Genomic DNA, 46,652 nt, shown 5'->3' on the forward strand with positions numbered 1-46,652 from the left:
TATTATGTTAAATACAATCAATGCAGTGCATTCTATTTAGTGGTTGCTCCCCTATAGCTTGTTTCTTGTGCTCCGTCAGGTTTGATAAAGATGTTGCTGCTATTGTCTTCAGGGAGGATTCCTAAATGATAAAAACGAGCACGGTCATGACCGCACTCGTTTTATATTTGAATGGTTGAATTTTATTCTCCGTAATAACTCTTACGGTATAGATTTTTCACATCTTCAACGGTTGGTTTGCCTGGATTGGTCAGTGTGCATGGATCACCGTAGGCTCGTTCGCTCATCCTTTCCAGTACACGAATGAATTTCTCTTCGCTGAAATCGACCTCATCGCAATCTTTAAAACAGGATGGAATATTTAGAGCTTTGTTCAGCTCTCTGACTGTTTGTGCCAGATTGTCAATGCCGAGAATGCTTTCTGCCAACTGATATTTGGTGGTGTACTGTCTGTTGAAATCAATGATATATGGCAGCAGAATGGCGTTTGACAGACCATGTGTCACGCCAAACTCACCACCAATTTTGTGAGCGAGTGAATGAACCAATCCTAATGAAGCATTAGTGAATGCCATGCCGGCAAGCGCTGATGCATTATGCATATTATAACGGGCTTCTTTGTTGTCAGGTTCTTTGTATGCCGTTTCAATATTATCGATAACTAGTTTGATTGCTTCAATCGAGTACGGATCTGTAAATGATGTCGCAGCAATTGAAACAAGCGCCTCTGCTGCATGGGTCAAGACATCCATCCCAGTATTGGCCGTAATATGCGCTGGCATTGTTTCTGGTAGTTTGGGATCAAGAATCGCAATATCCGGCACCATGTCAGCAGCCACAATGGGATACTTGATATGGTTCTCAGTATCAGTGATAACAGAAAATGCTGTAATTTCAGATGCGGTGCCACTGGTTGATGGAATCGCAATAAATTTCGCTTTTTGGCGTAGTGCCGGCATGGAGCCGACTTCAATGATATCTTCAAATTTTAAGTGAGGATGTTCATAGAAACACCACATGACTTTGGCTGCATCAAGGGCCGAACCGCCTCCGATTGCCACGATCCAGTCAGGTTCAAAATTAATCATTGCTTCAGCACCGCGCCATACTGTTTTGACAGACGGATTCGGTTCAACACCATCAATAATAATGCTACGAATACCAGCTTGTGATAAATAATCTTGGCATTGCTCCAAAAAGCCAAATTTTTTCATTGAGCTTCCGCCAGTCACAATTGCAGCTTTTTGACCTTTTAACGTTGCCAGTTCAGCCAGCGCCCCTTCTCCATAGATAATGTCTCTGGGTACAGAAAATCTCATTACGCTCATACTTACTCCTATAGTTTGCATATAAAAATGTGATTAGACATACAATATGCTTACAAGCGCACTGAAACACTGATTTGAATCATTAATCGCGAATAAATTCTATGGATATGAAATAGCTAGATATTTTTTGTTGCAGAAGGATAAAAAAAGCCCCATTGTGACATTGTCACCTGGAGCCTTTTTATTGAACTTATCTGTTAACCACCGGCAAGTTTAACGGTATGGCCTTTTTTTTCCAGAAAGGTTTTAATTTTCTCGCGGTCATCACCTTGGATCTCAACATGGCCGTCTTTCACTGCACCACCACAGCCACAGTGTTTCTTGAGGGCTGCTGCCAAAAGTTTCAATGCCGGATCATCAAGGTCAAGGCCTGTAATGATACAGACCCCCTTTCCTTTTCGTCCCTTGGTTTGTCTCTGGATTCTCACAATACCATCGCCTTTTGGTCGCTCAGGTTGTGATTCTTCAGGTTTAATTCGTCCAACTTCTGTGGAATATACCAATGTCATATTTAATTACTTCTTTGCTGCTGCCGCTGCTTTCGCCTGACGGAGTTCTAAAATTGTTTTTTCAATGTGTTTTTCAATTGCGAGCTTAGATCCTTTAAGCAATCTTCCGTTGAATATACAATACCAATCATTCGGCTCACCAGTATCATTTTTCAGAGTAAAGCCAGCAAATTGTTCTTGTGTCGCTGTTGGATGCTCCCTCTTAACCTCTATATTTGAAAATTCTTTGGGATCAATAATCGAAGCAGTATCACACCACCAATCAATACTCTTCTGTACCGCTGCTTTATTACCGGAAAGAATATGATTCTTGATTTTTACTTGCCAGACATCACTGGATTGACCGGCAGATTTGAGGGTAAATCCTCGGTATGTTGCAACAGCCATATGTCTACTCAGTCCTTTTATGTATTTTCATTTAATATTAATTGTAATCGACACATGATCAAGTATATTTAGGGCTATTAATCTAGTTATAGTGCATTAGAATGTTAAAAAAACCAATATTAATCACAAAAAAGACAATAATCGAAGATTATACAAGGCAACTTTGTGCTTTTATTCATAAAGAACAACTCAATGAACTGACACAATATCAGTATTCAAACAGTTCCTTACTTGCTATGACGAAAGACTGGAATTTGTTTGTAGAATTTTGTCAGAATCAGCATGTTGTTCCTTATCCGGCATCTCCGGATATGATTCGTCTTTTTCTCGAAAAGGAATCACGAGTCAGGAAGTTTTCAACATTACGTCGTTACACCGTCACCATGACAGTGTTGCATAAATTGCTGGGATATCCGGATCCAATTGCAAATCATCAAGTTCGTATACTCCTGATGTCTTTAAGAACAGAGAAAAAAGGCGATAATAGTCAAGCGGATGCGTTAGGCAGAGAACATATTGAACAACTCGATACACGACTCTCTACCTCGCAAGATGCTAAAGACATTCGAGATCTCGCGATCTATCATCTGATGTTTGAGTGCATTTTGAAACGAGCGGAGCTCAGAGAACTCCGTGTTGAACAACTCATCTTTCACTCAGAATCCGAGGTACGGGTTGAACTCAGAGGTAATGGCTATCAACTTTCTCCACTGGCTTCGGAAGCGATTCATCGGTGGTATCAGCTGATTGATATCCAATCTTCACCTTATGTCTTCCGTTCGATCGACCGTCACCAAAATATCGGGATTGAAAAACTGAATGACTCATCAATTTATCGAATTTTAAGAGGTGCCGGAGAGCTGCTTGGGATTACCCATCTTAAATTTTCAGGTCAGTCGACCCGCATCGGTGCCACACAAGAGCTCTATCAACAAGGGATGAAAATCAAAGAGATTCAGTCTTTCGGCCGCTGGCAAAGCCCGGTAATGCCTTCTCAGTATGTTGGAAAGCATCGTCAGGCTGAAATTGAAATTCAACAATTTAAATCGTTTAAGCCTTGGAAGTCGTGATTTTTTCCAATGAACATTCAATACAATCCGTTAAAAAATCAGCCATGGTATGGCCATTGTTTTCTAACATTTTCGGAAACATTGAAATTGGCGTCATTCCCGGGAATGTATTCACTTCATTCAAATAGACTTCTCCGTCAGGAGTCAGGAAAAAATCAATGCGGGCAAGGTGTCTGAGTTTCATATGACGAAATACTTTTTCGCTGTATTCACGAATTGAGGTGAGCTGTTCGACAGTAAGACCTTCGGCCTCAACTTTGGTATGAGAGTGACTGGTATTACTATATTTCTCTTCATAGGTATAAAATGCATCCGCTGGTGCAATCACTTCACCCGGGGCTGAAATATAAAGTTCTCCGTCAACTTCATAAGCCGCAACTTCTAACTCTCGCGGTTTCACCGCTTTTTCAACGAGAACCTGTTCAGAAAACTGAAATGCCGAAGTGATCGACTGACGCAATTGTGACAAGTCAGTGACCTTGTAACATCCAACGGAAGAACCTTGTCGGGCCGCTTTCACAAATAAAGCTCCCCAACGATGAAATGCTTCTTCACACTGTGCAATCGCCTGATCCGTGAACTCAGACAAAAATAAATAAGGGGTATTCGGAACGCCTAGCGCATCATACCAAAGCTTGGATGTAATCTTGTTAAAGCTATTTGAACTCGCCTCCGGACCACATCCCAGATATGGGATTGCAGCTAATTCAAGCATCGACTGAATATCACCGGTTTCTCCGGGATAACCATGGATGCATGGCACCACAAAATCAATTTTCTGACAACTGACATCGGTATTCAGCGTTGCCGTATTGGTATCCAAATATGCCAGATGACCGTCTTCGGTAAACCATCCGTCACATTTCATTTCAATACGTTCAACGTGAAAGTGAGGATTGATTTGAAGCTGTCCCTGAACATAATTAGCAGAAACCAATGACACCTCATGTTCAGATGAACCACCACCACAAAGCAATAATATATTGATACGGTCCATTATTTTTCCACACTTCCTTTCTGTTTTAACCACCCATATCATAGATAATTCCAGATAAAGTTGTAGTCTTAATTTTTCTCTAAGCTGCTAACCGTTCACTATCTACACAAAAAAGGGCCCGAGGCCCTTTTTTACTTAATTCAGCTTGTTTAAAGTCGGATATTCAGAGTTTTTAATTGCGTCAATGCTTTTCACAAAAGGTTTGAGTTGACGAAACTCGGCCGGCAGCATCTGAATTGCCTGACGAGCTTTAGCACGCGTTGCAAAATCACCGTATAAGACGGTATACCACTTCGTCCCATTCACGACTTTGTAGTTTTCCCAGATAGGCTGTCCATCTTTAGGGAGCTTGCTAGAAAATCGATCCACTTTGCTTTGACTACCAACCGCAACGACCTGAATGGTGTAACCAAAACGTGGATTCATTGCCACCTGTTTTGCCGTTGGCGGCGTAATCGTCACAGCGGTCTGACTCGGTTGAGACATTTTTTGTGATGTGGCCGGTTGCTCTGTCGTCCGAACCACATTCATCTCTGTCACACCTTCAGCGGTTGTTCCCTGCTGAGAAACCACCGGCTGCTGAATTTTGGCCGTGGGATATTCTTCCTGGTAGCTTTCAGTTGTCACGTCCGTTACATAAGTACCAGAAGAGCATGCCGCCAACAGTAACGTGGACAAACCGAGAATGACTTTTTTTTCCATAGTTTTCGTGCCTTTCATAAAGAGTGTATCAATCATGCCCATAGCCGAGTCTAGAATCAAGTTTAGGTAATAAATTCAAATGAATAACATGTGATATAAAACACAAAGTATTAAACAATTTTAAGCGAATATCCAAGTTTTGCTTTCCATATCCCTGCTTTCATCAATCCAATTGTATAATCAGACGGATATCCTTGCTGATGTGAGAAATAAAAATGAACAACCTGTCTCATTTTTTAAAGCCCAGATCGGTTGCCGTCATTGGTGCCTCCAATCGGCCACTACGCGCAGGTCATGTGGTGATGAAGAACCTGCTCAGTGGTAACTTTGATGGTACGGTCATGCCGGTCACCCCTCGTTATACCTCTGTGTGTGGCGTGCTGGCTTACAAAACAATCGACTCACTGCCTATCATACCGGATATCGCAGTTTTATGTACGCACGCTTCAAGAAATATTTCGCTTTTCCACCAGCTTGCCGAGAAAAAAGTTGCTTACGTGGTGGTCCTATCTTCGGATATGTATACCAATGATCCAGAAGATCATCAGATTCAACAACAGTGTCACGCTATCGCAAAAGCGGCGAACATGCGTATTGTTGGTCCAAATAGCTTGGGGATCATTCTTCCTTGGATATCATTTAATGCCTCTTTTTCCCCGGTGCCCGCCTTAAAAGGGAATATTGCCTTTATTTCTCAGTCGGCAGCAGTATGTACAACCATTCTGGACTGGGCCAATGAAAAACAGATTGGCTTTTCTGCCTTTATTTCTCTGGGCAACGCATCAGATATCGATTTCAATGATCTGCTCGATCATCTCAGTACCGATCGTCACACCGATGCCATTTTGCTCTATATCGATACAATTCGGAATGCCAGACGGTTTATCTCTGCGGCCCGGGCAGCCTCACGGAACCGAAGAATTCTGGTCTTAAAAGGCGGAAGAACGCTGGAAGGAAGGAAGGCGGCCAAAGCACATACCGGTGGTATCGATACCCTCGATATTATTTATGATTCTGCCATTCGTCGCAGCGGTATGTTGCGTGTTCATAACACACATGAACTGTTTGCCGCAGTGGAAACCTTAACCCACCCACTCCCACTCCGTGGTGAAAGGCTGGCAATTATCACCAACGGCGGCGGTCCGGCGATTATGGCCATTGATACTTTACTCGAACGTGGTGGCAAGTTAGCGCGACTGAATGATGACATCATGCACAAACTCGATCAAAGCCTGCCGCCAAGCTGGTCACACGCCAACCCCATCGATCTTGTGGGGGATGCAGGGCATCAACGCTATGTGTCCGCGCTCAATGCCGTGTTAGATTCAGATGTTGCCGATGCCATTTTAGTGATGCATTGTCCTTCAGCCGTTGCTGAATCAGAACAAACGGCTCAGGCAGTGATTGATGCCTTAAATCAACATCCACGTAGCCGCCAGTTTAACATTTTGACCAACTGGTCGGGTGAACTCACCGCCAAAGCAGCCCGGCAACGCTTCTATCAGGCCGGAATTCCCACTTACCGAACCCCGGAAAGCGCAGTGATTGCATTTATGCACATGGTGGAATATAAGCGTAATCAAAAGCAATTGATGGAAACACCAACTACAGCAGATTTTCTTCCACCGGAAAAAATTCACAAAGCTCAACAGTGGATTGAGGAACATCTTCATCTTGCAAACCAGCAAGCCATATTACTCGATACCCATCAAATCGGTGACTTGCTGACCTGTTTTGAGTTTGATGTGTTACCCACTTGGATGGCCCAAGATAGTAGTGAAGCCGTCCATATTGCCGAAACTATCGGCTATCCGGTGGCGGTCAAATTACGCTCCCCGGATATCGCTCATAAATCTGATGTACAAGGCGTCATGCTCAATCTCAGAAATCGTCATGAAGTCGAAAGTGCCTCACAGGCGATCCTTGATCGTGTGAGTCTCTCTTATCCGGCAGCGTTAATTCATGGTTTAGTCGTTCAAGCGATGGCGAAACTCGCCGGCGGTGAAGAACTGCGGATTAAAGTCAAGCATGATGACACCTTCGGCCCGGTGATTCTGCTGGGCCAAGGCGGATCCGAATGGCAAGAAGCAACCGATGCTGAAGCCGCCCTGCCCCCGTTGAACATGACGTTGGCGAGAGATTTAATTGTCCAAGCGATCAAAAACAATAAAATCCGTCTGCAAAAACTGCCTGTCCCCATTGATATTGCCGGGCTTTCTCAGTTTCTAGTGAGGCTTTCACAATTAATAGAAGCGTGTCCTGAAGTGCATGAATTAGATATTCATCCCCTGCTGGTCAATGGCCATCAATTTACGATTCTGGATGCCGATTTACATCTCAAACCTTATCACGGTGATGCACAACAGCGATTAGCCATCCGTCCCTATCCGTCGGAGTTGGAACAACAGGTGGTCATGAAGAATCAAGAATCGATTTTAATTCGTCCCATTTTGCCGGAAGATGAACCCGACCACGCGGACTTTATCAGTAAAGTCTCCAAAGAGGATTTGTATAAACGCTTTTTTACGGAAGTCGGTGAATTTAATCATGAAGCATTAGCGAACATGACTCAGATCGATTATGACCGGGAAATGGCTTTTGTTGCGGTTCGTTCGTCCCCTCGGCACGAGATTATCGGCGTTTCCCGTGCGTTAATCACACCGGACAACAGTAATGCAGAATTTGCCATTTTAATCCGCTCCGACTTAAAAGGTCTGGGATTAGGACGAATTCTGATGAGGAAGATTATCGACTATTGTACCAACAAGGGAACACAACAAATATCAGGCATCACGATGCCAAGTAACCAAGGTATGTTATCACTGGCTCAGAAGCTCGGATTTCAGGTAGAAGTACATTTCGAAGATGGGACAGCCGACATGCAACTGCTGTTATCCCAAAAAGCCTGAATGATAACCATCAAACGAAAACAGAGTCGCGGATCACAGCGACTCTGCTTCTTTTGTGCTCTCTATGTCACATGACGAATTCAGTTGAGTAAATTCCAATGCTTTTTCAAATACTGAATACACCAAGATTTGGCTTCACCCATTTTATTGCGACGCCAAGCCAGCACTAACTCAGCATTTTTCTTTTCCGTACCATGGATCATTTGCAGTTTACCCGCATCAATCAGAGGTTGCGCTACCTGTTGTGGTAGTGTCCCAATCCCAAGTCCGGATATCAGCGCCTGACATTTAGCCGCAAAATTTGTCACGGTCAGTCGCGGCTGTTTTTGCAGAATATTCACGCTGAGTGGCGGTTGCTCTCTCGCAGTGTCGGCAATCGCAACAATCCGATACTTCTGTCGCGCACTTTCATCAAAAGCCCCACTACGTTTATGAACATAATGTCCGGTCGCGGCAACCCACACCATAGACATCGCTCCCAAGGATTCAACTTTGACATCGTGAGGCATCGTTTCAAGACGGGGACAAATCAAAAGATCAGCGCGATCCGTTGCCAGCGACTCCCAACATCCCGCCAAAATTTCCTCCTGAAGCCGGACTCTGGTTTTACTCACATTTCCGAGCGCTTCCACCAATGGAAAGAAATTATCCACCGGAATGATCCCATCATAAGCCAGCGTCACGTCCAGTTCCCAGCCGTTTGCCAGAACAGTCGCATCATTAACCAGTTTGTCGGTCTCAGAGAGAATACGTCTCCCATGATCCAGGAGTAACCGTCCGGCATCCGTAAAACTGGCCTTATGACCGGAGCGGTCAAAAATGATGATATCGAGATCCTGCTCCAGTTTTTGAATCTGATAACTCAGGGAACTTGGTGCGCGATTCATCTCATGTGCAGCCGCAGCAAAACTGCCACGTCGTTCAATTGCATCAAGAATGTAAAGCGCTTCTAATGTAATAGGGCTATGCAAAATCAGTATCCTTAAGCTATTTTCTTAAACACCGTATTCGTTAAACATCATGAACCGAGACTCAGGTTCAGCGAATGATACCGCCACTCAAGTCGCATACAAAAAACAAGCGCTATGAATGGCAACATATCACTGACTGCATATCATTTCTGCATTGATTCACCAAGCAACGGTAAAAACTTATCCCAAAAATGCAGGATGACTCTCAATTCAGTTCCGGCTTGACCCAGACCCGACAAAAGTCAAACCATCCCAACGCATTACATTTAGCATTTTGCAACGCGCCACACTGATCGTGACTGACACCAAGCCAACTGTGAAATAGTGGCACAATTTGATGTTTTTCTATCAACGATTTCCCGATTTCTCTTGCAGGAAACGGCTGATCGGGTTCGGTCCGCCAGTGATCAATCAACTGCTGCCAATCGGCAAAATCATCTGGCTGACTTGTTTCACTGACATCGGAGTAATCCAAAAGCCACCCAGCCAATGCATCATCGCGATGGTTCGATATGCCCATTGCTTTTATCCAGATATCAATCCCTTGTGTCACATCTACTGCATGCTCGTACGTGAACAGTTCAACCTGAATGCCATCTTGTGTTAATAAAGTCTGAATCACGTCAACCAAGTGTGGAAACATCGGATGCTTCGCATGATAAGCAATCCGAACCGGACGCGTTATCGCTGGGATAATCACTTGGCGGGCAGGACGATGGTGATACCATCCCGGTTTCAAGCCGTGGGCCGGTAACATTCCCCATGCCACAACCGTTTCTTCCGGAAAGAGACTGAATAGATTCAGTGCGCTCAACTTACTACTCAGATATTCAGCCCATTCATGATCACAGGCAAGCCCGTCTCTACGGTTCAATTGTAGGTAAATACATCCCGGATCCAAATCAACATCTTCCCGGGATGCTCCGCGTCTCACTTTAAGAGGGGTATTCAAAGTTGGGAAAACCAAAGAAGAGTCCGCCTCATCAATGACACAGACTTCAATCTGATCTAACAGCGGACGATAGCCAAAATAGCTATCAAATGCTTGCAGAATCAGCCGCTTGTCATCATTGGTCACAACTTTGAATGGTCCGGTGCCAACCGGCATGACATCAAATTCATGCTCTTGCTGAACACCGGGACTCACAATTCTTGCGCACGTTTCAGCCAGTAAAACCGGCAGATGCAAATCAGGTTTATTCAGATGAATATCAATCACCCAATCTCCGGGCGATGAGACATCCTCAATATGATGGAACAATCTGAAATGCTGTAGTTCACGAAGGCTGTCAACCACCAATTCCGATGTCAGCAATTGACCATTGTGGAACCGGACACCGGGACGTAAATAAAATCGCCAATGCTTAGCGGACAGACTCTGCCAGCTATGCGCCAAATCGGGCTGAAGCGTTTCATTCTCATCTAAGGTTGTGAGACCACTAAAAACTTGCCGGGCAATATGTTGTTCGGAGCGCCGCATCGGTTTACGAGGATTCAGCATCGATAACGGACGATAGTATGGCAGCCGAACGACCTGACGTCCCTGCTGATGCTGCACGCCAAGATAACTTTGGATGACTTGGGTGAGCTTATCGGCATTTTGGTCCAGAACGGAGAACGCCTGCCCGAACTTTCCTTCTTCAAGGTATCGTCTGGCCAGATTCTCACTCACGTCACTCCGGCTGCGTTTAAAAATCAGGTGTGATAATTTGCCCCGGCCGGCAGCAGGATGCCATTCGATCCAGCCCTCCTCTTCCATCTTATTCAAGACAATACGAGCATTACGGCGCGTACAAAACAGAATCTCCGTCAAATCTTCCAGACGGACTTCCGTGTTTTGACCTTCAAAATGTTCGAATAAGGTTTCAAACTGGACACGTAACCTTGGACTACTCATAAAGATAAAGGGGGAAATTGATGAAATTGTTCATGGCTCTATAATTTCCCATTTTCCCCTTTTCTGCAAACTTAGTTCGCATATTATTGTTATTTTTTCTTTTTGACGGCAATGGTAAGACGACTGGTACACACTAATCGATCTCGCTCATCATGAATATTGATCTGCCATACTTGCGTCGATACACCAAGATGCATTGGCTGAGCAACCCCCGTGACCGTTCCGCTTCTGACCGCTCGGATATGATTGGCATTAATATCCAACCCGACACAATAAGCATCTTCATCAACACAGCAGTTCGCAGCAACGGAGCCTAATGTTTCCGCCAACACAACCGAAGCGCCGCCATGCAACATCCCCAATGGCTGATGGGTGAAATGACAAACCGGCATCGTTGCCGACATCGTTGAATCGGTCACTTCCGTATAGACAATATTCAGGTGTTCCATCATGGTGTTCACTGAAGTTTGATTCAATAAATCAATATCAATCGGTCTTTTCCAGATACGCATAATCTACCTTTAACAAATCGAATAGGGCTGAGTGAGCCGAAGTACTCCGTTCAGAAAATATCATGACAAGCATAGCCGACGCCAGCAAACTATATTCATATGTATGAGCCTTGGTATCTGGTTGTATGCGACTTATCTTATGGAGTCATTGTTGCTGAAACGTCGTCTTGGTGGATAAAAAACTTTAAATTGTTGCCATGACGTGGATAATACGCCCTTATTCTTTTTACAGGAGTCCAGTCATATGGCAACAGAATCAGCGCTGCTTGAACGTTGTGAATCAAAATGTGAACTTTGTTCATCTACCACTCAGCTTCAACCATTTGTGGTTGCACCTCATACACAAATTACAGTCGATCATGCAGTGATGCTCTGTGAAACCTGTAAGAGTCAAATTGAGAATCCGGAAACGGCCGATTCGAATCACTGGCGTTGTCTGAACGACAGTATGTGGAATCAAACACCAGCGGTTCAAGTCGTGGCGTGGCGTCAACTGAAGCGTTTATCAGAATCTGAAGCTTGGGCACATGATCTGCTGGATATGATGTATCTGGAAGAAGAAGTTGCCAACTGGGCAATGATCGGTATGGATGATGACGCCGAGAAGCCCCGCGACGTGAACGGTGTTGAACTGAAAAAAGGTGACGACGTCACAATTATTAAAGACTTACCGATTAAAGGCTCTTCTCAAGTGATTAAGCAAGGTACGGTTGTTCGTGGCATCAGCCTGAGCGACGACCCTAAGCTGGTTTCAGGCAAAGCAAACGGTCAATCGATGTATATTATTGCTGAATATACCCGTAAAAAATAATCACCAACTGATTGAATCAAAAAGCCCCGGGATCAGAGACTGACCCGGGGCTTTCTTTATACTCATGTTTATGGTTTCAAATTCAATTTAATAATCACGCGTCGGTCTGATTTTTTATCCCGTCCATCTTGTTGAGATAACTCACCCCGAATCACCAGTTTATCACTCAGCCACTGCCCGTATGGCTGTAACATCTCACTCTCAAACAACACATTAGACACCGCTAACGCTCTTTTCACCGAGAGATCATAGTTATACTTATAAGCATCCAGATCATCTTTTGATCCCTTCCATTCCTGACTGGATAATCCAATTACTTCCAGAGACTTAATCTGTTCCGGATACTGTGAAAGCACATCAAATAATGGATTCAGCGTTGACGTAATCGCGGTTTCAAACCGGGGTGAAACCGCATACTCTCCGACTTTAAAATAGCCATACGAACCAAAGTTCAGCACCATATGATGATAATCAAAGGAAACCTTATTTTGTTGAAACGCATCTGAGCTATTCGCTTGAATGGCTGCAATCAGACTATTCAAGTCATGATTCAAATGGGATTTCTCTGTATAAAATGCATCTGACGGTAATACAAAGTTGATCGACACACGTTTATCCGCCAGTCTCAGCAGACTTCTGTTCCCTGCCCCGGTAAAAATGACATCAACATTATCGATTTTACTGAAATTATCATCAACACTGGTCACTTGATAGTCACTCAGATCATTTTTATTGATGATATTATTCACGACCGGAACATACTGATTCTCGATATAAAGTGACACATGACTGTCCCTGACACCGATATTCTCCATCGCGGTATATAAAGTATGTTTGAATAATCCGGGCACGACCATGAAAGGTGTCAATAAAATAAATAACGTCACCAGACTATTAAAAATATTCTTCTCTTTATGATTGAGATACATCTTACAGGCGATGCCACAATACAATAGTGGTGTAAACATCAACAGGGTTGAAAACCAGTCTGAATCTCTGACAGTCGCATACTGACAAATTATATAAATCAGTGGAATCAACCAAACCAATCCCAAGAAAGAGATCGAACCGATATGATGGTCTTTAATAAAGTTTTTGAGCATCCCGCCAAACACCATGCCACGCAGATGTTTCTCTTTCTTGGTCATCGATAATGTTTTAAAAATAAACGACGGTAACCGAAACAGAAAAATCAACGCATTGACCAATGACAAAGACGAGATCGAAAACAAAAAGATAAATAATGTGGCTAAGAATCCGAACGAGAGAAACACGAAGCCAATGAATGCCCCATCGCCTAATGTGAGGCCTTGAGGATAGAACCCAATCATTGAGCAATATATCAGTATTACTACTGCACCGAGAAAAAAACCAACCTTAGAAATAATCGAGATAGATTCACTTATTTTTTGTGTAGTCATTATGATTATATACCTAGCAAAGATATGAAAAACAACGAACCGATCTTAAAGCGATCACTTATTTAGGCAAGCAGAATTGATGCGATATTGACTATTTCTGGATTTTTTTTGCAGATATTTTGCAGAATACTAATCAAAATGAGAGGCCGATTCCAATTTTGAAAAAGGTAATTTTAACGTCACTGAAAGTTGGACAGAACAATAGCCGTGATTAATCCGTAGAACGAAACCATATTAAAAGCAGCTATTCTTCAATTTCAATAGCTGCCCGATACAATTTATCCATTTGAATGACCATCTGATTTAAACAGCCGCATAGGGTAGAAAATAAACCAGTAACGACCAGATACTCACCCAACTGACAACCACCAGCGCATCAAACCAATCTTTATGCCGCATATTCCCTCCTCACCGATGAGGTTATTTCAACATCATCATACAAGCAAAGACAATGCCATCATGGTAATGATTCATGTATTGGGTGAAAGCTAACTGATAAATTGTGCTTCGACAGACGCTTCAAGCCATTCAGGTTTATCTTCGAACATCTCGATCAGAGCATCGGCCATTGAGACATTCGAAACAATACCGGGCCGAACCATGCCAAGAATTGCTTCATAACCTTCTTTTCCTTTCATCGTATAGGCAGACGATGTTCCGCAATAAACCTTTGAATCATCAACAGATATCCAGTGGCCGTTTTGATAAATCTGCAATCTTTGAATCCGTTCTTCTGGCGGCATGTCGGCCTGATATTGAAAATCCAGTCCATAACAATAGGGATAACTTCCCGTGCCGGTACTGTCAGGCCGATGACCCAATGCATTGTCAATTGCGCCAGCCAGTAAATGTCTGAGCGTCGCACCGGTGACGTAATACACACCGATAGGAATGGCAAATGGCAATAATTGACCGGCAATATCGGCAACCGTCAACACCCCACTCGACAGAGAACACCGCACGCCCCCGGCATTATGCACAGCAAACTGAACCGGATGTTCACGCTTTCGCATCGCATAATAAAATGACCGGGCTACCAACGGTGCGATTTCACTGCCGCCATTTTCTCCGGGGATCCGAGTATGAAATAAAGGTTGTGTCAGGTGAATTACCGCTTTGGTTTGCTGTTGCCGCACCACCGGTAAGTAATTTTGGTTCAATATATCCTGAATATGGGGATCTTTGCGGCAAACGTAAACCAGCGGATGTTGTTCCAGATAATCGCAGGCATGTTGGTGTCGCCAGTCACTGCCCGGAGACTGTCTGGCCGCATCAACAAACAGACGCCGGCCAATTAACAGTTCATTTTTGCCCTGAAAACGTACCACCTTGCCTGCCGCATCGAAGTCAATATCACAGTGCCCCAGCGCCAGCGCGTGGCATCCGGCCTGCACAATATGGGTGTCTCCTACCTTGATCCCGTACGGATCGGCAGCCTCCAGTCCAATATCCGAAAAGTCACCTTGTAAAACATGGCTATGTCCGCCAATAATCAAACTGATGCCACTCACCGCCCCGGCAAGCTGTTTGTCTATGTCATACCCGAGGTGGCTGAGTAAAATAATTTTATTGATGCCACTATTCTGAATCGCATTGATGGTCCGGCGCGCAACATCCAGTGCCGCCACAAACGGCGTATCCGCATCTGGATTGGAGATATCATCCATCCTATCCAGCGATAGCCCAAAGATAGCCACAGCATCTTGTTCATATTCACGAACCAGCCATTGAGCCGTTTGTTGCCGGACATCATAGCGGTAAACATTAGTTTGTTCAGACAACCGATATGGTTTGTCCTGCCGCTCCTGACTCAGATCCCAGTTGCCCGCTAAAAGTGGGAAATTAATATTGCGCACAAACCGAGCAACAGGTTCATTGCCCAGATCCAGCTCATGATTTCCCAACACCATCGCGTCAACCCCTAGCGCATTGAGCAAAGTGGCATTCGCCTCTCCTTTAAATAAGGAGAAATATAGTGTGCCCTGAAAACAGTCTCCGCCATGCAGTAATAAAAAAGGGCGGTCACGATTTTGGGCTTCATCTTTCAACTGATTGACGCGAGTCGCAATTCGGGCGAATCCCCCCGCACTGACATACGGTGAAATCTCATCCTGATGCACGGTCATTTCAAGCTGCAATGATGAGGGCTCAAAGTATGAGTGAGTGTCGTTCAAGTGTGCAATTGTGATGGACAGTGGTTGGTGATGGTACTGCATGGACTCAAGCATTTTTTTCATATCATGGATGGAAAAGCATGACAGATTCATCCCCATTTGTGAAATAGAGTTCAAACTTTTTTAGTTTCTCAGACAACCAACCCCGCTGATATTCATCATCTGTGATGTAAGTAACTCGTATTTCTGGCTTTTTATATTATTCTTACAACAAGTGCTATCTCTTTGGGAAGATGCCTATGCATTTAGAGCGAGTCGAAATATCCGGCTTCCGAGGAATCCGTCGTTTATCGCTTAGTTTAGAAGCGCTCACCACTTTAATCGGAGAAAACACTTGGGGAAAGTCTTCACTGCTCGACGCACTCAGTATTGCCCTGCCACCTGACGGTAGTCTGTATCACTTTTCGCTTCAGGATTTTCATGTTAACTACGCAGTGTCTCAACCACAGACCCAGCACCTGCAAATCGTGCTCTGCTTTGTCACCACTGAGAAAAATGAGCCGAAATCCGGCCGATATCGTAAACTTAAGCCGGTCTGGCAACCTGCGCCCCGGGGACTCAGTCGGATCATTTACCGGCTCAGTGGAACCAGAGAACATGACCGCATCACGACCATCCATCACTTTCTTGATCAGGACGGCGAGCCGCTCAAACTACACCATTCAGAAAAGCTCGCCCAAGAGTTAAGTAGCCTTCATCCCGTCCTCCGACTCAGGGATTCGCGACACTTCGAAGACTCAACCAACGGCAACAATCACAGTAAGAATGCCAGAATAGAGAAAAGAATCGACAACACCTGTCGCCGTTTGCTGGCTACGCCCGGACATGTCAACAAAGGGGAAATCAAAAGCAGCCTCAACGCGATGAATTCACTGGTTGAGCACTATTTTTCATTCAAAAGCCGGAGTAAAAAGAAACCGATGTTTGAGAGAACCAGTCTGGTTTATGCCTCTCCCGCGTCAGAAAAAACCTTCATTCAATATATTGAAGAAACCAAAAACCGTCAGAGTCGTCTGCTGTTGATGCGCTTACTGAATGCATATCTACAAGCCAAAGGTCCGACCGATCTCCGCCGATGTGCGAGGCCGATACTCATTATTGAAGATCCGGAAGGCCGATTACACCCGACTCATTTGGCACGAGCCTGGACGATTTTACAATTACTGCCGATGCAAAAAATTCTCACCACCAACAGTGGTGAATTGCTTGCGGCCGTGCCACTCTATTCCATCAGGCGACTGGTCAGAATGACAGACCGAACCAAGGCGATGTCTGTCCCGGAAAAAATATTATCTCAGGACGACTTACGTCGTATCGGCTTCCATATTCGTTTCCATCGTTCCAGTGCGTTATTCGCCCGCTGCTGGTTATTGGTCGAGGGAGAGACTGAAGTCTGGCTGTTTAGTGAACTGGCTCGCCAGTGTGGTTATGATTTGATGGCTGAAGGGATACAGATCATCGAATTTGCGCAATCCGGACTCAAATCATTAATTAAAGTCGCCAAAGCATTCGGGATCGACTGGCATGTGGTCACTGACGGAGATTCAGCGGGTAAAAAATATGCGGCAACAGTTCACTCACAACTGGGACATGATCAGATATTACACCGTCTGACCGAACTCCCGGACCGCGATATTGAACACTTCTTATATAATCATGGCTTCGAATTTTTCTTTAAAGATATGCTTAGAATCCCCCACGACCATCCGATTCCCGCCAAAAAAGTGGTCACTCGGGTACTCAAGAAATATGCAAAACCTGATTTAGCACTCGCGATCGTCTCTTATTGTGAACAACGCGGTGTGGTATGTATTCCATCTGAGCTCAGAAAAACGCTGAAACGTATTGTCACCATGGCAAACGGCAATACCTAAATCATAGCACTGGCCAAGGCAAAGCCACTATAACAGCAGAGACCGGCCTTCAACCATGTGCAGGCCAGTTGTCCTGATACAGTCGATCAATGGATGTTCACCGACATCGGCACGCCAGATAAAAGACAAACTCCGATCCATCTTTAATGCCGGGACATTCAAAGCGACTAACTGATTAGTTTCGATTAACGGTTTCACTTCAAGATACGGCAAACAAGTCAAATAATCTGAATGCGCCGTCAGGCTGCAAAGCAGCGGTACAAAATCGTACTCACGCCAGACATCCAACTGAGGAACATAAGGGTGAATGGCACTTTCAAACACCATCCGGGTCCCCGAACCGGGTTCTCGCAACACCCAGCGCGCTTGCGCCAGTTGCTCGAAACTGACCGTGGGTAAGCTGGCATACGGGTGATCAGGGGCGGCAACAATCGTCAGTTGATCACTACACCAGATTTCCTGACCTAAACGATGGTCATCACAACGGCCTTCGATAATGCCTAAATCACTGCGGTAATTCAGAACATCTTCAATGACATTATGTGAGCTTTTGACACTCACTTTGATCCGGACATCGGGATAACTATGATCCAACAGACTGATTAATTCCGGAAGCAAATGCTCAGCCGGTGTCTGACTGGCACACAGTGTCAGATCACCGCTGATACCCTGCAAATCAAAAAAACCGGTCTCGATCTGCCGGGCATCTTGCAGCAAGCGTCTTGCCCGTGGTCGAAGCCACTCTCCCCAATGAGTCAGTCGCATCTGTTTACCCAACCGCTCGAACAATGTGCGTCCCAGAATTTTTTCCAGTTGCGACAAAGACATGCTGGTTGCAGATTGTGTCAGTGACAAATAATCCGCAGCCTGACTAACACTGCCATATTCAGCAATCGCATCAAAGACAGCGATCTGTTTTAATGTATATCTCACCGATTTACCTATCGTTATTGGCATCCACTCCAACTTTATTTTACGGGGCTTCCGGCAACTATCAATCAAATTGATAGTTATATTCAGAATTACCGATTTACCGTATGGTGTAAAATTAGGTACTCTACGCGCAGGAATGTGCTGTAGCACACAATTTAAACGCTATGAGTTATATCTGGAGAGCCCATATGGCGAAAAACACCGATTACTTAACGCCTGCTGAAATGATGGTTGAAGCAGAACATTACGCCAGTAGTAAAACCAAGAAATCAACAGGGACGATTTTAGGACTCGGGATAATGGCTGGCCTTTTTATCGGGCTTGCATTTGTATTTTATATTACAGTCACAACAGGCTCTGCAGACATTCCCTGGGGGTTGGCAAAACTGGCCGGGGGTATCGCTTTCAGTCTGGGTCTGATTCTGGTGGTGATTTGTGGCGGAGAGCTTTTTACCAGTTCCGTACTCACTATACTCGCCAGAGCAAATCGGCAAGTGAATACCACTCAGATGCTGACGTTCTGGGGCAAAGTCTACATTGGTAACTTTTTAGGAGCCATGTTGCTGTTAGTGTTAGTGATGGCTGCCGGTTTATATGGTAGCGCTCACGGACAATGGGGCCTCAATGCACTGAATATTGCGCAACACAAACTCCACCACACTTTTATTCAAGCATTTGCTCTCGGTATTTTATGTAACCTGCTGGTCTGTCTCGCAGTTTGGTTAACATTCAGTTCAAAAAATGCGGCGACTAAAGCAATGATGACAATTTTACCCGTTGCCCTGTTTGTTTCTTCTGGTTTTGAACACTGTGTGGCCAATATGTTTATGGTGCCATTAGGCATTGCGATTCAGACATTTGCACCGGATACTTTCTGGCATGCTATCGGTACAGATGCCAGTCAATATGCTGATCTGACGATTTCTCACTTTGTGTTTGCCAATCTGATCCCTGTGACTCTTGGCAACATTGTCGGTGGTGCTTTCCTTGTTGGTTTGGGCAACTGGTTGGTATTTAGCCGTCCGCATCAGAAAAAAACAGCTTCGATGGATCATGACGTGCTTAAAAATGATGCCTGATCGTATAACACGACGAGAATCCACTATCGATTCCAATAATTGAACTGCCGATCAAAAAAGCCTCTCAGATGAGAGGCTTTAATTTATCATATACAAGTTACTGGCTAATCAGCTTACCGTTTAATGCCTTCAACATAAAGCTGCATATCCACTGTTTCCACCATGTCCATGGCTTTGATGCCAAAGTCAGACAACTGTAATGTTGTCGTCCCTTCAAAGCCAGCACGTTCGCCTCCCCATGGATCCGGGCCGGCACCAATGAGTTCAGCATCGATACTGATCGGCTTGGTTTGACCGTGCAGCGTCAAATCACCATTGATGGTAAATTCACCATCACCTTGATCCTCAATACTGGTGCTTTTAAACGTTGCTGTTGAATACTTACCTGCGTCAATAAATTCTCCGCCACGCAGGTGCTTATCTCGCTCAGCATGGTTTGAATCCAGAGAAGTTGTATCCACTTTAACCTCAACCTTTGATGCAGTGATATTCTTCGGATCATAAGAGAATGTTCCGTCAAAACGATTAAAACGTCCCTGAATATAGCTGTATCCCAAATGACTCACGGTAAAGTTAATCGATGCGTGACCACCCTCTGTGTCGATAACATAGTCGGCAGCAGTTGCACCAAAAGATAATGCTGTCGTTAATGCCAACCCTGTTGCTAGTAATGCCTTTCTCATGATTTTGATGCTCCTATCATTTTTCGTAATGTATCGTCTTTGGAAATAAAGTGGTGTTGTAGGGCAGCCAAGACATGCAGAACAACCATAATGATCAATGTCCAAGCCGCGATTTCGTGCACAACGCCAGCGAGATCAGCCTGCCCTTCAAAAAGCGCCCCGGCGCCGGGAATGGTAAACCAGTTAAACACATCAATACCTCGGCCATCTTCCGTAGAAATCAGATAACCGGAGACAAAGATAATGAATAAATCAAGATACATCGTATGATGAACCGCTTTCGATGCTATTTTTTCAAAACGAGACCCTGTCACTTTTGGTGATGCCGTTGAAGCTTTCCAGACAACCCGGAAAATAGTCAAAAGTGCCAAAAGTATCCCGACGGATTTATGCAAAAAAGGCGCTTCATGATACCAAGTGCTGTAGTAAGACAGATCGACCATCCAGATACCCACAGCAAACATTCCCACAATAACAATTGCCGATAGCCAGTGTATGACCCTAGCGACAAGATTATAGTTTTTAACATCAGTGCTCATATCGGCCCTTCCTGACTGTATATTTGCCCATAACGACTGTTTCCCAAATTGAAAACAATTGTTGCTCTAATAGCATTTATAGTAGAAATCGGTCTATCCTCACTTCCTTTAATGAGTATTTCTTATAACGATTTCACCGAACACCTTAATAAATTGACAAACTTATTCTAATTTATTGAACTATGCTCATCTATTTGTATTAGAGTCACATTGCATATTATAGTCGTCCCAATTTTGCTTAGCCTCTGCTCTGCTCGGTCAACCGATTAAAATGCGCTGAAAACATCACAAAAACTTAATATATTTAGTCGAATAGCTCTCCGAAAAGAATAAAATAAATCGAGTTCAGTATAAAATATGCTACGCTGAATTTTGTTCTCACAAGGAGTGTTGGTCTTGTTATTGGATATTCTGATTCAAAGTGTTAATGAGTTTCAATCTGACTGCCTGAAGTTATGTGAAAAACACTATCCGACGATTCATAATCAGGGAATGACGGAACACCACCTTGCCAAAGCATTCTCCAGACGCCTAGCCCGTACACTGGTTGAATTCGGTCATTCTTGTGAATACACGCCGATCGATCTCCATATACATCATGAACTCCCCCATCATTTCCGGGTGACGTCGGAAATAGGCACCGTGTGGATCTTAACGCATCATCTTGTCAGTGCCGGAAAGACATGTCGGGAAAAACTAGTTCAAGATATCGCCCTCTGGAAAGAAGAATATGCCTATGCAATTCAACCTTCAGACCTATTATTGTTACTGGCGGATCACTGGATCTCGCGTAAAACCACCAGCCGAGAATTACTCTATTGGTGGATGGGTCAATTACCGGACGAACTCGCAGAGTACAACGCTCAGGGCATCACGTTATATGAAAGTGACTCGCGATTAAGTCAACATTTAGAGACCTATCATGCGGTCTCGCCTTGTTATATTAAGTATGGTCACCCACTCAGGCGCTCGAAAGATCAGCAACTGGTGCGTAAATACATTCAGCTATACGCTGTTTTACAATGGGCCTGATGTCGATACTCGTCCCAAACGGATTCTTCAAAGTCTAATGATTGTTCACCAAAAACGGATCACTTCAAATTCATTGATAATTGAAGCCTCCTTTCCCGTCTAAATTCCTCGCTCCTTCACCATTAAAAAAACTACATTCTTATCTATTTACAGTAAAAAATATCGTTTTATTTTTACTAGGAAAATAAAACAACTCAGATTAGAATCGCCTCCCATAAAAATTCATAACAACAGCCATCCGCCTGCAACAGAAAATCGCTGATAAAGGTGATGACTGAATTCATACCTCAGGTATGAACTTAAGCTCAACGTAAACAATAAAAAGGTCCCTGAATCATGAGCCCAGAGAAACATCTACTCGACTGGCACGCTGGCCAAACGATTGCGGAATCCATGTCGCCCCTGATCGGACAGTTATATCGCAACCGAGGTGTCGAAGTAATTTTATTCGGAAAAACGCTGATTAACGCAGCAACGATTGAAATCATTAAAACGCACCGGATTGCCCGTCGCTATATTGGTTCTCCCCTCGATTTACAACAAACACTCCCGGTTTTACAACAGCTCGCACAGTTAGAATTAGCCCCATGCCGGATCGATATTGGTCAACTCGCCCATCGATACTGGCAACATCACGACGATGAAGCCGGCCTGAAGGATTATTTACAAACAACGCTTCACAATACCTTGAATAATACCCCGAGAGCCGCGCAAAAAGATGTTGTGCTGTATGGATTCGGTCGGATTGGCCGTTTACTGGCACGCTTACTGATCGAAAAAAGCGGCCCCGGTTATCCGTTACGTTTACGGGCGATTGTGGTGCGCGGCGGAAAAGACGGAGATTTGGAGAAGCGAGCCAGTTTACTACGTCGTGACTCGGTTCACGGTCTGTTCAACGGTAGTATCACGGTAGATCATGAGCGTAAAGCGATCATTGCCAATGGCAACTATATTCAGGTCATTTACGCCAGTCAGCCACAAGACATCGACTATACCGACTATGGGATTGACGATGCACTTATCGTAGACAATACGGGGGTTTGGCGTGATCAAGAAGGTTTAAGTCAGCATCTGCAATGCCAAGGCGCAGCTAAAGTGCTCCTGACAGCACCGGGCAAAGGTGAGATGAAGAATATTGTTTTCGGGGTTAATGAGTCCACGATTCTGCCTGATGACACCATCATTTCGGCCGCAAGCTGCACAACCAATGCTATAACACCGGTCTTAAAAGCGGTTCATGATCAGTATGGGATTGTATCGGGTCACATTGAAACGGTTCATTCATTTACCAACGATCAGAACTTGATTGATAACTTTCATAGCGGCGAACGGCGTGGCCGAAGTGCTTCACTCAATATGGTTCTGACCTCAACCGGCGCGGCCAAAGCTGTGGCAAAAGCCCTGCCGGAACTTGCCGGAAAACTCACTGGCAATGCGATCCGGGTACCGACACCAAACGTATCGATGGCAGTTGCCAACCTCAATCTGGCAACCGATACAGACAAAGTAACCCTGAATCACTATCTGCGGGATATCGCACTGAATTCACCGCTGGCACCACAAATTGATTACACCGAATCCACTGAAATTGTTTCAACCGATTTAGTCGGTTCACGCTATGCCGGAGTCATCGATGGGGCGGCAACGATAGCTCAAGATTCTCGCTGTGTTCTGTATATCTGGTATGACAATGAATTTGGCTACAGTGGTCAGGTGATTCACTGTATGGAACAGATGATGGGAGTTCGCTACAAAACCTATCCGACCCAATAACTGGTTTCATCTCCACAACATAACAATAATAATCGAACGATGCCGTCGGTTTATCGACATCTCTTCTGCGTAATACTGACGACATCGATCATGCACCTGAGTGCTTGCCGCTTTCTTAACCAAAGCGGCTTTTTTTTGATCATCATTCACTCAGACGATATTCACTTCTTATGAAAATGAAGATAATGCCACCAGCTCCCGGGTGTATTCATGTTGCGGATCGGTAAAGAGTGTTTGGGTCTCTCCCTGTTCAATCATTTTCCCCTCACGCATCACAATGGTGTAATGACACAATGATTTCACAACATTCAGGTCATGACTGATAAATAGGTAAGTCAAACCGTGCTTTTGCTGCAACATTTTCAGCAAATCCAACACCTGCGCCTGAACCGTCCGATCAAGCGAGGATGTCGGCTCATCCAACAGAATAAACCGGGGCTGTAAGATTAACGCCCGGGCGATCGCAATCCGCTGCCGTTGGCCACCGGAAAACTCATTGGGATAACGATAACGATTGTGTGGATCAAGCCCGACTTCAGCCATCACTGCGCAAATTTGTCGGTCGATCTCCGCATCACTCAAGCACTGATGAACCCGCAACCCTTCACCAATCACCTGAGCGACGGACATTCTTGGGTTGAGTGCCGAGAATGGGTCCTGAAATACCACCTGCATCTGATGACGAAATGGCAACATCCCTTGACGATCCAGTGACTGTAATTCAGTTTCGCGAAAACGAATCGAACCTTCGGAATGCAGCAACTTGAGAATCGCTAATCCGGTCGTTGACTTGCCGGAGCCACTCTCTCCGACCAAGCCGATTGAGTGTCCTTCCCGTAGATTAAACTGCACATCCGTCACCGCTTTGACGTAGCCGACAGTACGCTTGAGTAATCCGCCTGTCATCGCAAACCAGACTTTCAGATGCTCAACCTGAAGCAAAGTCGGCGCATCAGCAGCCACCGTGACCGGCTTTCCTCTCGGCTCGGCATGAATCAACTGATGGGTATAGGGATGTTGAGGTGCAGCAAACAGTTGCTGGGTTTCACCGCTTTCGACCAGACGTCCCTGTTGCATCACGGCAACCCGATCGGCGATCCGTCTGACAATGCTCAGATCATGGGTAATAAACAGCATTGCCATCCCCAGTTCCTGTTGCAGCGCTTTCAAGAGATCAAGGATCTGAGCTTGCACCGAGACATCCAATGCCGTGGTCGGCTCGTCGGCAATCAATAACTCCGGTTCATTGATCAATGCCATCGCAATCATCACCCGCTGCCGCTCACCGCCGGAGAGTTCATGCGGATAAGCATTGATTTTCGTTGCCGGTTTACGAATGCCAACTTTTTCTAACCAGTTCAGTGCAATTGCTTCTGCTTGGCGAGTACGGGTTCCCCGGTGAATCGTCAGTGTTTCTACCAACTGTCTGCCAACTTTGTGGAGCGGGTTCAGTGACACCATAGGTTCTTGGAAAATCATCCCGATCCGTCCACCGCGAATCCCGCGTAATTGCCGGGCTGAACAGGTTAACGTGTTGATCCCGTCAAAAAGAATTTCACCTTCACAATAATGTGCGGCATGAACAGGCAATAACTTGAGAATCGCATTGGCGGTCACCGATTTTCCAGAACCACTCTCACCCACCAACGCGAGCGTTTCCCCTTGACGGATAGAGAAACTGACCTGATGCGTCACTTGTTCGATACGCTCTTGCTCGGCTCGATCTTGACGACGAAAACCAATCGACAGGTTCTTTACACTCAATACATCCTGACTCATGTGCGTTTCCCGTACTGATGTGGGTCGAATGCATCGCGCACGGCTTCACCGATAAACACCAGTAAAGTCAGCATCAACGATAAAACCACAAAGGCTGATATACCTAACCAAGGCGCCTGAAGATTCGCTTTCCCCTGCGCCAGCAGTTCTCCGAGTGACGGTGACCCCACCGGCAGACCGAAACCAAGAAAATCCAGTGACGTTAATGTCGTGACCGAACCGGAGAGAATAAATGGCATCATCGTCAATGATGCCACCATGGCGTTCGGCAACATATGGCGGCGCATAATCTGGTGATCGGAGACCCCCATCGCCTGTGCAGCTCTGACATAATCAAAATTACGGCAGCGCAAAAATTCAGCCCGCACAACGCCAACCAGACTCATCCAACTGAACAACACCATAATCCCCAGTAACCACCAGAAATTCGGCTCGACAAAACTCGACAGAATAATGAGTAAAAACAGTGTTGGCATCCCCGACCAAATCTCGATAAAACGCTGGCCGAACAGATCAATCCATCCCCCGTAATATCCTTGAATCGCACCCACCCCGACACCAATCACGGAAGAAACCAACGTGAGGACAAACCCAAATAAGACCGAAATACGGAAACCATAGATAATCCGGGCCAAAACATCCCGTCCCTTATCGTCTGTTCCAAGCCAGTTAACCACATCCGGCGACGACGGTACGCTACCACTGTCAAGATTAAAATTGATGGTATCGTAACTAAACCGAATCAATGGCCAGACAATCGTGCCTTTCTCACGGATCAATTCATCAACGTAAGGATCGGTATAATCGGCTTCCGTCGGAAATTCGCCACCAAACTGTGTTTCCGGATAGACATACATGATCGGGAAATACCAGTGATGGTCATAGGAAATGAAAAGTGGCTTATCGTTGGCAATCAGTTCAGCAAATAAACTGAACAAAAACAGGAAACTGAAAATCCACAGCGACCAGTAACCCCGCTTGCTCTTTTTGAAGCGTTGCCAGCGTTCAGCATTGATTGGGTTCATCTTGATCAACACCATTCAACGAGCCTCAAAATCAATGCGCGGGTCTACCCATGTATAGGTTAAATCTGAAATAATGCCCAACACCAACCCCAGCAAAGTCATAATATAAAGAGAACTGAATACCACCGGATAATCACGTTGTATAGTTGATTCGAACCCCAGCAAACCAATCCCATTGAGCGAAAACATCACTTCAATCAACATCGATCCGGTGAAGAAAATACTGATGAACGCACTGGGAAAACCGGCAATGATAATCAACATTGCATTCCGAAAAACGTGCTGATACAGAATACTGCGCTCATCCAACCCTTTCGCCCGGGCCGTGACCACATACTGTTTATTAATCTCATCGAGAAACGAGTTTTTCGTCAGCATGGTCAAAGTCGCAAATCCACCGATCACCATCGCTAAAATCGGCAATGTCAGATGCCAGAAATAATCCCCAATCTGTTGATACCACGTCAATTGTTCAAAATTGTCGGAGACCAGGCCCCGCAATGGAAACCAGTCGAAATAGTTGCCACTGGCAAAAACAATAATCAGCAGAATCGCAAACAGGAAACCGGGAATCGCATAACCGATAATAATCATCGCACTCGACCAAATATCAAAGCGAGAACCATGGCGGATCGCTTTCATGATCCCGAGCGGAATCGAAACCAGATAGATAATTAAGGTACTCCACAAACCCAACGAGATGGAAACCGGCAAGCGTTCTTTGATCAGTGTAATAACATCGCCACCTTTGAACAGACTTTGACCAAAGTTGAACGTGGCGTAGTTTTTGAGCATTTCGACATATCGTTCCAGCAGCGGCTTATCAAAACCGAACTGGCGTCTGATCTCGGCAACCACTTCGGGATCGAGCCCTCTTGAGCCTTTATATCCTGAATGTCCGGCTTTTTCGTCTGAAAGGGATACATCATGACCACCACCACCGAGCCGCTCCATCACCCCGGAACCGAGCCCCTGCATTTGCGCAATCGCCTGCTCAACGGGCCCGCCGGGGGCTATTTGGATAATAAAAAAATTAATGGTGATGATTGCCCACAACGTTGGGATCACTAACAACAACCGACGTAATATATATGCAGCCATAATTCCCTCTAATGGCTTTTACCGCTTGCCAACGCCTGTTCTTTTGCTGCTGAAATCCACCAGCTATCCACACCGAGCGAATATTTCGGCATCACTTTCGGACGTTCAAACTTATCCCACATCGCAACATGATAGGTACTGGAATACCATTGAGGAATCATATAAAAATTCCACTGCAACACTCGATCAAATGCACGCCCCAGCGCGACCAGCTTTTGAGCGTCATGCTGATTCGCGGCAATCGCTTCGGTGAGCTGATCAACGGCCGGATCGGAGACCCCCGCCTGATTGTACGTTGAGTTGATGAAACCGGAATTCCAGACAATCATCAGATCCGATGAAGGATAAGCATTCGCGCTGAACCCTCTTGAAATCATATCAAAATCTCTGTCACGGAGGCGCTTGGTATATTGTGTGATATCCACGGTACGGATGTTCATGGTAATCCCCATCCGTTTTAAATTTTTCTGTAAAGGGATGGCAATACGTTCATCGGTCGGATTATAAATTAACAACTCAAATTTGAGTGGCTGGCCACTTTGTACATGAGTCATGACGCCGTCTTTAATCTGCCATCCTGCCGTTTTAAGCAGCTGAAAAGCCTGACGCATCTGCTTGCGAATTTGGCCGGAACCATCCGTCACCGGTGGTTGGTAGGCCTGAGTAAACACCCGGGGCGGAATCTGAGCTTTCAACGGGTTCAGAATCTTCAACTCCGCCTCAGATGGCAATCCTTTGGCTTCAAACTCGGTATTCTGAAAATAACTTCTTGTCCGCGTATATTGGTTATATAACATATGTTGATTCATCCACTGAAAATCCAGCGCATAAGTCAACGCTTCTCTGACACGCCGGTCTTGAAACACAGGCCGCGTGGTATTAAAGACAAATCCTTTTGCCGGTGCCGGTTTCTGATGCGGAATTTCTTCTTTAATAATATGACCATTATCGAAATTCACACCCGTATATGCGGTCACCCACTGCTTGGCATCGCTTTCCTGGCGAAAATCAAATTCACCGGATTTGAAAGCCTCCAGCATAACTGTATCATCCCGATAATAATCGTACTGAACCACTTTAAAGTTATTCCGCCCGACATTCACCGGTAAATCACGAGCCCAATAATCATCCACCAGCCCGTAAGTCACACTTTGCCCCATCTTGTAATCGATGATTTTGTAAGCACCACTGCCGACCGGCGGCGTCGCAAGCGGTTCGGCAAAGTTCTTATCTTTCCAGAAATGCGCGGGTAATATCGGAAGCGTTTCAGCAATACTGAACAACTTCTCCCGATTGGGTTGTGACATTTCAAACCGGACGGTTCGATCATTGAGGGCTTTTACTGATTTGACATCTTTATAATAAACGCGGAATTGAGGCACACCTTCAGCGTTCAATTTGTTAAAACTAAATGCGACATCATGAGCTGTAATCGGCATCCCGTCATGGAAACGCGCCTTCGGATTTAAGTCAGCCTCAAGCCAAAGATAATCATCAGAATAACGAATTTTGGTTGCAATCAACGGATAGTAGGTATCGATTTCATCATCGGGAGAAAACATTAAGCTATCGTATAGCTCTCCACTGGCAACCTCAGGAACACCCCGTGAGGCATAGCGATTAAAATTATCGAACGTCCCGATTTGACCATAAGTGACTTTGCCATATTTCGGGGCGTTCGGATTGACATAATCAAAATGCTTGAAGTTCTCCGGATATTTCGCCTGACCATATCCAACCAAACGGGTCGTTTCAATGACTTTGCCAAAACTGACCATACTGAATATCATCAAGCCACAACTCAATAAAGCCAGTCTTACTTTACCCATACGATTACTTTTCCTAAATCAATAATTCTTTTGCAGCCAACCGAAGCAGAAATGTTTCCCGCTCCAGATTCTCCCCATGATGGGATGGATCCATCAACGCCTGTTCATTATGCGCAATGGCTTGATGAATATCGAGCCAAACAGGACGACTGCCATTTTGGATCTCATAATCTTCCGGGGTTGGTTTTCTCAATTGATCATCGACTTTGCAGGCATAACAGTAAGATACCATATGTACAACCTGACCGGCTTCGGTACCTTTCGGCCGGAACTCTTCATAAATGCCTAAAGGTTGGATATTGTGCACATTACAGGCACCGGTCTCTTCTTGCAGCTCACGAACCATGCCGATAATCGGATCTTCACCTTTTCTTAACCCGCCTCCCGGTAGACTGTAGTCATCAAAACGGTCAGTATACAGCGCTAAAACTTCGTTTTGCTTATTCAGCACAATCGCTCGACTAGCCAAACGAACTTGTGTCTGAAAGTCCTTCTGGGCTTGCACCTCAGGATCGACTGATGTGGCCAGATGTCTCATAAAGGCGTCTCCTTGTCTGTCCTTGCTAATCAATTGCGAATACTGATGACCTGTGGTCATAGAAAACAATAAGTTAGCAAAAAATAAAATGCAACATTTTCAGTACCTCGAGTTCCATATCTCGAAGCAAGCCAGAACAAAATACCATGAATCAGGGATGATTACTGTTTGATCAGACATATTTTCTCAATTTGCACTGCAACCTATGAACAGTGAACAATTTATATAATATGTCTTTGATTAATAATATAAATCTGAAACTATTATCAATAAATAATAGGTGACTACTATGAAAAATCAACACTCGTCGTCATCAATTCATGCTCAACATGAACAATATGAGAAGACTAAAAAAGTATGGATTGATACTGGTATGTTAATACTGGGCGTCCTCGGTTCAAGTATATTAGCAATTGCCTGCCTCTGGTTGGATTATCTGTACGGTGACCGCTATATTGGTGAGACTTCAGTTACCGAGTATGTCCAACAGATTCTCTTGGGTATTGCTGTTGTCGCGTTTTATCGAATCAAGGCTGGTCACGAGACCTTGCGCCATGCGGCTATCCTGATCAGCGGCTTCTTTATGGTCTTATTCATCCGGGAACTCGACTTTTTGTTTGATTATATATGGCATGGTTTCTGGGTTTACCCGGCAGTTCTCGTTACGATCAGTGCCTTGGCTTATGCATGGAAAGGAAAAAATCAGGTACTCCATGAGATGGCTGAAATTCTCAGTGTCCCCAATATGCGCTTGTTAGTCTGTAGCGTGATCATCTTGATTTCGTTTTCCCGACTATTTGGGATGGGAAGCTTCTGGCATATGGTGATGCAAGGTGACTATATTCGTAATGTGAAAAACATTGTCGAGGAAGGCATCGAATTACTGTGTTATGCGCTAATCAGTTACTCGGCAGTCTCAACGCAACTCTTCATGAAAGTCCGTTACGCTGCGATGCAACAGCATAAACAAATCAATGTCAGTGAAAGTATTTATCGTTAGATAAATCATCAGATTCAAGCATGAGCATCGGGATGTTTCATCTCAAAAGTGGAGCATCCCGCAACTTTTCTCAGCAAGCCCACCCATTCAATTCACATTAATCAATTAACACAAATCAACTCACAGCAAGCGATTCACGGGACGAATACTCGGCATTTGAGGTTACGGTTAAAGTGTCATGCCGCCATATGGATATTTCTGCGGCAACAGGGTGTTCACCACGATATACTTTTCTTTCAATCACAATTGCCGGAGTTCCCGGAGCTGCATGAAGCATCACCGCAGTTTCCCCAGTCAGGCAACCGACAGTGACACTGTCACTAACATTAATCTTGTTACTAACACTGCTCTTGCTACTAACACTGCTCTTGCTACTAACACTGATTTTGTCACTAACACTAATATTGTGCAGTGCTTCCTGCCGCCGGAGCCATGCAAACAGCTCTTCCGGGGCATCAGAATTCATGGCTGTATGTTTCTCTGTATGAATCCAGTAACGGACCAGACAAACCGGACGCTTCTCCAAGTAGCGCAACATTTCTACTGCATAAACTTCAGCGAAAGGCCCCAGTTGCAGCCAGCCACTCACCTGCTTATTCGCCAGTGTATTTTTTGCCCGGATGACCGACAGACTTGCCTGACGCATCTGTTTTTCCGCCAAAACGAGAAAGTCTTCAGCCGTTGATAAGGGAAAGTCGATCCGTGCTGGCGCAATAAACCAGCCACGGCGATCTTCCCGGTAAATCAATCCTTCGGTTTCCAGCAACGACAAAGCTTCACGCAACGTCACCCGGGTGGTGGCGAATGTCTCTGCCAGTTGTCGCTCTGAAGGCAATTTCTGCCCGGCGGCCAACATGCCCTGTTCTATCTGTTCTGCAATGGTTTCTTTAATTTTAATATATTGCACGAATAACCAACTCAAAGTGACATTGTCACAACAACCAAACGAATACACCCAATTTAACGGGCTTTCTCTGCAGATACAATGGGATATTTTGCGTAGTACCGAGCAAATCATGTCCGGCAGTCTTCCGATAATGTTCAGGCAAAAATCACCGCTGATAATTCAGTTAAAGATTGAATTTCATAGTGACACACAACATTATCGGGAATCGGTTGCTGAGCACCATTCAGCCAGCACGTGGTAAAACCATATTGGTGGCCACCCTGTATATCTGCCAGTGGATTATCACCAACCATCAGCACGCGACTCTTTTCGGGATAACCGATCTGTTGATGCGTATAGGCAAAAATGGCCGGGTCCGGTTTGGCGACACCGACCTGTTCAGAAACCGTCACTTGAGCAAAGTAGTCGCTCAGGCCATGCTTTTCCAGACGGTGGGATTGTAAGTCGATAAAGCCATTGGTAATAATCCCGAGCTGAACCTGTCCGCGTAGCTGCTCCAGTAAAGCTCTGGCTCCGGGCAGTAATGTAGAGATTTCTGCCATTGCCTGAAAAAAGCTGAGATTCAAGGCTTCGGTCGTCAGCCCCAGCCGTGCTGCCCACATCGTAAAACGCTGATGTTTCAGTGTTGCCGCATCAACTTTTCCGTCTTGATAATCGCGCCACAACTGCTGATTTTGTGCTTGATACTGTTGGAAATCTTCAGGGGTAAAGTCCACACCAAGAGAGGAAAACATTTTCTTCAACCCAGTAAACGCATCAAAGTGAAATAAAGTCTCGTCCGCGTCAAATAAGATCCAGTCAAATTTCATAAATTATCCTTTTGTATCATACTGCTCACCTTCACCATGCATCTGCCGATCATGAGTGTACAATCAGTTTATACTGTTTTTAAATTTGCTATAATCCCTCACTAAAGAAACTAACTGTTTCCTGTAGGTTAACATCAATGATTAGCCCTAAATTTTCTTCATTACCGATTTTCGTTGCTGTTGTCGAATTGGGCAGCTTTTCTGCAGCGGCAAGCCAGCTCAATATTACCAAGTCAGCAGTCAGTAAACGTCTGACCCAGCTCGAAGAGATCCTTGGTGTGCGGTTATTTCATCGTACCACGCGAAAAATTCATCTGACCGAAGCCGGAGAACGGCTCTATTTTTATGCGTCTCAGTCTCTCTCCTATGCAAAACAGGGGTTGGATTCATTACTAGAACTTCAGGGAGAACCTCAGGGAAAGCTGAAAATAGCGACACCCATGTCGTTTGGCGTCCGCCATATTGCCCCTTATATCAGTGAATTTATGCAGCAGTATCCAAAGCTCGACATCGAGATAGAGCTTGAAGATCAAATGGTTGATCTGTTACAAGGCGGATTTGATCTCGCGATCAGAATTGGCCGTTTACCGGTATCAAATATGATTGCCAAACGCCTCACCGACTGTCAATCCGTATTGTGTGCTGCGCCCGAGTATGTCGCTCAGTTCGGAGTACCGGAACACCCTGCTGATCTCCGTCACCATAACTGCCTGCTCTATTCGTACTTTCGCGGCGGTCAGGCTTGGACATTCCACCAGCGGGACAAAGAATATAAAGTGGTTCCCAAAGGAAATTTAGTCATGAATAACAGCGAAGGGATTCGTCGGACAGCGTTGGACGGCCTAGGCATTGCACAACTTCCGACATTTATGATCGGTAAGGATTTAACCTCGGGGCTTCTGGTCCCGGTGATGTCTCGCTACCATTTGCCAAGTCATGCGGTTTACGCTGTCTATCCGGACAGGCAGTATCTGCCGCATAAAGTGCGTCTTTTTATTGACTTCATTCAAGCAAAATTCGGCATCGATACGCCATACTGGGATCAGGCATTATTGGAATCAAGTATTGAAACAGATTGAGCCGACCGTCTCAGCACGTTAAAAATCATGCTAGGCTTATACATAATTTATGACACAATTGAATAACAGAAAGGATTACAACATGAAAAAGATAGCTGTCATTTTAAGCGGTTGCGGCGTCTTCGACGGAGCGGAGATCCACGAAAGTGTTCTGGCACTGCTTGCTATCGAACGCCAAGGTGCAAGCTGGCATTGTTTTGCTCCCGATATTGAGCAACACCACGTCGTCAACCACAAAACCGGTGATGTCACTGAAGAAAAAAGAAATGTTCTGACAGAGTCTGCCCGCATCGCTCGTGGTCAGATTGCCGATCTCTCCACCATCAATCCCAGTGAATATGATGCCCTGCTATTACCGGGAGGATTCGGTGCCGCGAAAAATCTGACTGACTTTGCTATCAACGGTGCAGAATGCAGTATTAACACCCATGTTGCTTCTGCATGTCGTGCTTTCGCCCAATCAGGAAAACCCGCCGGCTATCTGTGCATTGCTCCCGCGATCATTCCAATGATTTACGAAGCAGGTGTCCGCGGCACCATTGGTCATGATGCCGATATGGCTGCTGCATTTCAGGCTCTGGGCGGTGAGCACATCGATTGTCCGGTTGACGACATTGTTTATGATGAACGCTACAACGTATTATCAACACCCGCCTATATGCAGGCCGGGAGTATTTCAGAAGCCGCCTCGGGTATCGATAAACTGGTCAAAAAACTCGTCGAACTGGCTTAAGTTTTTGAGGCCACACCGGTTATCAATTATCCGATAAGGCAACCGAAAAACGGTCGGCATCCCCGATCGTTTTTTGCTTTTGATGACCAAACCATGCTCCCTGTCTCCCGACACATATCGCACTTATCTGGTGCAAAGCCATCATACGATGATTCAGCAATGGGCAAGCATCTCCCCATTCGCGCGAATAACATTATCGCTCCGGCATAAATTCATTTTAATCTATTGAATTATAAATATTTTTATCCCTGTTATTTTTAACCGCACAATTGGAATGAATTTCGCTATCGTCCATTTGTGATCAGAGTCATTTGGTATTCAGAACAATCGAACGCGCCGTCTGGTAAGACACCGTTGCTCAGACTATTTTTGAACCATAACAATAACCAGTGATGAGGATGTTATGCCGACCCATTATCGATATCAGCTTGGGACACATCTCTACCAGTTTGCCAGTCTGGCTGAAGTCATGGCCAAAGCTTCACCACTCCGTTCGGGTGATCAATTGGCTGGTGTGGCCGCCCAATCGGCGGAAGAACGGGTGGTTGCCCAAATGGTACTGGCAGACCTGCCATTAAAAGTTTTTTTGAATGAAGCCCTGATCCCGTATGAACAAGATGAAATCACACGATTAATCATCGATGAACACGATGCCACAGCCTTCACGACAATTGCTCATCTGACTGTCGGTGATTTTCGTAACTGGCTACTGCAAGAGACAACCACCGCAGTTGAACTGGCCCGGATCCGAGCAGGCATAACCCCCGAAATGGCGGTTGCGGTCAGTAAAATCATGCGTAATCAGGATCTGATTCTGGTTGCCAAAAAATGTCACGTGATTACACAATTTCGCAACACCATCGGTCTGAGCGGCCATCTATCGACACGTTTGCAACCGAATCACCCTACCGACGATATGAACGGCATTGCCGCATCCATCTTCGATGGCTTGATGTACGGTAATGGTGATGCGGTTATTGGTATCAATCCGGCAACCGACAATGTCAAACAAGCCATGAAACTGATGCATTTAATGGATGATGTCATTCAGCATTATGAAATTCCCACCCAATCCTGTGTCCTGACACATGTCACGAATACGCTTGAGGCAATTGAACTAGGCGCACCGGTCGATTTGGTGTTCCAATCGATTGGGGGAACTGAATTGACCAACCAAGGCTTCGGCATCAACCTCAATCTACTCGCTGAAGCCCATGATGCAGCCCTGAGCCTCAAACGAGGCACGGTCGGCCACAATGTGATGTATTTTGAAACCGGTCAAGGGAGTGCGTTGTCCGCCAACGGGCATCATGGTATCGACCAACAGACCTGTGAAGCGCGCGCTTATGCGGTGGCAAGAAAGTTTGATCCACTGCTGGTCAATACTGTGGTTGGCTTTATCGGCCCTGAATATCTGTTCGACGGCAAGCAGATTACCCGTGCCGGTCTTGAGGATCATTTCTGTGGCAAACTGCTGGGGCTGCCGATGGGATGCGACATTTGCTATACCAATCATGCAGACGCAGATCAGAATGATATGGACAATCTGCTCACGCTGTTAGGCGTTGCCGAGTGTTCCTTCATCATGGGGATCCCCGGCTCTGACGATATCATGCTCAATTATCAGACCACCTCTTTTCATGATGCGTTATATGCCCGTCAGGTGCTCGGTCTACGGCCGGCACCTGAATTCGATGCATGGCTGAAAAAAATGCAGATCGCACCGTCCGATAACCATACCCAGTTGTGCGATACCTTACCCCCGTCATTTGCCCGGCCACTTCAGCTCATTCAGGAGGTTTCATGAATCCCCGCCACCTTTCGCGACATCCTTCAGACGATTCCGGAGAAGCCTATGTTCATCACGATCCCTGGGAGAAATTACGCCAGTTTACTCATGCCCGGATTGGAATTGGCCGTGCAGGGACCAGTATTCCAACCCAAGCATTACTCCAGTTTCAGTTATCTCACGCCCAAGCCATCGATGCGGTGCATGTCCCTTTAGACATCCCAACCTTATGTCACCAGTTTGAAGCGGATTCACTGTTCTCGCCCTACCTGCCCGCCTTTGAACTCCACAGTCAGGCACGGCACCGAATGGAATACCTACAACGTCCGGATTATGGGCGTTGTCTGAATGAGGCTTCTGTTTATCAGTTACAGCAATATCGGCAACCCGAAGCAGGATTTGATCTCGCGATTGTGGTTGCTGACGGTCTCTCCTCCTATGCAATCACCCATCACGCAGCACCATTCCTGACACATTTACTTGATCAATTACATCATGATCCGCACCATAACTGGCGTATCGCACCATTATGTATTGTTGAACAGGGGCGTGTGGCTGTCGGTGATGATGTCGGTGCAGCATTGAATGCCAAAGAAGTTCTGGTGCTGATTGGTGAACGCCCCGGACTCAGCTCTCCGGATAGCATGGGGCTTTATCTGACATGGCATCCACACCGGGGCACGGAAGATTCACTCCGTAACTGCATTTCAAATGTGAGACCGGAAGGGCTGGACTATCAACAAGCTGCCCACAAATGTTTCTACTTGCTTACAGAATCCCGGCGTCTGCATCAGACCGGTGTCGGACTCAAAGATCGCTCAGAAGATAACGCTCTGCAAGCCGGAACTGCACCAACATTCTGTCTGGTCGACACGCAAAAATAATCCACTTCATCAACGTTTCATCACCTTTCTGAGTGATCAGAAAGGTATGCCGTTCATTCATCCGGACATTTCCTTGATCAATGTATTCCCGTTCACATATTGACCATTCTATCACTCATCCGTGGCTTGCTTATTCATTTGATCACAGTTAATCTGTTCTGAAAATTATAAAATAAAACACCATTTCAAAATAAAATAAAGTAAGTTTCATTTTAACCAATAATAGAAGGAACCTCTGTATGAATCACCTGACAACGACAGGTTTGGGACTCACCTCCCTCCTCTGTCTTTCTTCTGCCATCGCAGCCCCACTCTATGACAGTAAGGTTGCATTGGATGGTTCTGCGGACTTTACTTCAATCCAGGAGGCCATTAACAGTGCTCCGGATGATGGAAGGCCGTATGTTATCTATGTCACCAATGGGATTTATCACGAAAAACTTAATGTCTCTCGTCCTAATATTATGCTCATCGGTGAAAATCGCGATCAGACGGTCATTACTGCCACAACCGCGAATGGCACATTGGATGAAAATGGTAATAAATATGGCACATCCGGCAGCCGCACCGTGTACATCAATGCCGCCAATTTCACCGCCCGTTCTCTGACCATCGAAAACGGATTTGATTTTCCGGCCAATCAGGCCAAAAGTGATGATGACCCGACGAAGATTAGTGGGACACAAGCCGTTGCGCTACTGGTTTCCACCAAAGCGGATCGTTCTCAGTTTAAAGATATCCGGCTGGTAAGCTATCAGGACACTGTCTATCTGCGCGCGCCACATACCTATATTGATAACTCGGTAATTACCGGCACCGTCGACTTTATCTTCGGTGAAGGCACGGCTCTGTTTGAAAACAGTCAGTTGATCGCCCGATATCGTGATGATGTGACGCCGGGCGACACCCAAGGTTATCTGACCGCTCCGAGCACGGACATCAACTCTCCTTTCGGCCTGGTATTTAAAGATTGTCAGTTATCCAAAGAAGCTGCGGTTCCGGCTGCGAGTTATGGTCTCGGACGTCCTTGGCATCCGACCCGGACATTCGAGGATGGTCGTTATGCCGATCCGAATGCAATCGGTCATACGGCCTTCATCAATTGTGATGTGGACGATCATATTTTTGGCTGGGATAAAATGAGCGGTAAAGACATCAATGGCGATGTCATCTGGTTCTACCCTGAAGACAGTCGCTTCTGGGAATATCAGAATACCGGAGCCGGCACAGCCGATGCTTCTGATACAGCGAGACGACAACTGAGTGATGCCGACGCTGCACTGTATACCCGCAGTCATATTTTGGACGGCTGGCAACCCGATGTCTCTCTTGCCCCACAAAGTATACTCAAGGGTCAGGTTATTCATACGCGGATGACTTTCCCTGCCAATGTACACCTGAAAGGCAGCAACGGTCAGACTACGACCACGTTGACCGATTCTGCCGGATATTACCAAGCATCAATTGCAGGTATGACGCCACCGATTCTGGTCGCGGTTGATGATCACAGTGGCTCTTCCTGTCTGCACAGAGACACCTACCAGTCAGTCTGTGCCAGCGCTTTGGTCAGTGACATCAATAACAATGGCACAACAATCGGCAACGTCAATCCATTCAGTGATCTGATCGTATCCGTACTTGCCGCACATGAAGGGATTAACGGTCCGGCATTGCTGAATGAAATGGATAAGCTACCGGCCTTTTCGGCAGCGGTACTACAACAAGCACAGCAAAATTTCACAACGGCCTTCCAGTCTGTTACCGAAGCATATGGCATTGATGCTCAACAGTCGTGGGATCCCGTCAGTTATTCGGATCTCTATGAGCCGATCATTCGTAAACTTGCCAGTCAGGTTATCCATAATCGCGGCTATGACACCAGTACAGGATTGACGGCCAAAACCTATCTGACCGATCTGGCATTTCATTCGATTCTTGCCGCAGATACGGTCGCAGGATACCAAGTTACCGGTGAACAGCTTGCCGACACCAAACAGCTGATCCAATCAGCTAAACGCCGGATCTTTCTTGTCGGCGATTCAACCGTCTCCAACTACGACAGTGAAGTTTATCCGCGCATGGGATGGGGGCAGGCATTTGCTGACATGGTATCCAATGGTCGTCAGTTACAGGTCGTCAATGCCGCTCGCTCAGGGCGAAGTTCAAAAGATTTCATCAATGCCCGCTGGCTCAGCCAGATCGAGCCACTTGTCCGGCCTCATGACTTCCTGCTGATTCAATTTGGACACAATGATGAGAAATGCAACGGTGCCAAAGCGGGACGAGGTGCTGTTGATGTGGCAAACTTATGTACCTATCCGAACGATGCCTGGGGCAATCCTCAGTATCCATTTCTGGCATGGAACGACTCCTTTCAGCACTCACTGGAAAGATACCTGAATTTTGCGCGTCGCCATCACATGCAACCGGTGTTGATTACCCCGGTTCCCCGTGCGAAAAGCATTCATGGCGGTAATGGCACACCAATCACGTCACAACAGCATATCACGACACAAAATGCGGATAACGGCTATCAATATGTCGGAAACTATACCCAAACCATTGAAGACACGGCACGTCTCAATCATGTACCGCTGATCGATCTACAGGCAATGGTGATTGATATGGTCAACCAGACCAGCGGTGACGAATGGAAAAATATTTGGCTTGCTGTTGATCCGGTACAATATCCATACTACGCCGATAAGACCGGTTCACTCGCAAAACCGGACACCACTCACTTTCAACAGCAAGGCGCACAACGAATTGCCCAACTGGTGATTCAGGCCATCCACCACAATCCATCACTGCATCACCTTGCGCAGCAACTCCCCCGTTCGTCGTATGACATTTTCTGATTCAGACACTTTCTGACTCAATTGTTTGACTAAAGTGTTGTATGACTAAAGTGTTTGCAACATCCATAAAAAAACCGAGTGTGAACCACTCGGTTTTCTCTTTGAATCTGTTCTCTTTCAATCTTCTCGTCTGAGTTTCTCGGTATGGATTAACCTAAGAGACCATGAAGAAATTCGGACCGGGTTGCCGGGTTCGACTTAAATAATCCACCCAGTGCGGTCGTCGTCGTTTCACTGGTTGCATCCATCACGCCACGGGCTTTAACACAATAGTGGGTCGCATCAATCGTCACCGCGACATCATCTGTTTCTAACAGCACTTGTAGCGCCACCAGGATCTGCTGGGTCATTCGTTCTTGCACCTGCGGACGCTGGGAAAAGAAACGAACAATCCGGTTAATTTTCGATAAACCGATAATTTTACCACGGGGAATGTAGGCAACCGCTGCTTTTCCGTCAATGGTGACCAAATGGTGTTCGCAGGTACTGGTCACGGTAATGTCTTTAACCCGAACCATCTCACTGACTTTCATTTTATTTTCAATCAGGGTGATCTTCGGAAAATTTTGATAATCCAGGCCGGAGAACACTTCATCCACATACATTTTGGCAATACGATGCGGTGTTTCTTCAAGGCTATCATCGGTTAAATCCAGTCCGAGCAAATTGAGAATTTCACGCATGTGATATTCTATTTTTTCTTTCTTCTCTTCTCGTCCAATCGAATTCAAACGCATCGGCGTTTCTAAACCACGATGTTCGAGTGCATTTTTGACCAGCAAAGCAGACTCGCTCAAACCTGACATGACAAAACCTCTCTTGATTCAACCCTTCCTCCGGATGGCTGACAAGGATACTCGGAATTTGTCATAATTACATCCACAATTTAAGGCAGGAAATCAGAACCGTCTCAACACATAATAATTGATGAATTCATCTGTAGAGCTGCCGCATTAAAAAGTGCAATTCATTGCATCAAAATATTCATGAAAGCACACTCGATATGAAACGATTCATGCTAAAGTAACCCCTCAAGATTATATAACGCGAATTAGGATAATAGATATGGGATGCTGTGATACCCAAGGACTTCTCCCGATTGAAGATGCGATTCAAACCATGCTGGCTGATGTTTCTCCGCTAAAAATCAGTCAAAAACTTCCTCTTGAAACAGCATTAGGTCATGTGCTCGCCGAAGATGTCCGCTCTCCGATTGATGTTCCCCCTTTTGATAATTCAGCCATGGACGGTTATGCAGTCCGGACTCAAGATCTCACCACAACAGACACGCTCCCGCTGGCGGGAAAAGCATTTGCCGGGCAGCCTTTTAGTGGCGAATGGCCGGAAAAAACCTGCATTCGAATCATGACTGGCGCTCCCGTCCCCACAGGTTGTGATGCCGTGATTATGCAGGAGAAAACCGAAGCAACCCCAGAAGGGATTCACTTCCTCACCTCTCAGGTGAAAGCGCAGGCAAATATTCGTCCTCAAGGTGATGACCTCAAACAGAATGAGGTTGTGCTCCCTGCCGGCAGCCGTCTGACCGTCCGGGATTTACCGCTACTGGCATCATTGGGGATTAGTCAGGTACTGGTATTGTGCAAACCTAAAGTTGCGATTTTCTCAACCGGGGACGAACTTAAACCGGTGGGTGAAACGCTCGACGCAGGACAGATCTACGACAGTAATCGTTATGCCATTCGCCCTATTCTCGAAAATTTCGGTTGTGATGTGATCGACTTAGGGATCATTCCCGATAATCAAACGCAACTCACTGAAACATTCCAACAAGCCCAGTCGCTTGCGGATGTTGTCATTACATCGGGCGGTGTGAGTGTCGGAGAAGCCGACTACACCAAAACCATTCTCGAATCGCTCGGTAAAATCAATTTCTGGAAAATCGCCATTAAGCCGGGTAAACCCTTTGCTTTCGGTAAACTGAATCATTCGCTATTTTGCGGGCTCCCCGGGAATCCGGTTTCTGCGGTGGTAACTTTATATGTTTTAGTTCAGCCGATGCTCGCCAAACTTGCGGGCCACACCCAGTGGCGGGCGCCAGCGCAAATACAAGCAGTCAGCAAGGTTTCATTTAAAAAATCCCCCGGCCGGACCGATTATCAACGCGGGATTTTCAGCGTCGAGAATGGGCAAATCGTCGTCGATAATGCGGGGAATCAAAGTTCCGGAGCATTCCGTGCAATGAGTACCGCCAACTGTTTCATCGTTCTCGAACAGCAACGTGGCTCAGTTGAAGCCGGTGAAACCGTCACCATCGAACCGTTTAATCCAGCGTTATATTAGAGAGAAACAAAATGACGACGCATGACGAGTTGCTCAGTGATGACGAGCATCTGCGCTACAACCGCCAGATTATCTTGAAACAGTTTGATTTTGAGGGACAAGAAGCGCTCAAACAGGGGCGGGTGCTGATCATTGGTGCCGGCGGTCTGGGGTGTGCAGCCAGTCAATATCTTGCCAGTGCTGGCGTTGGCAACATCACACTGGTCGATGATGATGTGGTGGAACTATCCAATCTCCAGCGACAAATTTTACATACCGAACAGGACATCGGGCGGCTAAAAGTCGATTCTGCGGCAGATTCGCTGCGCCAATTGAATCCTTATCTTCAGATTGAAACGATTGCCCGGCGGCTTGACGAACCTTCCCTATCGGCACTGATGCAGCATCACGATGCCGTACTGGACGCCAGTGACAATATTGCAACCCGTAATCAGCTCAATCAACTCTGTTTTCAAACGAAAACACCGCTCATCTCCGGTGCTGCAATCCGTATGGAAGGTTTCTTAAGTGTCTTCACTTATCAAGCCGGTGAACCTTGTTATCAATGTTTCAGCACATTATTTGGCAATCATGCCCCGACTTGTGTCGAAAATGGCGTACTCGCGCCAGTCGTCGGGGTGATTGGTGCGATGCAAGCACTGGAAACACTCAAAGTCTTGGCGAATTATGGTCAGCCGCTGCGAGGAAAAGTGCTGTTATTAGATGCGATGACGCTGTCATGGCAAGCAATGAAACTCCCCCAGCGAGAGAACTGCTCGGTCTGTTGCAGTACAGTTGATTGATACAATTTAAGTGACAATGTCACTATTTTATATGCGAATGCTCCCGGATGAAGCGATTACTGATCAAATAGAAGGAATATAAACTATGTCACCACTTGTCTCACCACAATGGCTATCGGAACATCTGTCAGACCCGAAACTGGTCATCTTAGATAGCAGTATTGCCTTTCAAATCCCCTCAGAAACTGAGAAAGATACCGTGCATAACATTCCCGGAGCACGGCGCTTTGATTACGATAAGGTATTTTGCGATCCGGATAATCACCTGCCACATATGATGCCGAGCGAGAGTCATTTCAATCAATGTGCCCGCCAAATCGGACTCAATCAGGACTCGCTGATCGTCGTCTACGATAACAGCGGAACAATGGCATCTCCCCGGGCGTGGTGGATGCTCAAGGCAATGGGACATGAACAAGTTTATATTCTCAACGGTGGCTTGGCCGAATGGAAACGCCAGGGTCATCCGCTTGCAACAAGCTTTCAGACGCCTTCAGAACCCGGTAATTTTTCCGGGACGCTCAATCCAGACTTTTTTGTCGATGCAGACTATGTACTCGGGCAAATCACACAGCAAGACAGTCTCACAATCGATGCCCGTTCACAGGCACGTTTTTCGGGTGCCGTTGCCGAACCCAGAGCTGGAATTCGTAGCGGCCATATTCCTCATGCGGTCTGTGTGCCGTTTACATCTCTCATTGACGGACACACGCTGAAATCGCCGGAAGCACTGCGCACTGTATTGCAAGAAACGCTGCCTCACAATGCCGAAGAGTACATTTTCAGTTGTGGCTCCGGTGTAACGGCCTGCATTGTTCTGCTGGCCGCTTATATCTGTGGTTATCAGAACCTGAAAGTCTATGATGGGTCATGGACGGAATGGGGAGCATCGCAGCATCCCATTGCAACAGATTAATCAAATCAAAGAAGCGCATCGGATGACCCGCCCCGTCACTGCGGGTGAACACGACACGGTCTTGTCACTTTTTTCCGTGTCGAAATCAGCTCCGTGTCGAAAACGGTCTGTATTGAAAACGATCTGTATTGAAATCAATCCTGTACCGAAATCGGTGTCACCAAAGAACGCTGAATGGGTGATGATGACAAACATCTTGGCTTCAAGCACGGTGCGATAGTGCCGCTTGAAGCACATCTCTGTCACAGCGCTCAGCCTGATTGAAAACTCATTTGCTCATCGAGGTTGAGAATGGTCAGCGCGTTAGAAACACTGGTCGCAATCACATCAATGGCACCGGTTCGCAAAGCCCCTAATAGCGCCAATGGTTTACTATTTTCTGCGGCGATGGCAATTACCTCAGCAATCGGTCTGAATTCTTCAATACTTAATCCAATGATTCGATCACTCATCACCGTTTTGGCTATCTGTCCATGAATATCGAAAAAGTCATATCCGGCAAAATCACCGACCACCCCCTGCTCCAGACGGGACTGGACCACTTCCTGCGGGGTAAACCAGCCTAAATCCACCATATAACTGTTCTCACTCATATCGCCAATCCCGACCAGTGCAACATCCGCTTTTCTGGCCAAGTCCAGCGTTTGCTTAATGGTGTCATTCTCCATAAATGCCAGTTTCTGCGCCCGGTTCACCGCATATGCCGGCGCATAGAGTGTCTCCGATGTGCCGCCATATTTTTTCGCCAGCTGGCGACAGATATGGTCTGCGTTAAACATACCGCCCCGCGGGTGAATCCCACCGATACTGCAAACAAATTTGACATCTTTGGGTGAAATCACCCCGACATGGTGGGCGACAGCAGAGACATTCCGCCCCTGACCCACGGCGATTACCTGACCATTTTTGAGCGAACTGGATAAATAATTTGATACCAACCCGGCAATTTGCTGACGTTGTTGAGCCTCGTTCGGCTGATCTAATGCAATGAGGGCACGCTTGATACCAAACCGCTCAATCAACCGCTGTTCAACTTTGGCACTGAATACCGGATGATATTTCACCGTAATTTCGACAATGCCCTCATCCCGGGCTTGCCTCAGCATCCGTCCGACTTTGGCTCTGGAGATCGCATATTTCTTGGATATCTCTTCCTGAGTTGCTCCATCCTGATAATAGGCAACCGAAATCTCTGTCAGTAGATCCGAATCCTCGACGGATATCTCTTGCAATCCCGTCATATATACCTCCAATACATCTGGCTAACAGCAGTGATGATTTACCCACTCAGAACAATTTAAGCGACGGCGATATCATCATGATCAATGTTTATCTATATATCAAATGCTCAACTGAAAAACAAATGCTCAGGAAGAGCGACCATGTTTTTAACTGAAATATGAGGCTCATTAGAGGAAACAGCAGTCAGAGAACAGGAAAAACTCACCGTATTTTCTGAATATCGGTACTACCCGGAAGAAATTTATGATAGCCGTTGACTTTCTCAATCGATCAGATAAATATGGACTCATCATTTACTCAACATTTGATCATATGTTCAGAGCAATGGTACAAATGTTGAAGATTTATCAAGCCAGCTCTTGAAACAGGCAGTCTCATAATGTCATGTTTATCTCTCAGCTGTGCTTTTGGCCTAAAAGAGGATGATCGGAATATGAGCAATCAACTAGAACAACTTCGCAAATATACCACTGTCGTTGCTGATACCGGCGAGATTGACGCCATCAAAAAATATCAGCCCCAAGATGCAACAACGAACCCATCGTTGATTCTAAAAGCCGCCCAGATTCCTGAGTATGCAGCATTTATCGATCAGGCAGTCGCTTATGCCAAGTCTAAAAGTGATGACAAAGCACAACAGCTTGAAGATACCAGCGACATGCTGGCCGTGACGATTGGTAAAGAGATCCTGAAAAGTATTCCCGGCCGAATCTCGACTGAAGTCGATGCACGCCTGTCTTACGATACTGAAAAGACCATTGAAAAAGCTCGCAAGCTCATCAGTCTGTATAACGATGCAGGGATCAGCAATGACCGCATTTTGATTAAAGTCGCTTCCACATGGGAAGGGATTCGTGCCGCTGAAGTGCTCGAAAAAGAGGGCATCAACTGTAACCTAACCTTGTTGTTCTCTTTTGCGCAAGCCCGAGCTTGTGCAGAAGCCGGTGCTTACCTGATTTCACCATTCGTCGGCCGTATCATGGATTGGTACAAAGCGAAAGAAGGCCGCGATTTTGCAGCGAATGAAGATCCGGGTGTTCTCTCTGTTACAAAGATCTACAACTACTACAAAGAACATGGTTATAACACTGTCGTGATGGGTGCCAGCTTCCGTAATACCGGTGAAATTCTCGAACTCGCCGGCTGTGACCGTCTGACCATCAGCCCTCAGTTACTCCAAACGCTGGAAGAGACCGAAAGCCAAGTCGATGTCAAACTCACACCGACGACTCGTATTCAGGAACGTCCGCAACCAATGACTCACGCTGAATTCCTGTGGGAACACAATCAGGATGCGATGGCGGTTGAGAAACTGGCTGAAGGGATTCGCAACTTCGCGATTGACCAAGGCAAACTGGAAGCGATGATCAGCAAACAGCTTTAAGATATTTGAGAGGACTGAACCAACAGTCCTCTTTCTATTTATACCGCTTTTAATCTTCATTTAATCTTGTTGGAAAAAATTATGAACCGTAAACA

38 protein-coding genes and 1 pseudogene are annotated in these 46,652 nt (G+C 45.9%); 17 read left to right on the forward strand and 22 right to left on the reverse strand.

Going from position 1 to position 46,652, the window contains the following annotated elements:
• Positions 1-182 precede the first annotated feature (182 nt).
• The 3 genes from AC55NX_RS16525 to AC55NX_RS16535 all read right to left on the reverse strand — a co-directional run bounded on the left by AC55NX_RS16525 (position 183) and on the right by AC55NX_RS16535 (position 2,224).
• Entirely contained in the window at positions 183-1,328 is a 1,146-nt protein-coding gene (locus AC55NX_RS16525; protein WP_496996729.1) for an iron-containing alcohol dehydrogenase, read from the reverse strand.
• A 197-nt stretch (positions 1,329-1,525) separates the two neighbouring features.
• Positions 1,526-1,837 (reverse strand): stress response translation initiation inhibitor YciH, encoded by a 312-nt coding sequence (gene yciH, locus AC55NX_RS16530; protein WP_496996730.1) that lies wholly within the window; start codon positions 1,835-1,837, stop codon positions 1,526-1,528.
• Positions 1,838-1,843: 6 nt separating this feature from the next.
• Positions 1,844-2,224: a DUF3319 domain-containing protein gene (locus AC55NX_RS16535; RefSeq protein ID WP_496996731.1), complete on the reverse strand. Its 381-nt coding sequence runs from the start codon at positions 2,222-2,224 to the stop codon at positions 1,844-1,846.
• Positions 2,225-2,478: 254 nt separating this feature from the next.
• Between AC55NX_RS16535 and AC55NX_RS16540 the strand changes: the two genes are divergently transcribed.
• A complete protein-coding gene (locus tag AC55NX_RS16540; RefSeq protein ID WP_496996732.1) occupies positions 2,479-3,294 on the forward strand; it encodes a tyrosine-type recombinase/integrase in 816 nt (271 codons plus the stop codon).
• Here AC55NX_RS16540 and AC55NX_RS16545 read toward each other — a convergent pair.
• Positions 3,275-4,291, reverse strand: coding sequence for a D-alanine--D-alanine ligase (locus AC55NX_RS16545; protein ID WP_496996733.1), 1,017 nt, complete (start codon positions 4,289-4,291; stop codon positions 3,275-3,277). The genes AC55NX_RS16540 and AC55NX_RS16545 overlap by 20 nt on opposite strands.
• Before the next feature lie 135 nt (positions 4,292-4,426).
• A complete protein-coding gene (locus AC55NX_RS16550) occupies positions 4,427-4,993 on the reverse strand; it encodes an SPOR domain-containing protein (RefSeq protein WP_496996763.1) in 567 nt (188 codons plus the stop codon).
• 215 nt (positions 4,994-5,208) lie between these two features.
• On the opposite strand from AC55NX_RS16550, the gene AC55NX_RS16555 reads away from it, so the two are divergent.
• The gene (locus AC55NX_RS16555) at positions 5,209-7,902 is read left to right on the forward strand and encodes a bifunctional acetate--CoA ligase family protein/GNAT family N-acetyltransferase (protein WP_496996734.1); all 2,694 of its coding nucleotides are present in this window, start codon (positions 5,209-5,211) and stop codon (positions 7,900-7,902) included.
• 80 nt (positions 7,903-7,982) lie between these two features.
• Here AC55NX_RS16555 and AC55NX_RS16560 read toward each other — a convergent pair whose 3' ends face one another.
• The 3 genes from AC55NX_RS16560 to AC55NX_RS16570 form a co-directional block, all read right to left on the reverse strand.
• A complete protein-coding gene (locus tag AC55NX_RS16560) occupies positions 7,983-8,873 on the reverse strand; it encodes a LysR substrate-binding domain-containing protein (RefSeq protein WP_496996735.1) in 891 nt (296 codons plus the stop codon).
• A 205-nt stretch (positions 8,874-9,078) separates the two neighbouring features.
• Entirely contained in the window at positions 9,079-10,770 is a 1,692-nt protein-coding gene (locus AC55NX_RS16565) for an SgrR family transcriptional regulator (protein WP_496996736.1), read from the reverse strand.
• An 89-nt stretch (positions 10,771-10,859) separates the two neighbouring features.
• Complete coding sequence (locus AC55NX_RS16570) at positions 10,860-11,282, reverse strand: hotdog fold thioesterase (RefSeq protein ID WP_496996737.1); 423 nt, start codon at positions 11,280-11,282, stop codon at positions 10,860-10,862.
• A 244-nt stretch (positions 11,283-11,526) separates the two neighbouring features.
• Between AC55NX_RS16570 and AC55NX_RS16575 the strand changes: the two genes are divergently transcribed.
• Positions 11,527-12,093 carry a PhnA domain-containing protein gene (locus AC55NX_RS16575; protein ID WP_496996738.1) on the forward strand — a complete coding sequence of 189 codons (567 nt, stop codon included), beginning with the start codon at positions 11,527-11,529 and terminating at the stop codon, positions 12,091-12,093.
• A 68-nt stretch (positions 12,094-12,161) separates the two neighbouring features.
• Here AC55NX_RS16575 and AC55NX_RS16580 read toward each other — a convergent pair whose 3' ends face one another.
• A complete protein-coding gene (locus AC55NX_RS16580) occupies positions 12,162-13,424 on the reverse strand; it encodes an OmpA family protein (RefSeq protein ID WP_496996739.1) in 1,263 nt (420 codons plus the stop codon).
• Positions 13,425-14,002: 578 nt separating this feature from the next.
• Positions 14,003-15,730 (reverse strand): bifunctional metallophosphatase/5'-nucleotidase, encoded by a 1,728-nt coding sequence (locus AC55NX_RS16585; protein WP_496996764.1) that lies wholly within the window; start codon positions 15,728-15,730, stop codon positions 14,003-14,005.
• Between the two features lie 197 nt (positions 15,731-15,927).
• Here AC55NX_RS16585 and AC55NX_RS16590 point away from each other — a divergent pair, with 197 nt between their 5' ends.
• Positions 15,928-17,562 carry an ATP-dependent endonuclease gene (locus tag AC55NX_RS16590; RefSeq protein WP_496996740.1) on the forward strand — a complete coding sequence of 545 codons (1,635 nt, stop codon included), beginning with the start codon at positions 15,928-15,930 and terminating at the stop codon, positions 17,560-17,562.
• Between the two features lie 27 nt (positions 17,563-17,589).
• Here AC55NX_RS16590 and AC55NX_RS16595 read toward each other — a convergent pair whose 3' ends face one another.
• On the reverse strand, positions 17,590-18,495 hold the full coding sequence (locus AC55NX_RS16595) for a LysR substrate-binding domain-containing protein (RefSeq protein ID WP_496996741.1): 906 nt from the start codon (positions 18,493-18,495) through the stop codon (positions 17,590-17,592).
• Between the two features lie 164 nt (positions 18,496-18,659).
• On the opposite strand from AC55NX_RS16595, the pseudogene focA reads away from it, so the two are divergent.
• Positions 18,660-19,529: pseudogene (focA, locus tag AC55NX_RS16600) on the forward strand (formate transporter FocA); the annotation flags it as partial.
• A 158-nt stretch (positions 19,530-19,687) separates the two neighbouring features.
• On the opposite strand, the gene AC55NX_RS16605 reads toward focA, so the two are convergent.
• Together AC55NX_RS16605 and AC55NX_RS16610 are read right to left on the reverse strand one after the other, a co-directional pair.
• Positions 19,688-20,257, reverse strand: coding sequence for a YceI family protein (locus tag AC55NX_RS16605; RefSeq protein ID WP_496996742.1), 570 nt, complete (start codon positions 20,255-20,257; stop codon positions 19,688-19,690).
• Entirely contained in the window at positions 20,254-20,796 is a 543-nt protein-coding gene (locus tag AC55NX_RS16610; RefSeq protein ID WP_496996743.1) for a cytochrome b, read from the reverse strand. The genes AC55NX_RS16605 and AC55NX_RS16610 overlap by 4 nt, the downstream gene beginning before the upstream one ends.
• A gap of 396 nt (positions 20,797-21,192) precedes the next feature.
• On the opposite strand from AC55NX_RS16610, the gene AC55NX_RS16615 reads away from it, so the two are divergent.
• Positions 21,193-21,828 carry a hypothetical protein gene (locus AC55NX_RS16615; RefSeq protein ID WP_496996744.1) on the forward strand — a complete coding sequence of 212 codons (636 nt, stop codon included), beginning with the start codon at positions 21,193-21,195 and terminating at the stop codon, positions 21,826-21,828.
• A gap of 336 nt (positions 21,829-22,164) precedes the next feature.
• Entirely contained in the window at positions 22,165-23,601 is a 1,437-nt protein-coding gene (locus tag AC55NX_RS16620; protein ID WP_496996745.1) for a glyceraldehyde-3-phosphate dehydrogenase, read from the forward strand.
• Between the two features lie 168 nt (positions 23,602-23,769).
• Here AC55NX_RS16620 and AC55NX_RS16625 read toward each other — a convergent pair whose 3' ends face one another.
• Genes AC55NX_RS16625 through AC55NX_RS16645 form a run of 5 tightly spaced genes read right to left on the reverse strand, consistent with a single transcriptional unit; the run spans position 23,770 to position 29,873 of the window.
• The gene (locus AC55NX_RS16625) at positions 23,770-25,380 is read right to left on the reverse strand and encodes an ABC transporter ATP-binding protein (protein ID WP_496996746.1); all 1,611 of its coding nucleotides are present in this window, start codon (positions 25,378-25,380) and stop codon (positions 23,770-23,772) included.
• On the reverse strand, positions 25,377-26,405 hold the full coding sequence (locus tag AC55NX_RS16630; protein WP_496996747.1) for an ABC transporter permease: 1,029 nt from the start codon (positions 26,403-26,405) through the stop codon (positions 25,377-25,379). Before AC55NX_RS16630 ends, AC55NX_RS16625 begins: the two co-directional genes overlap by 4 nt.
• Positions 26,406-26,420: 15 nt before the next feature.
• Positions 26,421-27,506: a microcin C ABC transporter permease YejB gene (locus tag AC55NX_RS16635; protein ID WP_496996748.1), complete on the reverse strand. Its 1,086-nt coding sequence runs from the start codon at positions 27,504-27,506 to the stop codon at positions 26,421-26,423.
• A gap of 8 nt (positions 27,507-27,514) precedes the next feature.
• Complete coding sequence (locus tag AC55NX_RS16640; protein ID WP_496996765.1) at positions 27,515-29,296, reverse strand: extracellular solute-binding protein; 1,782 nt, start codon at positions 29,294-29,296, stop codon at positions 27,515-27,517.
• Between the two features lie 52 nt (positions 29,297-29,348).
• Positions 29,349-29,873 (reverse strand): NUDIX hydrolase, encoded by a 525-nt coding sequence (locus AC55NX_RS16645; protein ID WP_496996749.1) that lies wholly within the window; start codon positions 29,871-29,873, stop codon positions 29,349-29,351.
• Between the two features lie 289 nt (positions 29,874-30,162).
• On the opposite strand from AC55NX_RS16645, the gene AC55NX_RS16650 reads away from it, so the two are divergent.
• Positions 30,163-30,873, forward strand: coding sequence for a hypothetical protein (locus AC55NX_RS16650; protein ID WP_496996750.1), 711 nt, complete (start codon positions 30,163-30,165; stop codon positions 30,871-30,873).
• 115 nt (positions 30,874-30,988) lie between these two features.
• Here the strand turns inward: AC55NX_RS16650 and AC55NX_RS16655 are convergent, their stop codons facing one another.
• Together AC55NX_RS16655 and yjjG are read right to left on the reverse strand one after the other, a co-directional pair.
• A complete protein-coding gene (locus tag AC55NX_RS16655) occupies positions 30,989-31,780 on the reverse strand; it encodes a GntR family transcriptional regulator (protein ID WP_496996751.1) in 792 nt (263 codons plus the stop codon).
• Positions 31,781-31,914: 134 nt separating this feature from the next.
• On the reverse strand, positions 31,915-32,589 hold the full coding sequence (yjjG, locus tag AC55NX_RS16660) for a pyrimidine 5'-nucleotidase (protein ID WP_496996752.1): 675 nt from the start codon (positions 32,587-32,589) through the stop codon (positions 31,915-31,917).
• Between the two features lie 137 nt (positions 32,590-32,726).
• Here yjjG and AC55NX_RS16665 point away from each other — a divergent pair, with 137 nt between their 5' ends.
• From AC55NX_RS16665 to AC55NX_RS16685, 5 genes are all read left to right on the forward strand, one after another.
• Positions 32,727-33,668 carry a LysR family transcriptional regulator gene (locus tag AC55NX_RS16665; RefSeq protein ID WP_496996753.1) on the forward strand — a complete coding sequence of 314 codons (942 nt, stop codon included), beginning with the start codon at positions 32,727-32,729 and terminating at the stop codon, positions 33,666-33,668.
• A gap of 82 nt (positions 33,669-33,750) precedes the next feature.
• Positions 33,751-34,401, forward strand: coding sequence for an isoprenoid biosynthesis glyoxalase ElbB (gene elbB / locus AC55NX_RS16670; RefSeq protein WP_496996754.1), 651 nt, complete (start codon positions 33,751-33,753; stop codon positions 34,399-34,401).
• A gap of 403 nt (positions 34,402-34,804) precedes the next feature.
• Entirely contained in the window at positions 34,805-36,208 is a 1,404-nt protein-coding gene (locus tag AC55NX_RS16675; protein WP_496996755.1) for an ethanolamine ammonia-lyase subunit EutB, read from the forward strand.
• On the forward strand, positions 36,205-37,074 hold the full coding sequence (eutC, locus tag AC55NX_RS16680) for an ethanolamine ammonia-lyase subunit EutC (RefSeq protein ID WP_496996756.1): 870 nt from the start codon (positions 36,205-36,207) through the stop codon (positions 37,072-37,074). The genes AC55NX_RS16675 and eutC overlap by 4 nt, the downstream gene beginning before the upstream one ends.
• A gap of 239 nt (positions 37,075-37,313) precedes the next feature.
• Positions 37,314-39,932 (forward strand): pectinesterase family protein, encoded by a 2,619-nt coding sequence (locus AC55NX_RS16685; RefSeq protein WP_496996757.1) that lies wholly within the window; start codon positions 37,314-37,316, stop codon positions 39,930-39,932.
• A gap of 149 nt (positions 39,933-40,081) precedes the next feature.
• On the opposite strand, the gene folE is transcribed toward AC55NX_RS16685, so the two are convergent.
• Complete coding sequence (folE, locus tag AC55NX_RS16690) at positions 40,082-40,738, reverse strand: GTP cyclohydrolase I FolE (RefSeq protein ID WP_077337446.1); 657 nt, start codon at positions 40,736-40,738, stop codon at positions 40,082-40,084.
• A gap of 259 nt (positions 40,739-40,997) precedes the next feature.
• Here folE and moeA point away from each other — a divergent pair, with 259 nt between their 5' ends.
• The 3 genes from moeA to AC55NX_RS16705 all read left to right on the forward strand — a co-directional run bounded on the left by moeA (position 40,998) and on the right by AC55NX_RS16705 (position 43,931).
• A complete protein-coding gene (gene moeA / locus AC55NX_RS16695) occupies positions 40,998-42,233 on the forward strand; it encodes a molybdopterin molybdotransferase MoeA (RefSeq protein WP_496996758.1) in 1,236 nt (411 codons plus the stop codon).
• A gap of 11 nt (positions 42,234-42,244) precedes the next feature.
• Entirely contained in the window at positions 42,245-43,015 is a 771-nt protein-coding gene (gene moeB, locus AC55NX_RS16700; RefSeq protein ID WP_496996759.1) for a molybdopterin-synthase adenylyltransferase MoeB, read from the forward strand.
• Positions 43,016-43,100: 85 nt separating this feature from the next.
• Positions 43,101-43,931 carry a sulfurtransferase gene (locus tag AC55NX_RS16705; protein WP_496996760.1) on the forward strand — a complete coding sequence of 277 codons (831 nt, stop codon included), beginning with the start codon at positions 43,101-43,103 and terminating at the stop codon, positions 43,929-43,931.
• A 251-nt stretch (positions 43,932-44,182) separates the two neighbouring features.
• On the opposite strand, the gene AC55NX_RS16710 is transcribed toward AC55NX_RS16705, so the two are convergent.
• Complete coding sequence (locus AC55NX_RS16710) at positions 44,183-45,172, reverse strand: sugar-binding transcriptional regulator (RefSeq protein WP_496996761.1); 990 nt, start codon at positions 45,170-45,172, stop codon at positions 44,183-44,185.
• Positions 45,173-45,606: 434 nt separating this feature from the next.
• Between AC55NX_RS16710 and tal the strand changes: the two genes are divergently transcribed.
• Positions 45,607-46,557 (forward strand): transaldolase, encoded by a 951-nt coding sequence (gene tal, locus AC55NX_RS16715; protein ID WP_496996762.1) that lies wholly within the window; start codon positions 45,607-45,609, stop codon positions 46,555-46,557.
• Positions 46,558-46,652: the final 95 nt, after the last annotated feature.

The organism is Vibrio rubrogenes, from assembly GCF_059641415.1.

Coding starts and splice junctions, on each gene's coding strand:
- AC55NX_RS16535 (WP_496996731.1), bottom strand. CDS start 2,224: ATGGCTGTTGCAACATACCGAGGATTTACCCTCAAATCTGCCGGTCAA.
- AC55NX_RS16575 (WP_496996738.1), top strand. CDS start 11,527: ATGGCAACAGAATCAGCGCTGCTTGAACGTTGTGAATCAAAATGTGAA.
- AC55NX_RS16705 (WP_496996760.1), top strand. CDS start 43,101: ATGTCACCACTTGTCTCACCACAATGGCTATCGGAACATCTGTCAGAC.
- AC55NX_RS16580 (WP_496996739.1), bottom strand. CDS start 13,424: ATGATTGGGTTCTATCCTCAAGGCCTCACATTAGGCGATGGGGCATTC.
- AC55NX_RS16525 (WP_496996729.1), bottom strand. CDS start 1,328: ATGAGCGTAATGAGATTTTCTGTACCCAGAGACATTATCTATGGAGAA.
- AC55NX_RS16620 (WP_496996745.1), top strand. CDS start 22,165: ATGAGCCCAGAGAAACATCTACTCGACTGGCACGCTGGCCAAACGATT.
- elbB (WP_496996754.1), top strand. CDS start 33,751: ATGAAAAAGATAGCTGTCATTTTAAGCGGTTGCGGCGTCTTCGACGGA.
- AC55NX_RS16630 (WP_496996747.1), bottom strand. CDS start 26,405: ATGAACCCAATCAATGCTGAACGCTGGCAACGCTTCAAAAAGAGCAAG.
- AC55NX_RS16550 (WP_496996763.1), bottom strand. CDS start 4,993: ATGGAAAAAAAAGTCATTCTCGGTTTGTCCACGTTACTGTTGGCGGCA.
- AC55NX_RS16610 (WP_496996743.1), bottom strand. CDS start 20,796: ATGAGCACTGATGTTAAAAACTATAATCTTGTCGCTAGGGTCATACAC.
- AC55NX_RS16635 (WP_496996748.1), bottom strand. CDS start 27,506: ATGGCTGCATATATATTACGTCGGTTGTTGTTAGTGATCCCAACGTTG.
- AC55NX_RS16590 (WP_496996740.1), top strand. CDS start 15,928: ATGCATTTAGAGCGAGTCGAAATATCCGGCTTCCGAGGAATCCGTCGT.
- yjjG (WP_496996752.1), bottom strand. CDS start 32,589: ATGAAATTTGACTGGATCTTATTTGACGCGGACGAGACTTTATTTCAC.
- AC55NX_RS16555 (WP_496996734.1), top strand. CDS start 5,209: ATGAACAACCTGTCTCATTTTTTAAAGCCCAGATCGGTTGCCGTCATT.
- AC55NX_RS16675 (WP_496996755.1), top strand. CDS start 34,805: ATGCCGACCCATTATCGATATCAGCTTGGGACACATCTCTACCAGTTT.
- AC55NX_RS16645 (WP_496996749.1), bottom strand. CDS start 29,873: ATGAGACATCTGGCCACATCAGTCGATCCTGAGGTGCAAGCCCAGAAG.
- AC55NX_RS16585 (WP_496996764.1), bottom strand. CDS start 15,730: ATGCAGTACCATCACCAACCACTGTCCATCACAATTGCACACTTGAAC.
- AC55NX_RS16565 (WP_496996736.1), bottom strand. CDS start 10,770: ATGAGTAGTCCAAGGTTACGTGTCCAGTTTGAAACCTTATTCGAACAT.
- AC55NX_RS16605 (WP_496996742.1), bottom strand. CDS start 20,257: ATGAGAAAGGCATTACTAGCAACAGGGTTGGCATTAACGACAGCATTA.
- AC55NX_RS16710 (WP_496996761.1), bottom strand. CDS start 45,172: ATGACGGGATTGCAAGAGATATCCGTCGAGGATTCGGATCTACTGACA.
- AC55NX_RS16685 (WP_496996757.1), top strand. CDS start 37,314: ATGAATCACCTGACAACGACAGGTTTGGGACTCACCTCCCTCCTCTGT.
- AC55NX_RS16625 (WP_496996746.1), bottom strand. CDS start 25,380: ATGAGTCAGGATGTATTGAGTGTAAAGAACCTGTCGATTGGTTTTCGT.
- eutC (WP_496996756.1), top strand. CDS start 36,205: ATGAATCCCCGCCACCTTTCGCGACATCCTTCAGACGATTCCGGAGAA.
- moeB (WP_496996759.1), top strand. CDS start 42,245: ATGACGACGCATGACGAGTTGCTCAGTGATGACGAGCATCTGCGCTAC.
- AC55NX_RS16650 (WP_496996750.1), top strand. CDS start 30,163: ATGAAAAATCAACACTCGTCGTCATCAATTCATGCTCAACATGAACAA.
- AC55NX_RS16665 (WP_496996753.1), top strand. CDS start 32,727: ATGATTAGCCCTAAATTTTCTTCATTACCGATTTTCGTTGCTGTTGTC.
- AC55NX_RS16640 (WP_496996765.1), bottom strand. CDS start 29,296: ATGATATTCAGTATGGTCAGTTTTGGCAAAGTCATTGAAACGACCCGT.
- AC55NX_RS16545 (WP_496996733.1), bottom strand. CDS start 4,291: ATGGACCGTATCAATATATTATTGCTTTGTGGTGGTGGTTCATCTGAA.
- folE (WP_077337446.1), bottom strand. CDS start 40,738: ATGTCAGGTTTGAGCGAGTCTGCTTTGCTGGTCAAAAATGCACTCGAA.
- yciH (WP_496996730.1), bottom strand. CDS start 1,837: ATGACATTGGTATATTCCACAGAAGTTGGACGAATTAAACCTGAAGAA.
- tal (WP_496996762.1), top strand. CDS start 45,607: ATGAGCAATCAACTAGAACAACTTCGCAAATATACCACTGTCGTTGCT.
- AC55NX_RS16570 (WP_496996737.1), bottom strand. CDS start 11,282: ATGCGTATCTGGAAAAGACCGATTGATATTGATTTATTGAATCAAACT.
- moeA (WP_496996758.1), top strand. CDS start 40,998: ATGGGATGCTGTGATACCCAAGGACTTCTCCCGATTGAAGATGCGATT.